Annotated in this window: 51 protein-coding genes and 1 pseudogene (2 of these 52 cut by a window edge); 25 read left to right on the top strand and 27 right to left on the bottom strand. The window is 62.9% G+C overall.

Annotated features, from left to right (window positions below):
• Positions 1–493, top strand: the 3' portion of a protein-coding gene (locus NKJ93_RS16705) for a zinc-dependent alcohol dehydrogenase family protein (protein WP_023720018.1). 548 nt of this gene lie to the left of the window's left edge; 493 of the gene's 1,041 nt are visible here — the last part of the coding sequence; the start codon falls outside the window, past its left edge; it ends in the stop codon at positions 491–493.
• A gap of 20 nt (positions 494–513) precedes the next feature.
• Here NKJ93_RS16705 and NKJ93_RS16700 read toward each other — a convergent pair whose 3' ends face one another.
• Complete coding sequence (locus NKJ93_RS16700) at positions 514–1,407, bottom strand: LysR family transcriptional regulator (protein WP_023720017.1); 894 nt, start codon at positions 1,405–1,407, stop codon at positions 514–516.
• A 208-nt stretch (positions 1,408–1,615) separates the two neighbouring features.
• Between NKJ93_RS16700 and NKJ93_RS16695 the strand changes: the two genes are divergently transcribed.
• Positions 1,616–3,031, top strand: coding sequence for an MFS transporter (locus NKJ93_RS16695; RefSeq protein WP_031194301.1), 1,416 nt, complete (start codon positions 1,616–1,618; stop codon positions 3,029–3,031).
• Here NKJ93_RS16695 and NKJ93_RS16690 read toward each other — a convergent pair.
• Positions 3,000–3,857, bottom strand: a complete 858-nt coding sequence (locus NKJ93_RS16690) for an alpha/beta fold hydrolase (protein WP_023720016.1) — start codon at positions 3,855–3,857, stop codon at positions 3,000–3,002. The genes NKJ93_RS16695 and NKJ93_RS16690 overlap by 32 nt on opposite strands.
• Before the next feature lie 181 nt (positions 3,858–4,038).
• Positions 4,039–4,947: a DMT family transporter gene (locus tag NKJ93_RS16685; protein ID WP_352484217.1), complete on the bottom strand. Its 909-nt coding sequence runs from the start codon at positions 4,945–4,947 to the stop codon at positions 4,039–4,041.
• Between the two features lie 104 nt (positions 4,948–5,051).
• Here NKJ93_RS16685 and NKJ93_RS16680 point away from each other — a divergent pair, with 104 nt between their 5' ends.
• Complete coding sequence (locus NKJ93_RS16680; RefSeq protein ID WP_352484216.1) at positions 5,052–6,455, top strand: aminotransferase-like domain-containing protein; 1,404 nt, start codon at positions 5,052–5,054, stop codon at positions 6,453–6,455.
• 245 nt (positions 6,456–6,700) lie between these two features.
• Here NKJ93_RS16680 and NKJ93_RS16675 read toward each other — a convergent pair whose 3' ends face one another.
• The 3 genes from NKJ93_RS16675 to NKJ93_RS16665 form a co-directional block, all read right to left on the bottom strand.
• Positions 6,701–7,198: a MaoC family dehydratase gene (locus tag NKJ93_RS16675; protein ID WP_023720013.1), complete on the bottom strand. Its 498-nt coding sequence runs from the start codon at positions 7,196–7,198 to the stop codon at positions 6,701–6,703.
• Between the two features lie 138 nt (positions 7,199–7,336).
• Positions 7,337–7,765, bottom strand: a complete 429-nt coding sequence (locus NKJ93_RS16670) for a phasin family protein (protein ID WP_023720012.1) — start codon at positions 7,763–7,765, stop codon at positions 7,337–7,339.
• Positions 7,766–7,849: 84 nt separating this feature from the next.
• Positions 7,850–9,154, bottom strand: coding sequence for a DUF445 domain-containing protein (locus tag NKJ93_RS16665; RefSeq protein WP_023720011.1), 1,305 nt, complete (start codon positions 9,152–9,154; stop codon positions 7,850–7,852).
• Between the two features lie 191 nt (positions 9,155–9,345).
• On the opposite strand from NKJ93_RS16665, the gene rirA reads away from it, so the two are divergent.
• Entirely contained in the window at positions 9,346–9,807 is a 462-nt protein-coding gene (gene rirA, locus NKJ93_RS16660) for an iron-responsive transcriptional regulator RirA (RefSeq protein ID WP_023720010.1), read from the top strand.
• Between the two features lie 13 nt (positions 9,808–9,820).
• On the opposite strand, the gene NKJ93_RS16655 is transcribed toward rirA, so the two are convergent.
• The 6 genes from NKJ93_RS16655 to NKJ93_RS33620 are packed head-to-tail and all read right to left on the bottom strand — an operon-like array spanning position 9,821 to position 13,918.
• On the bottom strand, positions 9,821–10,609 hold the full coding sequence (locus NKJ93_RS16655) for a heme ABC transporter ATP-binding protein (protein ID WP_023720009.1): 789 nt from the start codon (positions 10,607–10,609) through the stop codon (positions 9,821–9,823).
• A 10-nt stretch (positions 10,610–10,619) separates the two neighbouring features.
• Positions 10,620–11,723 carry a FecCD family ABC transporter permease gene (locus tag NKJ93_RS16650; protein WP_352484214.1) on the bottom strand — a complete coding sequence of 368 codons (1,104 nt, stop codon included), beginning with the start codon at positions 11,721–11,723 and terminating at the stop codon, positions 10,620–10,622.
• 5 nt (positions 11,724–11,728) lie between these two features.
• Positions 11,729–12,631 carry a heme/hemin ABC transporter substrate-binding protein gene (locus NKJ93_RS16645; protein WP_352590216.1) on the bottom strand — a complete coding sequence of 301 codons (903 nt, stop codon included), beginning with the start codon at positions 12,629–12,631 and terminating at the stop codon, positions 11,729–11,731.
• Between the two features lie 10 nt (positions 12,632–12,641).
• A complete protein-coding gene (locus NKJ93_RS16640; RefSeq protein WP_352590214.1) occupies positions 12,642–13,703 on the bottom strand; it encodes a hemin-degrading factor in 1,062 nt (353 codons plus the stop codon).
• Between the two features lie 9 nt (positions 13,704–13,712).
• The gene (gene hemP, locus NKJ93_RS33625) at positions 13,713–13,763 is read right to left on the bottom strand and encodes a hemin uptake protein HemP (RefSeq protein WP_502904391.1); all 51 of its coding nucleotides are present in this window, start codon (positions 13,761–13,763) and stop codon (positions 13,713–13,715) included.
• A complete protein-coding gene (locus tag NKJ93_RS33620) occupies positions 13,751–13,918 on the bottom strand; it encodes a hypothetical protein (RefSeq protein ID WP_502904389.1) in 168 nt (55 codons plus the stop codon). Before NKJ93_RS33620 ends, hemP begins: the two co-directional genes overlap by 13 nt.
• A gap of 201 nt (positions 13,919–14,119) precedes the next feature.
• Between NKJ93_RS33620 and NKJ93_RS16630 the strand changes: the two genes are divergently transcribed.
• Genes NKJ93_RS16630 through NKJ93_RS16620 form a run of 3 tightly spaced genes read left to right on the top strand, consistent with a single transcriptional unit; the run spans position 14,120 to position 18,104 of the window.
• Positions 14,120–16,333 (top strand): TonB-dependent hemoglobin/transferrin/lactoferrin family receptor, encoded by a 2,214-nt coding sequence (locus NKJ93_RS16630; protein ID WP_502904388.1) that lies wholly within the window; start codon positions 14,120–14,122, stop codon positions 16,331–16,333.
• A 2-nt stretch (positions 16,334–16,335) separates the two neighbouring features.
• Entirely contained in the window at positions 16,336–16,770 is a 435-nt protein-coding gene (locus tag NKJ93_RS16625; protein WP_031194295.1) for a hypothetical protein, read from the top strand.
• A gap of 47 nt (positions 16,771–16,817) precedes the next feature.
• Positions 16,818–18,104 carry an energy transducer TonB family protein gene (locus NKJ93_RS16620; RefSeq protein WP_352495976.1) on the top strand — a complete coding sequence of 429 codons (1,287 nt, stop codon included), beginning with the start codon at positions 16,818–16,820 and terminating at the stop codon, positions 18,102–18,104.
• A 61-nt stretch (positions 18,105–18,165) separates the two neighbouring features.
• On the opposite strand, the gene putA is transcribed toward NKJ93_RS16620, so the two are convergent.
• Entirely contained in the window at positions 18,166–21,777 is a 3,612-nt protein-coding gene (gene putA, locus NKJ93_RS16615; RefSeq protein ID WP_352590208.1) for a bifunctional proline dehydrogenase/L-glutamate gamma-semialdehyde dehydrogenase PutA, read from the bottom strand.
• 162 nt (positions 21,778–21,939) lie between these two features.
• Here putA and NKJ93_RS16610 point away from each other — a divergent pair, with 162 nt between their 5' ends.
• On the top strand, positions 21,940–22,392 hold the full coding sequence (locus NKJ93_RS16610; RefSeq protein WP_023720000.1) for an Lrp/AsnC family transcriptional regulator: 453 nt from the start codon (positions 21,940–21,942) through the stop codon (positions 22,390–22,392).
• A gap of 132 nt (positions 22,393–22,524) precedes the next feature.
• Here NKJ93_RS16610 and NKJ93_RS16605 read toward each other — a convergent pair whose 3' ends face one another.
• From NKJ93_RS16605 to NKJ93_RS16595, 3 genes are all read right to left on the bottom strand, one after another.
• On the bottom strand, positions 22,525–22,725 hold the full coding sequence (locus NKJ93_RS16605; RefSeq protein WP_031194293.1) for a hypothetical protein: 201 nt from the start codon (positions 22,723–22,725) through the stop codon (positions 22,525–22,527).
• 128 nt (positions 22,726–22,853) lie between these two features.
• Positions 22,854–24,053 carry a cytochrome-c peroxidase gene (locus NKJ93_RS16600; protein WP_352590205.1) on the bottom strand — a complete coding sequence of 400 codons (1,200 nt, stop codon included), beginning with the start codon at positions 24,051–24,053 and terminating at the stop codon, positions 22,854–22,856.
• 7 nt (positions 24,054–24,060) lie between these two features.
• Positions 24,061–24,507: a FixH family protein gene (locus NKJ93_RS16595; protein ID WP_352590225.1), complete on the bottom strand. Its 447-nt coding sequence runs from the start codon at positions 24,505–24,507 to the stop codon at positions 24,061–24,063.
• Positions 24,508–24,665: 158 nt separating this feature from the next.
• On the opposite strand from NKJ93_RS16595, the gene NKJ93_RS16590 reads away from it, so the two are divergent.
• A complete protein-coding gene (locus NKJ93_RS16590; protein ID WP_023719996.1) occupies positions 24,666–25,595 on the top strand; it encodes a sugar kinase in 930 nt (309 codons plus the stop codon).
• Here the strand turns inward: NKJ93_RS16590 and NKJ93_RS16585 are convergent.
• From NKJ93_RS16585 to NKJ93_RS16575, 3 genes and pseudogenes are all read right to left on the bottom strand, one after another.
• On the bottom strand, positions 25,588–26,589 hold the full coding sequence (locus tag NKJ93_RS16585) for an NADP-dependent oxidoreductase (RefSeq protein WP_352590202.1): 1,002 nt from the start codon (positions 26,587–26,589) through the stop codon (positions 25,588–25,590). The genes NKJ93_RS16590 and NKJ93_RS16585 overlap by 8 nt on opposite strands.
• Positions 26,590–26,679: 90 nt before the next feature.
• Positions 26,680–27,156: pseudogene (locus tag NKJ93_RS16580) on the bottom strand (alpha/beta fold hydrolase); the annotation flags it as partial.
• Positions 27,157–27,218: 62 nt separating this feature from the next.
• A complete protein-coding gene (locus NKJ93_RS16575; RefSeq protein ID WP_352495973.1) occupies positions 27,219–28,034 on the bottom strand; it encodes an oxidoreductase in 816 nt (271 codons plus the stop codon).
• Positions 28,035–28,139: 105 nt separating this feature from the next.
• Here NKJ93_RS16575 and NKJ93_RS16570 point away from each other — a divergent pair, with 105 nt between their 5' ends.
• Positions 28,140–28,724: a TetR/AcrR family transcriptional regulator gene (locus NKJ93_RS16570; RefSeq protein WP_023719992.1), complete on the top strand. Its 585-nt coding sequence runs from the start codon at positions 28,140–28,142 to the stop codon at positions 28,722–28,724.
• Between the two features lie 12 nt (positions 28,725–28,736).
• Here the strand turns inward: NKJ93_RS16570 and NKJ93_RS16565 are convergent, their stop codons facing one another.
• Entirely contained in the window at positions 28,737–29,735 is a 999-nt protein-coding gene (locus NKJ93_RS16565) for a LacI family DNA-binding transcriptional regulator (RefSeq protein WP_023719991.1), read from the bottom strand.
• A 197-nt stretch (positions 29,736–29,932) separates the two neighbouring features.
• Between NKJ93_RS16565 and NKJ93_RS16560 the strand changes: the two genes are divergently transcribed.
• The 5 genes from NKJ93_RS16560 to NKJ93_RS16540 all read left to right on the top strand — a co-directional run bounded on the left by NKJ93_RS16560 (position 29,933) and on the right by NKJ93_RS16540 (position 34,745).
• Positions 29,933–30,973, top strand: coding sequence for an ABC transporter substrate-binding protein (locus tag NKJ93_RS16560; RefSeq protein ID WP_023719990.1), 1,041 nt, complete (start codon positions 29,933–29,935; stop codon positions 30,971–30,973).
• A 131-nt stretch (positions 30,974–31,104) separates the two neighbouring features.
• Positions 31,105–32,142 (top strand): ABC transporter ATP-binding protein, encoded by a 1,038-nt coding sequence (locus NKJ93_RS16555; protein WP_023719989.1) that lies wholly within the window; start codon positions 31,105–31,107, stop codon positions 32,140–32,142.
• Positions 32,139–33,026 carry an ABC transporter permease gene (locus NKJ93_RS16550; RefSeq protein ID WP_023719988.1) on the top strand — a complete coding sequence of 296 codons (888 nt, stop codon included), beginning with the start codon at positions 32,139–32,141 and terminating at the stop codon, positions 33,024–33,026. Before NKJ93_RS16555 ends, NKJ93_RS16550 begins: the two co-directional genes overlap by 4 nt.
• Positions 33,019–33,810: an ABC transporter permease gene (locus NKJ93_RS16545; protein ID WP_023719987.1), complete on the top strand. Its 792-nt coding sequence runs from the start codon at positions 33,019–33,021 to the stop codon at positions 33,808–33,810. Before NKJ93_RS16550 ends, NKJ93_RS16545 begins: the two co-directional genes overlap by 8 nt.
• 14 nt (positions 33,811–33,824) lie before the next feature.
• Entirely contained in the window at positions 33,825–34,745 is a 921-nt protein-coding gene (locus NKJ93_RS16540; protein WP_023719986.1) for a phosphorylase family protein, read from the top strand.
• A gap of 499 nt (positions 34,746–35,244) precedes the next feature.
• Here the strand turns inward: NKJ93_RS16540 and NKJ93_RS16535 are convergent, their stop codons facing one another.
• The 5 genes from NKJ93_RS16535 to NKJ93_RS16515 all read right to left on the bottom strand — a co-directional run bounded on the left by NKJ93_RS16535 (position 35,245) and on the right by NKJ93_RS16515 (position 41,795).
• A complete protein-coding gene (locus tag NKJ93_RS16535; RefSeq protein WP_352590199.1) occupies positions 35,245–35,913 on the bottom strand; it encodes a GNAT family N-acetyltransferase in 669 nt (222 codons plus the stop codon).
• Positions 35,914–35,919: 6 nt separating this feature from the next.
• On the bottom strand, positions 35,920–37,656 hold the full coding sequence (locus tag NKJ93_RS16530) for an adenylate/guanylate cyclase domain-containing protein (protein ID WP_352590196.1): 1,737 nt from the start codon (positions 37,654–37,656) through the stop codon (positions 35,920–35,922).
• Positions 37,657–38,105: 449 nt separating this feature from the next.
• A complete protein-coding gene (locus NKJ93_RS16525) occupies positions 38,106–39,131 on the bottom strand; it encodes an aldose epimerase family protein (RefSeq protein WP_352470329.1) in 1,026 nt (341 codons plus the stop codon).
• 85 nt (positions 39,132–39,216) lie between these two features.
• On the bottom strand, positions 39,217–40,674 hold the full coding sequence (locus NKJ93_RS16520; protein WP_352590193.1) for an NAD-dependent succinate-semialdehyde dehydrogenase: 1,458 nt from the start codon (positions 40,672–40,674) through the stop codon (positions 39,217–39,219).
• A 170-nt stretch (positions 40,675–40,844) separates the two neighbouring features.
• Positions 40,845–41,795 carry an AEC family transporter gene (locus NKJ93_RS16515; RefSeq protein ID WP_352590222.1) on the bottom strand — a complete coding sequence of 317 codons (951 nt, stop codon included), beginning with the start codon at positions 41,793–41,795 and terminating at the stop codon, positions 40,845–40,847.
• 149 nt (positions 41,796–41,944) lie between these two features.
• On the opposite strand from NKJ93_RS16515, the gene NKJ93_RS16510 reads away from it, so the two are divergent.
• Both NKJ93_RS16510 and NKJ93_RS16505 read left to right on the top strand, forming a co-directional pair.
• Entirely contained in the window at positions 41,945–44,956 is a 3,012-nt protein-coding gene (locus NKJ93_RS16510) for a caspase family protein (protein ID WP_352590190.1), read from the top strand.
• Positions 44,957–45,061: 105 nt separating this feature from the next.
• Complete coding sequence (locus NKJ93_RS16505; RefSeq protein ID WP_352495969.1) at positions 45,062–45,610, top strand: histidine phosphatase family protein; 549 nt, start codon at positions 45,062–45,064, stop codon at positions 45,608–45,610.
• Positions 45,611–45,809: 199 nt separating this feature from the next.
• On the opposite strand, the gene NKJ93_RS16500 is transcribed toward NKJ93_RS16505, so the two are convergent.
• Entirely contained in the window at positions 45,810–46,970 is a 1,161-nt protein-coding gene (locus tag NKJ93_RS16500) for an epoxide hydrolase family protein (RefSeq protein ID WP_352495987.1), read from the bottom strand.
• 711 nt (positions 46,971–47,681) lie between these two features.
• Here NKJ93_RS16500 and NKJ93_RS16495 point away from each other — a divergent pair.
• From NKJ93_RS16495 to NKJ93_RS16475, 5 genes are all read left to right on the top strand, one after another.
• On the top strand, positions 47,682–47,966 hold the full coding sequence (locus NKJ93_RS16495; protein WP_023719977.1) for an acyl carrier protein: 285 nt from the start codon (positions 47,682–47,684) through the stop codon (positions 47,964–47,966).
• Positions 47,967–48,004: 38 nt separating this feature from the next.
• A complete protein-coding gene (locus NKJ93_RS16490; RefSeq protein WP_352495968.1) occupies positions 48,005–49,192 on the top strand; it encodes a beta-ketoacyl-ACP synthase in 1,188 nt (395 codons plus the stop codon).
• 74 nt (positions 49,193–49,266) lie between these two features.
• Positions 49,267–50,538 (top strand): beta-ketoacyl-ACP synthase, encoded by a 1,272-nt coding sequence (locus NKJ93_RS16485; RefSeq protein WP_023719975.1) that lies wholly within the window; start codon positions 49,267–49,269, stop codon positions 50,536–50,538.
• Between the two features lie 84 nt (positions 50,539–50,622).
• Positions 50,623–51,651 carry a zinc-binding dehydrogenase gene (locus NKJ93_RS16480; RefSeq protein ID WP_352484196.1) on the top strand — a complete coding sequence of 343 codons (1,029 nt, stop codon included), beginning with the start codon at positions 50,623–50,625 and terminating at the stop codon, positions 51,649–51,651.
• Between the two features lie 2 nt (positions 51,652–51,653).
• On the top strand, positions 51,654–52,646 hold the full coding sequence (locus NKJ93_RS16475) for a lipid A biosynthesis lauroyl acyltransferase (RefSeq protein ID WP_352484195.1): 993 nt from the start codon (positions 51,654–51,656) through the stop codon (positions 52,644–52,646).
• A gap of 150 nt (positions 52,647–52,796) precedes the next feature.
• Here NKJ93_RS16475 and NKJ93_RS16470 read toward each other — a convergent pair whose 3' ends face one another.
• A complete protein-coding gene (locus NKJ93_RS16470) occupies positions 52,797–53,225 on the bottom strand; it encodes a L,D-transpeptidase (RefSeq protein ID WP_023719972.1) in 429 nt (142 codons plus the stop codon).
• Positions 53,226–53,447: 222 nt separating this feature from the next.
• Here NKJ93_RS16470 and NKJ93_RS16465 point away from each other — a divergent pair, with 222 nt between their 5' ends.
• The 3 genes from NKJ93_RS16465 to NKJ93_RS16455 all read left to right on the top strand — a co-directional run.
• Positions 53,448–54,737, top strand: coding sequence for an acetylornithine deacetylase/succinyl-diaminopimelate desuccinylase family protein (locus tag NKJ93_RS16465; RefSeq protein WP_352495967.1), 1,290 nt, complete (start codon positions 53,448–53,450; stop codon positions 54,735–54,737).
• Positions 54,738–54,867: 130 nt separating this feature from the next.
• Positions 54,868–56,346 (top strand): ABC transporter substrate-binding protein, encoded by a 1,479-nt coding sequence (locus tag NKJ93_RS16460; protein WP_352495966.1) that lies wholly within the window; start codon positions 54,868–54,870, stop codon positions 56,344–56,346.
• Positions 56,347–56,601: 255 nt separating this feature from the next.
• Positions 56,602–56,715, top strand: partial view of an ABC transporter permease gene (locus tag NKJ93_RS16455; RefSeq protein ID WP_352495965.1) — the beginning only. It continues 834 nt past the right edge of the window; the window shows 114 of its 948 coding nt (coding positions 1–114); the start codon lies at positions 56,602–56,604; the stop codon falls past the right edge of the window.

The following is a 56,715-nucleotide window of genomic DNA, read 5'->3' as shown; positions in this document are numbered from 1 at the left end:
GATCGCCAGCGCCATGGGCGCCAATGTCGTTGCCATCGACCTGACCGACGAGAAGCTGGACTTCGCCAAAACGATCGGCGCGGTGGCGACGATCAACGCGGCAAAGACGCCGAACGTGGTCAAGGCAGTCAAGCAGATCACCAATGGCGGCGCGCATATGTCGATGGACGCGCTCGGCCATCCGACGACGTCGTTCAACTCGATCGCGAACCTGCGCCGGCGCGGCCGCCATGTGCAGGTCGGCCTGATGCTCGGCGAGCATGCCAGGCCGCAGATACCGATGGACAAGGTGATCGCCTTCGAGCTCGAGATCCGCGGCAGCCACGGCATGCAGGCTTTCCGCTATCAGGCGATGATGGAGATGATCCGCACCGGCAAGCTTAAGCCCGAACTGCTGGTCGGCAAGAAGATCAGCCTCGAGGAAGCGCCGGCCGCATTGATGGCTATGGGCGGCTTCGAAGGCATCGGCATCGGCGTGGTGACCCGATTCTAGATCAGCGACCCGACTCTGGATTAGCGGAGAAAGGCGCAGACTTCCCGCACGCAGGCGCGTAACCAGCGTTGCGCCGGATCGGCGTCGAGCCGCGGATGCCAGAGCATCGAGATCGTGACCTCGGCAACGTCGACCGGCAACGGAAAGCTGAACATGCCCGTGCGCGCGCCTAGCGTGTGCCGCTCGGGGACGCTGGCGATCAAATCGGACGCGCGCGCCATGGCGAGCGTGGCCGAGAAGCTGGAAACCATGCACACAATCGTCCGCTGGAGACCCAGCAGTTTCAAGGCCTCGTCGATCGGGCCTTTTTCGCGACCACGCCGCGAAACGCTGATGTGGCGGCCGGCCGCATAGCGGGCCGGCGTCACCGGACCCTCGCTCAGCTCATGGCCCATTCGCACCGCACCGATGAAGCGGTCGCGAAACAGCGCCTGAATACGCATTTCAGGGCTCGTTTCACCGGCAACCCCGATTTCGAGATCAATCCCTGCGTCGCGCAGCGACATGTCGTTCTTGTCGGATTTCGGCGCAAAACGCAGCTGCACGCCAGACGCATCCGCTTCGATACGGGCGACGAGACGCGGCGCGAACTCCTCGACGAAGCTTTCATTGGCGCGCAGCGTAAAAACGCTGTCGAGGCATGAGAGGTCGAGCAAGGTGGCCGGGCGCAGGAGCGCTTCAGCTTCCTGCACGACGCGGCCTGCCTGCTGCTGCAATTCCTGCGCGCGCGGTGTCGCAACCAGGCCACGGCCGGCCCGGACCAGCAATGGATCGCCTGTCGCTTGGCGCAGCCGCGCCAGCGCCCGGCTCATCGCCGACGGACTGAGGTGCAGCCGCGCGGCAGCACGGGCGACGCTGCCCTCGCTCAGCAGCACATCGAGGGCGACAAGCAGATTGAGATCGGGTGACGACATGGAAGGACCATAACACAGCTCAGCGGTGACGTGGCGTTTCATGCACGAATAAGATGCAAATACTGCGCCTTCCGCCACATCAAGCAGAGGAATAGCTTCCGACAGCTCCGATTTTGGGGGCTTGCCGGCAGAGGAGTTCACCGTGGCATCGACCGCTGAAAAGACTTGGTCTGAAAAGAGCTGGGCTGAAAAGGCCGGGGCTGAAAAGATCGGGAATGAAACGGCCCCGGTGAGCGTCCGCTCGGCCCGATGGGCGTTGGCCAGCCTGTCGCTTTCAACGCTGCTGTCGTCGCTCGCCACCAGCATCGCCAGCGTCGGGCTGCCATCGCTGATGCAGGCATTCGGCGCATCGTTCCAGCTCGTGCAATGGGTCGTTCTTGCCTATCTGCTCGCCATCACCACCTTGATCGTCAGCGCCGGGCGACTCGCCGATATATTCGGCCGCCGCCCGCTATTGCTCGGCGGCATTGGCCTGTTCACCTTTGCATCGGTGCTTTGCGGGCTCGCGCCGACGCTCTGGCTGCTGATTGCCGCAAGGGCGGCACAGGGGCTCGGCGCGGCCGTCATGATGGCTCTGACGCTGACCTTTATCGCCGACACGGTTCCCCGGGAAAAAACCGGCAGCGCCATGGGCCTGCTCGGCGCCATGTCCGCGATCGGCACCACGCTTGGCCCCTCGCTTGGCGGACTGCTGATCGCCGGTCTCGGCTGGCGAGCGATCTTCCTCATCAATCTGCCGTTGGGGGCGCTGGCCTTCGCGCTCGCCCGTCGCGTCCTGCCGGCTGGAAAAAAGTCAGCGGAACCGGATCGCCGCGGTTTCGACGGCATCGGCACGGCTTTGCTCGCGCTGACGCTAGCCGCCTATGCGCTCGCCATGACCCTTGGGCGCGGCAGTTTTGGTTCTCTCAATGTCGGCTTGCTGATTGCCGCTGCCGTGGGTGGCCTGCTGTTCGTCATTGCGCAGACAAGCGCCGAGAACCCTTTGATCCAGCCTGCGAGGTTCCGCGATAGCGCCTTGAACGCAAGCCTCGCCATGAGCCTGGTCGTCGCCACCGTGATGATGGCGACGCTGGTGGTCGCGCCATTCTATCTGTCGCGCGCGCTTGGGCTGGACGCAGCCATGGTCGGGCTGGTTCTGTCGGCCGGCCCTCTGGTTACGGCCTTGGCGGCGCTGCCGGCCGGACGCCTGGTCGATCGTTTCGGGGCGCACCGGATGATGATCGTCGGCCTGCTCGATCTCGCCATTGGTATCTTCATTCTGTCGCAGGCGGAATTCGGTATTGCCGGCTATGTCGTGCCAATCATCATCGTCTGCACCGGCTACAGCCTGTTTCAGACCGCCAACAATTCAGCCGTGATGACCGGCGTCGCGTCCGACCAGCGCGGCGTCGTCTCCGGCCTGCTCAATCTGTCGCGCAATCTCGGCCTGATCACCGGTGCGTCGGTGATGGGCGCGGTGTTTGCCTTCGCATCGGCTGGCGGAGGCGAAGGCACCGGTCGGCAGGTATTGGCATCTGCGGCAGCCGCACGCGGCATGCAGGTCACTTTCCAGGTCGCGACGGCCCTGGTGGTGGCGGCTTTGATCATTGCGATTATTTCTGGTCGCCGCGGCCAGCGCGCTTAGCTGAGCCGCCAGCGACGAACTCCAGCATCAGTTCAGCAGCCCTGAGCGCATGCGTCTCCAGAAGGAAATGGCCTGCGTCGAAGACGTGGGCCTCCATCCGGGGAAGATCCATAAGCCACGATTGAACCTCTGCAATGTCGAAGAAGGCATCGTGGCGACCCCAAAGAAGCATCGCTCGGGGTTGACGCTTCGCCAGATAATCAGCCACCGCCGCGAACCGGTCGACATATCGGCCGTAGTCGGCAATGAGCGCCTTCTGCAGATCAAGTCGTCCCGGCAGGCACATGACCCGCCAGTCTTCAATCCAACCACCTGGATCGATCTGCGCCGCGATCTCGGCTGGCAGGCCGGCGACGTACTGGTCGCGGGTTCCCTCGAGGGTGAGATGGGCGGTGGCGGCCTGCTCATTCGCCGCATTCGGCTCAGCCCAGAAGTCCAATGTGTCTGCCCATTGCGAACCAAAGCCGGAGCGGTGGGCATTGGCATTCTGGACGACAAGGCCTTCGACGAGTTCCGGGGCGCGCATGGCGAGATGAAGCGCTACCGGGGCTCCGAAATCATGCAAATAGAGAAACCTGCGGCCAACGTTGAGACGCGAGAGCAGCTCTTCAATCGCGCTGGCCAGCATGTCGAACGACGGCTCGGGCGGCAGATCGGATGCGCCGAAGCCCGGCAGGTCCGGCGCCACGACATAGACGCTGCCGGAGAGCGGCGCGATCACGTCGCGAAACGTCCGCGACGAGCTAGGAAAGCCGTGCAGCAGCACGAGCGCGGGTTCGGAAGCATCACCAGCCGTCCGGACGGCCACCTCGCCACCCGAGGACAAGCGTATCTTCTGGATCCCAGGCACCAAAATTGCCCCTTTTTCTCCACGCCGCGCAAGGCCCACTTCGCGCCTTGCGCCACGCTGGCCGATTCGGCGCCTCGGAGACGCCGTTCCGCCAGGTCGGCAGCTCTTGGTATCAACTGGACGCGATTGTATCGAGTTCAAGACTGCGCCGGCGCACCTATCTCGCATATCTCTTGGCGCCGACGACGCAAAGCACGACGGCGGCGGTGACGGCGATCATGGCGGGACTGACCTGCTCATGCAGCAGCGCTGCCGCCAGCCCAAGGCCGAAGAAAGGCTGCAGCAGTTGCAGCTGCCCGACCGCGGCGATGCCGCCTTGCGCCAGGCCGCGATACCAGAACACGAAACCGATCAGCATGCTGAACAGCGACACATACGCCAAACCTATCCACGCGCCCCTGCCGGCACTTTCGAGCGACGGCGGCATGGTGATGAACGTCAGCGCCAGCATGACCGGCAGCGACAGCACCAGCGCCCACGAGATCACCTGCCAGCCGCCGAGCTTGCGCGACAGCGCCGCTCCTTCGGCATAGCCCAATCCGCACACGATGATGGCGGCCAGCATCAAGATGTCGCCGAGCGGCGAGACCGAGAGGCCATGCGTCACTGCAAAACCGGCAACAAGGGCGCTGCCGAGACACGAGAACAGCCAGAACGCCGGTTTCGGGCGATCACCGCCTCGAACCACGCCGAAGATCGCGGTCGCCAACGGCAACAGGCCGACGAAAATGATCGAGTGAGCCGAATTGATGTGCTTGAGCGCCAGCGCTGTCAGCAGGGGAAAGCCGACCACGACGCCAAGCGCGACGATCGCCAGCGAGAACAGATCTTGCCGCTCCGGTCGCTTCTGGCGAAAAACGAGCAGCAGCGCGAGGCCGAGAATGCCCGCCGAAGCCGCACGGGCGACCGTCACGAACACCGGATCGAAATCCATCACCGCCACGCGCGTCGCCGGAAGCGAACCGCTGAAGATCAGCACGCCTATGAACCCGTTGACCCAGCCGCTCGCCGCCCAGCTACTCGCCGCCCAACCACTCGCCGCCCAGCCACTTGCCACCTTGTCCATCGATGCCCCGCTCGTTTCGCCCTCTATCGGGCCGGGCGTATGGCTCCGCCAGAGACAATGAGGTACAGTTCGACAAAACCGTCATGGTAGGCTGAGCAGTACGGATGGACGAGCAGACGACAACAGATGAGGGCAGCCGGACGCTTGTCGAAACCGTCATGGCGACGATCAGGCACAGGATCGCCGCGCGCAGCCTGACACCGGGAATGCGGCTGCCTTCGATCCGGGCTTTCGCCAAGGCCATGCAGGTTTCCAAATCCACCGTGGTCGAAGCCTATGAGCGTCTTGCGGCGGAAGGCATGATCCGCTCGCGGCCGGGCTCGGGTTTCTATGCCGCCGGATCGCTGGCTCCGCTGTCACTGGCCGAGATCGGCCCCAGGCTTGACCGTGCTGTCGACCCGCTGTGGGTCTCGCGCCAATCGCTGGAAGCTGGCGACAATGTGCTCAAACCCGGTTGCGGCTGGTTGCCGGCCGCATGGATGCCCGAGGCCGGATTGCGCCGCGCACTGCGGACCATGGCCCGCGCCGACGATGCCGCGCTGACCGATTACGGCACGCCGCTCGGCTTGCCGGCGCTGCGCCATCTGCTGGCGCGGCGCATGGCCGAGCACGGTATCGAAGCCTCCCCGGACCAGATCATGCTGACGGAATCGGGCACCCAGGCGATCGACCTGCTGTGTAGGTTTCTGCTCGAACCGGGTGACACCGTGTTGGTCGACGATCCCTGCTATTTCAACTTCCATGCCCTGTTGCGCGCCCATCGGGCCAAGGTGATCAGCGTTCCCTACACACGCTCGGGGCCGGACATCGAGCTGTTCGCGCAAGCGCTGAACGAGCACCGGCCGCGCCTCTACATCACCAATTCCGCGCTCCACAATCCGACCGGCGCGATATTGTCGCCCGTCGCCGCCCATCGGCTGCTGAAGCTCGCCGACCAGTCGGGGCTGACGATTATCGAGGACGATATCTTCGCCGATTTCGAACATACGCCCGCGCCCCGGCTGGCGGCCTTCGACGGTCTCAGCCGGGTCATCCATATCGGAAGCTTCTCCAAGACGCTTTCGGCATCGGTGCGCTGCGGCTTCATCGCCGCTCCTCGCGACTGGATGGAAGGATTGACCGATCTCAAGATCGCCACGTCCTTTGGCAGCGGGCGGCTTGCATCCGAACTGGTGCTGACGCTGCTGAAGGACGGCCTCTATCGCAAGCACGTCGATCTGCTGCGCGCGCGGCTCTCGCGCGCCGTGGAAGAAACCAGCGCCCGCCTGAAGGCCATCGGCATCGTGCCATGGATAGATCAGCCGGCCGGCATGTTTTTGTGGTGCAGGCTGCCGGAGGGGATAGATGCCGCGGATGTCGCCCGTCACGCTTTGTCGGCCAACGTCGTGCTTGCGCCCGGCAATGCGTTCAGCCTGTCTCGGTCGGCCAGCCGTTTCATGCGCTTCAACGTCGCCCAGTCCGGAGACGACCGGATTTTCAGGGCGCTTGAACAGGCGATGTCGCGCTGATTTGCACCGCCGCACGCCTGTCTGAGCCCGTGTCCTCGGAGACTGTTTCGAAATTCGCTCTGGCGAGTCATATGGTGGTGGTTTCGAGAACCGGAGCGCAGCGGACATTTAGGTCCGTGAGCACCGGCCTACGCCGGCCGTAGCCTTAACTGCCACGACCGCTGATCGGTGCTTCGGCCGGCGAAGGCCGGAAGCGCAGAAAACGCGATCAGATGGCCGCCAGAGTAGAGTTTCCAAACGGTCTCTCAGGTGCCGGCCCGCTTGCGGCGTGCGTAAAGCATGACGAGCGTCTCGGCGGTCAGCGCCGGCCTCTGCTCGCCTTCGATCTCGACCGTATTGGAAGCCTTCATCAGATATTGCCCCGGGCCTTTGTCTTCCATCGACAACAGCGTGGTGCGCAGCCTGATTCGCGAGCCGACCCTGACTGGCGCCACGAAACGCACTTTGTCGAAACCGTAGTTGAAAGCGGCCTGCGTGTTTTCGGGTACGATGCCCATCTCAAGCGCCAGCGCGCCGATGATCGACAGGGTCAGATAGCCATGCGCGATCGTGGTGCGAAACGGGCTTTGCCGCTTCGCCCGCTCGGGATCGACATGGATCCATTGATGATCGCCCGTGCATTCGGCAAACTGGTCGATGCGGTGCTGATCGACCAGCGTCCAGTCCGAGACGCCTAATTCCTGCCCGGCCATCGCCCTGAGTTGCTCGAAGGTCGGCGGCGTCGTGGGCCGTATCTGCGTCATTCCTGCTTTCCCGATCGCTTGCCTGTTCCGGACCACGACGGGCCGCCCCTGTCAATTCGCCAGTGCGATTCCAGCCCATAATCTTCGGCCGCGAACCGCCAGTCTTCGCCGCCGGCAAGCGTGCTGCTGGGGAACAGCTTATTTCTTGTCGTGGCCGGCGCGGATCTCCTCCATCGCCTCCTTGATGCGGCTGCGCAGGATTTCGATGGATTCGGTGCCGGACGCCCTCGCCAGTTCGGCCATCTCGCCGGCATTCTTCAGCGCGGTCTCGAAGGATCTCCTGGCGAACGCCGCCTGCTTCTGCATCATTTCCTGGGGATTGCCGGGCGCCCTGTAGTTTTGTGCCATGTCGGTGATTTCGCGCAGCGTGTCCTGTAGCATCTCGCGTTGCCTGGACAACAGCGCCGACGCTCCGGCGGCACTCGCCCTGGCCGACTTCTCCAGCGCTTCCAGGTTCTTGGCGTGGTGGGCGAGGATCGCCTCGACATCGACATTCGGCAGCTTCAGGTCGCGGCCGAACTTGCCGAACATGTCGATAAAGGACTCGGAATCCGGTCGTTTTGCCATGCTGGTACTCTCCCCCTGTTGCCGTGAACGCCGCCACTGCACGGAAGATAGTGCAGCGAAGCTCAGCGGTCCATTCGGACGAGGTCAGCCGACGAGAAACAGCCGTTCGGCGGTGTAGAGCACGAGCCCGGCAAGGCCACCGATGATCATGCCGTTGAAGCGGATATATTGCAGGTCCTTGCCGATGTTCATCTCGATCAGCCTTGTCAGTTGCGCGAGGTCCCAGCGCTTGACCTGGTCGGCGATGAATTTGGACACGCCGCTCTTCTGGCTTTCGACGAAGGATGCCAGCGCCACGATGAACCCCTGGTTCATGTCGGCCCTGATCTGCGCGTCGTCGGCAAGATGGCGGCCGACCTCGACGAACATGGTGGCGAGATGGTCGCGGATCATCGAATTCGGCGCCTTGGCGTCCTGCTCGATGAACAGCCGCAGGCTCTCCCACATGTCGCCGGCCAGAGCGCTGAGTTCCGGCCGGGCGAGGAAATCTCGCTTCAGCTTTTCGGCGCGCCTGGCATATTGTTTGGATGTCCTCAGCCGCTCGACGAAAGTCGCGACGAAAAGGTCGAATTCGGCGCGCATTGGATGGTGCGGATCGGCGCGCACTTCATCGAGCAGCGAGCCGGCCGACGCAACGATCTTCTTCAACAGATAGGCGTCGGCGCGAAACAGGTTGAACAGCGACGGCAGTTCCTCGCGGATCTTCTCGCGCATCGTCGCCAGCGCCTGCTCGTCGCTCAAGAAGCGGCCGACCACCTTGGTGAACTCGTCGAATAGTTTCTGGTGGCGGCGATCGTCAGTCAGCGCCGACAGCAACTCGGCGGCGAGCGGCGCCAGCGGCACCTTTTCGATCTGCTCCAGCATACGGCTGGTGACGAAGCCGCGCAGTCCGGATTGCTCGACCGCCGCCAGCGTCTGCGGCACCAGCCGGCCGACAAAACGCGACAGGTCGGCGGCGCGGTTCGGGTCGGCCAGCCAGTCCGCGACCAGCGCGGAAAAATCGACTTCGGCGAGCTTTTCGCGCACCGGCTCCGGCGCCAGGAAATTGACCTCGATGAAGCGGCCGAGATTGTCGGCGATTCGGTTCTGGTTCTCCGGGATGATAGCCGTATGCGGGATCGGCAGGCCGAGTGGCCGCCGAAACAGCGCTACCACCGCATACCAGTCGGCCAGCCCGCCGATCGTCGCCGCCTCGGCGAAAGCGGCAACAAAGCCCAACCACGCATGCCGGCTCTCGAACGATTTCGCCGCCGCAAAGATCAGCACGCAAAACGCAAGTGCTGCGGTGGCAGCGAACTTGGTGCGCCTGAGCGCCGAAAGCTTGGCATCGGCGTCGGTGTCGAACCGGGCGAACGCGACGGATGCAAGAACCGGGGCTGGTCGTGACATGGTGGGCCGCTCCTGATCGATCATGCGAACTTATCTAATGTCGCTTCCCACAGAAAGCGCGCCGCTGATCCCGGTGCGCGCAATCGCGCATGCAAACTTGACGCCTGAATTCATCTATTATGCAGCGCCAGTCTGGAATTGTTCCAAACTATAGGCCATATTGACCCCAACCACTGCTATGTGAGGACACAATGCGGCTTACCCGTCAGACCAACTACGCCATGCGCATTCTGATGTATTGCGCCGCCAATACCGAACGGCTGAGCCGCATCCCCGAGATCGCCGCCGCCTATTCGGTATCGGAACTTTTCCTGTTCAAGATCCTGCAGCCACTGGTCGAAAACGGCTTGATCGAAACGGTGCGCGGCAGGAATGGCGGCGTCAGGCTCGGTCGCGCGGCCGAAACGATCAGCCTGTTCGATGTCGTGCGGGTGACGGAGGAAAGCTTTGCCATGGCCGAGTGCTTCGAGAACGACGCCGCCGAATGCCCGCTGGTCGACAGCTGCGCCTTGAATTCGGCATTGCGCGAAGCGCTCAACGCCTTCTTCGCCGTGCTGTCGCGCTACACGATCGCCGATCTGGTGGCGGCGCGCCCGAATGTGCGACACCTGCTCGGCATCGACATGCTGGTGCAACGGGCGCCGGCCGCCTGATTTTTCTGATTGCCTAAGCTGCCGATTGCGGCAAAACGAACGGCATGTTTCCTGCCGGCAACACGCCGACCTTCAGCCGGCAATCGAAGACCTTTTCGATCAGCTCATCGCTGAGTACCTGTTGCGGCGAACCTGTAGCGGCGAGCCTGCCGCGATGCATGACGAAAATCCGGTCGGCATACATCGCCGTCAAATTGAGGTCGTGCAGGATGGCGACCACGCCGCCGCCCCGTCTGGCGAAATCACGCGCGATGTCCATGATGATCAGCTGGTGTTTGATGTCGAGGCTGGACACCGGCTCATCGAGGAACAAATAGCGCGGCTTGCCGTCGAGCACCGGCGCCCAGACCTGGCAGAGTACGCGGGCAAGCTGCACGCGCTGCTGCTCGCCGCCGGACAATTCCTGGTAGAAGCGGCCGGCAAAACCGTCGAGGTCGACGCGCGCCAGCGCGCGTTCGGGCAGGCGCTGGTCCTCGCCGGGCAGCGCGCCGGAGCGCCCGCCGACCAGGCCCAGCCTGACGATCTCACGCACAGTGAACGGGAAGGACAGCGTCGTCGCCTGCGGCAGCACCGCGCGCACCGTCGCCGCCTCGACCGGCTTCATCGCCGATAGATTGCGGCCGTTGATGGTGACCTCTCCCGAATAGCCAAGATCGCCGGACAGTGCTCTGAGGAAGGTCGTCTTGCCCGAACCGTTGGGGCCGACAATGGCCGCGATTTCGCCCGGCCGCGCCTCGAAATCGACATTGGCGACAATGCGCTTGCCGCCGATCGCCACCGAGACATCGCGCGCTTCGATCATAGGCAAACTTTCACAGGTCGATGACGCCGCGCTTGCGCAGCAGGATCCACAGGAAGAACGGGGCACCGGCGACCGCGGTGACGATCCCAATCGGCAATTCGGCCGGGGCAACGATGGTGCGGGCAACGGCGTCAGCCAACAGCAGCAGCGCGGCGCCGAGCAGCGCCGATGCCGGCAGCAGGTAACGGTTGTCGGGGCCGATCAGCAGGCGCAGCAAATGCGGCACGACGATGCCGACAAAACCGATGCCGCCGCTGACGGCGACCGACGCGCCGACCGCTGCCGAGACGCCGACGATCGCGGTGTATTTCAGCCGCTGCACCGGAATGCCGAGATGGCCGGCCGTCGCCTCGCCAAGCGCCAGCGCGTTGAGGCCGCGCGCCAGGAACGGCATTGCCGCCAGCGCCAGCACGATGATCGGCCCGACGGAGCCGATTTTTTGCCAGGTTGCGCCGCCCAGCGAGCCGAGCTGCCAAAAGGTCAGGTCGCGCAATTGCCGGTCGTCGGCCATGAAGATCAGGATGCCGGTCAGCGCCATGGCAAGCGCCGCCAGCGCGATGCCGGCGAGCAGCATGGTGGCGACCGAGGTCCGGCCTTGCCGTGTCGCGACCTGATAGAGCAGCAATGTCGTCGCCAGCCCGCCGCAGAACGCAGCCAGCGGCAGAGCCAGCGTGCCGAGCGCCGAGGTCAGCGGCGCCAGCATGGTCGAGCCAAGCACGATGACGGCGACCGCACCGAGGCTCGATCCGGCCGAAACGCCGATCAGGCCGGGGTCGGCCAGCGGATTGCGGAACAAACCCTGCATGACGGCACCGGAGACGGCAAGCGATGCGCCGACCAGTACGCCCAGAATGACGCGCGGCAGACGGATGTCATGGATGATCACATGGTCGCGGGCGCTCAATGCCGCGTCGCCGGGCAACGCGCCGAACAGCCAGTCGTGCATGACGCCGATGGCCGAGGCATCGGATGCGCCGGAGGTCAGTGACAACAGCACGGCGATAGCCAGCCCGACGCAGAGCAGCACGATGACGAGGCGGGCGCGCCGCGAACGGTCACCCTCGGCTGCCGTCGCCATGATGCCCGCCGCATCAGCGATCGAATGATCGGCCATCGCGCTCAATCCGTGACCTGGCCGCCATAGAGCGAGACGGCGAGATCGTGGATAGCGTCGGCCGTGCGCGGGCCGAAGCCGAGCAGATAGCCGCCGTCCATGCGGATCAGCTTGCGGGCGGCACCCGCCGGCGTCGAAGCCACGACAGGGTTCGAAAACAATTCGTCATCCGCGGTGGCCGGTCCGGCATTGTTCATCATCAGGATCACGTCCGGCCTAGCGGTGATGACTGCCTCGTCCGACAATTGCTTGTAGCCGGCAAAGCCGTCGATGGCGTTGATGCCGCCCGCAAGCTTGATGATGCCGTCGGCTGCGGTGTCGCTGCCGGCGGCAAGCAGCTTGCCGCCCTGCATCGACAGCACGAACAGGATGCGCTTGCGCTCCTTGATCGAGGCGGTCTGCTTTTCGGCTGCCTTCAGCTTGGCGTCGATCTGGGCTGCCAGGGCATCGGCCTTGGCCTCGACGCCGAGCGCCTTGCCGACGATGTGGATCTTTTCCAGAATGCCTTGATTATCATAGCGCTCGGGCACCTCGATGAACGGGATGCTCGATTTCTTCAGCACGTCGACGGCTTCCTTCGGTCCGCTTCCGTGCAGGGCCAATATACCCGACGGATTGACCGACAGCACACCCTCCGGCGACAGCTGGCGCATGTAGCCGACATCCGGCAGTTCCGCCGCCGCTTGCGGATAGCGGCTGGTCGAATCGCGCGCGACAAGGCGATCCTGTTCGCCGAGCGCGTAGACGATCTCGGTGATCGAGCCGCCGATGGCCACGATCCTCGAGCGGTCGGCAAAAGTCGCGATGCCTTCGGCGGCCTGAGCCGGCATCAGCACGGCGAACGCCAGGAAAACAGCGGCCGCAGGACCAAGCGCCGACCTGGAGACCAGCCTGGAGAAAAGAGCCATCATCGTTTCCTCAGGCTGCGGTCGGGCTTGGGATACGCGGCAGGTTTTCGGCCAGAAAGCGCCAGTCTTCGCGCTCGCTTTCGCCCTCATGCCGCTTACCGAAGAACTGGATGATCATCTTGCCGTCGGTGCCATAGACTTCGAGCGACGTGACATGGCCGTCCTTGGTCGGCTTACGCACGGCCCAGACCTCATCGATGTGGTCGGTCCGCAGGTGCAGATGGAAGGTCTCGTCGAGCACATTGAGCCATGGTCCCATCGGCTTGATCGAGGCGACGGGGCCGGAATGGATCTGGATGCAGCCGCGATTGCCGACAAAGCACATGATCGGCATGGCGCCAGCGGCGGCGTGGTTGAACATGGCGCTCACCGCATCGTTATCGACCAGCCAGGCATAATCCTGGCCGACCAAGCGCACCGCCTGCCGGCGGCTGAGCTTCAGTGTCTTCAGCATGCCGAAGAACTGATGCACGTCGGTTAGTTGGCTCCAGCGGTCGCGCAGATCCTCGACGCTGGCCGAATTGTCCACAGTCTCGATCTCGTCGTCAGCCGCGCCCGCTGAAATCGCCACCGTCGGTTCCTGGTTCGGAGATTCCAGCCCGGCCACCAGCTTCTGATAGGCATAGAGGTTGGATGCGGGTCTGAGATGCACCTTGTGCATCGCCTCGCCTGCGGCGTCGAAGAACTGCAGGCTGCGACGGATGTCGGCGCCGTCGCGCTTTTCCACCGCAAAGCCGTGCGCCCAGACTTTCGGGAAGATGCGCAGGTCGATGTTTTCGCCGAGCACCATGGCATTGTGATTCCCGGTGACGACCTTGTCGTAGACGCCGATCTTCTCGTGCACCGCGCTTTCGTTGCGGGTCAGCGCCATCACCTCACCGACAGCTTCGAGACCAGTCAAAAGGTCGTTGACACGCGGCTCGACCCGCACGACCCCGTCGCCGCAATGCGCGGCGACCAGTTCGGCCTCCGAAATACCGAGTTGGGCGGCGAGGTCGCGCTCGCGCATTTTCGGATTGTCTACCCGTGCCCGTCGGATCTCGTGCGGGGCGGGTTTTACGCGCTGGTCCATTTCCACCACCTACTTGTTGAGGATGAGCTTGCCCTGCCGGGTGATCTTCAGCCGATACAGCGCACCGTGATGTTCGATGCCGATCTCGTGCTCGCCCTGAACAGCGTGTTGCTGGACAGCGTTCTCACGGCCGATTGGACCCGTTCGAAGCGGACGGAATTTTCGTCGGAACGGCGGACGCGATAGCGAAAGTCGCTGGGATTGTGCGTGTTCATGGGTTCGCTCCCTGTTCTGTGCCGGGCATCTGGCTCGGCGCCTGCGTGAAATGCCGATTCAATTCTTGACTCGAATGGTCATGTTATCTAGCAGTGCAATACCGGAGTAAATGAGTCAACATTTAAGACGCCGGACGCGATGAAAAATGCCAGCGAGCCCCAAGCCAGCCAGCATCGAACATGGATTCTTGGAGTTGCAGCATGGGGTTGGCGAATTGGGGACGGCCGGCGGGCAGCGGCCTGGCACACTGTTTTATGACAAGCAAAATGGCCGCGTTGCTGGCCGGCGCCGCGGCGATCCCGCTGCTCGCCGCACCGGCCGGCGCCCAGCAGGCTGCCCAACCGGCAGCCGACCAGCAGCAGACTGACCCGTCTCAACCGCCAGAACAGGCAAAGCCCGCCCCGGCGGGTGCCACGCTGCTCGACAAGGTCCTGATCCTCAGCCGCACCGGCGAGACGGCGATCGAGTCGCTTGCTTCAGCCAGCCATGTCGACGAGGAACAGCTAGAGCGCCGCATGGCGACGACGCCCAACGACATGCTGTTCGGTGTGCCGGGTGTCGCCGTCCAGGCCGACGCAAGGCGTGTCAGCTCCAGCATCAACATCCGCGGCCTGCAGGACTTCGGCCGCGTCTCCGTCATCGTCGACGGTGCCCGCCAGAATTTCCAGCGCTCGGATCACGGCACGCAATCGACCTTCTACATCGATCCCGAATTGATCAAATCCGTCGACGTGATCCGCGGTCCGGTCGCCAATACCTACGGCTCCGGGGCGATCGGCGGCGTCGTCTTTTTCGATACCAAGGATGCTCAGGATTTCCTCAAGCCCGACGAGACCTGGGCGGCATCCGCGACCGGGCGTTACGAAACCAACGGTGAAGGCTGGACCACCAGCGCCACCGGCGCCTACCGGATAAACGAGAACTGGGACGTGCTCGGCAACATCGTCTACCGCGACTATGACGACTACAAGCATGGCGGCGGCGACACTGTAGCGGGCACTGGCTTCGACGTCTTGAGCGGCCTCCTCAAGACGACCATCCGCCCCAGCGAAAACAGCGAGCTGAAGCTCGGTTGGATCGGCTCGAACGACGGATGGACCGAGACCAGCGGCAGCGCGCCGGTGAACGACGCCGACCTGAAGGCGAATACCTTCACGGCCCGCTACAACATCACCGACGAAGACAAGAGCTGGCTCGATCTCCACATCAACGCCTCTTACAACAAGACCAAGCTCGATCTGACGACCCTTGTGGCGCAAAACCGGTTTGATCCGGTCACCGGTCTGCCCGTGGTTTTGCCGGCGGGTTCGAAATCGATGTTCGACATCGGCACCTCCGGCATCGACATCTGGAACACGTCGAGATTCGAGACCGTTGGAATCGCGCATGAGCTGACCTATGGCGGCGACTGGGTTGGCGACGATGTCGAGACAGGCGGCACGGCGGGCGGCGACAGTTTCTACACGCCCTCGGGCGATAGAAACGTCTCCGGCGCATACGTCCAGGACAAGCTCACCTGGGACTGGCTCGAGGTCATCGCCGGGCTGCGTTACGACAGCTACAAGCTAGACAGCGATGTCGGCGAAACCTCTGGCGACCGGCTGTTGCCACGCATCACAGTGGGCATTTCGCCCTTCGAAAGCGCCAGCCTTTCCGGCCTGCAATTCTACGGCACTTACGCAGAAGGCTACCGTTCCCCTTCGCTATCGGAGACCCTGATCAGCGGCAATCATCCGGCAGGCGTCAGCTTCCCGTTCCTCCCCAATCCCAATCTCAAGCCCGAAACCGGCAAGACCGTGGAGTTTGGCGTCAACTACAGCACCAACGGCGTCATCGAGGCCGACGACGCGCTGCGGCTGAAGGCGGCCTATTTCAACAACAATGTCGACGATTACATCGACGGCGTGACGCTATCGGCGTTCGACCCGACCAGCGGCTGCCCGTTCGGTCCGGGCATCCCGATCTGCTTCCAGTATCAGAATTTCGCCAAGGCCAAGATCCACGGCTTCGAGATGGAGGGCGTCTATGACGCAGCCTGGGGCTTTGCCGGGCTTTCGGCGTCGTTCACCGATGGCCACACGATTTCCTATGAAGGCGAGCGGGCGGACCTTGTCACCGTCCCCTCCTCCCAGGTCACCGGGCAACTCGGCTTTCGCTTCCTCGAGGACAGGCTGACTGTCGGCGGCGAGGTGCAATACAACGGCAAGCCGCAGGGCAACGCGGTGGCCAAGGACTATACGCTGGTCAATGCCTTCGCCAGCTACCAGGCGACCGACAATTTCAAGGTCGATTTCCGCGCCGACAATCTGTTCGACGTCAAATACGCCAACCCACTGAACGCGTCGACCACGAGTATCGTCTACGAGCCCGGCGTCACCCTGAAGCTGGCGGCGACCATGCGGTTTGGAGGCTGACGATGAGGCAAGGCGTGACAGCATCCCTTCGTCTGTTGGCCGCGGCGGTGGCTATGTCGCTTGCGGCGGCTCCGGCATGGACACAGCAGCAAGCGCCGGCGCTGATCCTCGAGCTGAACGGCGCGCAGCCATCCGACAAGGGCTGCCGCCTAACCTTCGTGGTCACCAACAATCTCGGCGCCGGTCTTTCCAAGGCGGCGTTCGAGATCGCGTTGTTCAACGAGGCCGGCGTCGTCGACCGGCTGACCGTGCTCGATTTCAAGGAGCTGCCTGCAGGCAAGACCAAGGTGACGCGTTTCGACCTTGCCGGCACCGATTGCGGCAAGGTCAGCCGCGTGTTGATCAACAGCGCCACGGAATGCGCCGGCGCCGAGCCGAATGCCTGCATGCGCGGGCTGAAGACGCAGACCAGGACCGGCATCGCCTTCGGGGTCTGAATTTGGGACTGGAACCGGCATTCGCGCGAAACACCCTGGCGTGGCCATTGGCCGGTTTCCTGCCGCCGGAACCGGACGATCCCGATTTCGCCATCCCTCGCGGGGTGCTGCATGTTTCGCCGCGCGACAGACCGGAAGACAGTTGCATCGCCGATGCCGACGGCGAATTGACTGCGGTGCCGGCGGAGCCATTGCGGCAGGCACGACAGATGCAGCGGCGCCACAACTGGACGGTGGCGATCGCCTGCTCTTGCGCATTTCACGCAGCGGTGGCGCTGGCCTTTCTCACCCTGCCGGACGACAGGCCAAGCATCGAAGGTGCCGACCAGCAAGGCGAAATGCTGCTCGGCGCCGATCCGCAGCAGGCGGCCGGCGATGTCGGAGACGACCCGGAAGTGACCAACGTAACGATGGTGACCATGCTCGACGCCAAGCCCGTCGAAACGGTCGAGGCGCAGGCAACCGCGGCAGAGGAGGCGCTCCAGCCGGTCACCGATGTGGCGGAAGCATCGGAAAAAGATGTGGTCGAGCCGGTTAGCGAGGCCGTCACGGAAACTGCTCCTCTTGCCGATCGCCCCGAGCCCGCGCCTGCCCAGCCTGTCGAGCCGGCGCGCCCGGATCCATCGCCCGACATTCTCGCGACCGACAGGCTGGTGCCCACTGACGACAATGCCGTGCCGCCGCCAGTCAGCACGGTCGAAAGGGCCGATCCTGCCGAGACGAGTGCTCCGGCACCAGCCGACCCGGCGCCGGCCGAAACGGTTCAGACGGTCGAGACCGTCGTCGCGGCGGAAGAACCGAAGCCGGAAAGGCCGAAGCCCAAGCAGCCGAAGAAGGCAACCGCAAAGAACAAGCCGGCCAGGAAAGCCGAACCAAACGAGCCTGAAAAGCCGGTCTCGCGCAAGAAGGCGGGCAAGGCACTTGCCAAAGCCGATTCCAAGAAGAAAAAGACCGGCTCCGGCGGCCGTGACGAAATGGATGTCGCGCGCGGCACGGCCGACGGCAAGAAGGACGGCAAGATCCTGACTGCCAGCAGGGGCGGCAAGTCCGGCATCGGCAATGCAGCCGTCACAAACTACCCCGGCAAGATCCGATCAAAGCTGGTGCGGGCCTTCAATTCGACACGCACGCGCGCCACGGGCACAGCCACGGTTGCCTTTACCGTCGGTTCGAACGGCAGCGTCCGGTCGGCCAGGCTGACGGGCAGTTCAGGCGTTGCCGCGCTGGACAAGGCCGCTCTCGACGCGGTCCGCCGGGCTTCTCCGTTTCCCCCGATTCCAGACGGAGCCGGTCGCTCGGCCTGGCAGTTCGAGGTGCCGCTCGGTATCAGGTAGCGACCCTCCCCACGCAGAGTCGGCGCCGCCCTGCCCGCGATGAGCGAGCCCTGGCGAAACCCTATGCCGCGGCCAGCAGGCTGGCATTGCCGCCCGCCGCCGTGGTGTCGACGCAGACGGCGCGCTCGTGCGCATAGGCGGCCGGATAATACACTTCGCTGACCAGCGGTACGATCGGGCCGGCGCGGTCGGCGATGACCTTGCGCACGATGCGCGCGGCCTCGGGCATACCGGAAAAGGCGACGACATCGACCCGCAGCGAGCGCGCTTCGACCGGGTCCGGACGGCCGTCGATCGCCGCCAGCGGCAGGCCCTTGCCGGTCAGCGCCGACAGTACCGCAGGCGCGCCAGGTGCGACGGCGAGCACGGCATTGCCGGCAGCCAGCGCCTGGATCGTCTGCGCAAGCAGGGTATCCGCGTCGGGACCGAGGCACAGCACGCGCCCGCGCGGCGACAGCGACAGCGTGTTGGCCTCGCCGGTCGGCCCGGGCAGGTCGACCTGGCCGAAATCGATGCCGGCGGCGGCACCGATGGCCGCGGCACCCTTGCCGCGCAGATGTTTCCTCAGGATGGCGACGCGATCCGGCCGCGTCGACCAGCCGCCAAAGGCCGGGTCCGGCAGATTGTCGGCGAGCTCGGTCGCCGTCACCTTGCGGCCTTCGGCAAGATGGGTGCCGGCCTCCGGCCCCTTGCGGAAGCGCCGGAGATAATGTGGCCCGCCCGCCTTCGGTCCGGTGCCGGAAAGCCCCTCGCCGCCGAAGGGCTGCGCCCCGACGACGGCGCCGATCTGGTTGCGGTTGACGTAGATGTTGCCAGCATGGATGCCGTCGACGAAATGCTGCGCGCGGCCTTCGATGCGGGTGTGCAGGCCGAAGGTCAGGCCGTAGCCCTTGCGGTTGATCGCGGCGATCACCGCATCGATCTCGTCGGCATCGAAGGTGGCGACGTGCAGCACCGGGCCGAACACCTCGCGTTCCAACTCCTCGATGCTCTTGACCCGAAAGACGTGCGGCGCGACGAAGCGGCCGTCCTTCGGCGCTTCGAGCTTGGCGATCAGCCGGCCCTGCAGGCCCATTTTCGTGCAATAGTCGCGGATCGACGCTTGTGCCTCGTCGTCGATGACCGGGCCGACATCGGTCGAGATCCGCCAGGGGTCGCCGAGGCTGAGCGCTTCCATAGCGCCTTTCAGCATCTCCAGCATCTTCTTCTCGACGTCCTTCTGCACGTAGAGAATGCGCAGTGCCGAGCAGCGCTGGCCGGCGCTCTGGAAGGCGGAGGCGAGGATGTCGCGCACCGCCTGTTCGGGCAGCGCCGTGGAATCGACGATCATGGCGTTGAGGCCGCCGGTCTCGGCAATCAGCATGGCGTCGGGCGCGGCGGTCTCGGCCAGCTGCTTTTCGATCAGCTTGGCGACCTCGGTCGAGCCGGTAAAGCAGACACCGGCAATGCGCGGATCGGCGGTCAGCGGGCCGCCGACCGAGGGACCGTCGCCGGGCAGAAGCTGGATGACGTCTTCCGGCACGCCGGCCTCGCGCAGCAGCTGGACGGCGCGGAAGGCGATCAGCGGCGTCTGCTCGGCCGGCTTGGCGATAACGGAATTGCCGGTGACCAGTGCCGCTGCAATCTGGCCGGTGAAGATGGCAAGCGGAAAGTTCCACGGCGAGATGCAGGCGATGGCGCCACGCGCCTCGGTGCCCGCCTCGGCATTGGCGGCCTCGGCCGCATAGTAGCGCAGGAAATCGACCGCCTCGCGCACCTCGGCAACGCCGTCGGCCAGCGACTTGCCGGCCTCGCGGGCGGCGAGCGCAAAGAACTCGACGGCGTTCGCCTCATAGAGATCGGCCGCGCGGTTGAGGATGGCGGCGCGCTCGGCGACCGGGCGTCTTGCCCATACCGGTTGTGCCTCGACGGCGATGCGCACGGCGGTCTCGACCTGCTTGGCGCCGGCCTCGCTGACCGTGCCGACCACTTCCGAAGGTTTTGCCGGATTGACCACCGGACGCTGCTTGCCGTAGCCGGCGGCGCGGCTGACCGGCTTGGCGTGCCAGCGCTCCGGCCCGGCGAACTCGGCCCTGGCCTTGTCGATCGCCGCCAGCGTCAGCGTGTCGGTGATATCGAAACCCTTGGAGTTGCGCCGGCCGGGGCCAAAGATCGCCGACGGCGGCACGATCGCCGGATTGGCGGCGGGGCCTTGTTTCTCCACCGTTTCGAGCGGGTCGCGGGCAATGTCCTCGGGCTCGACCTCCTCGTCAGTGAGCTGGTGGACAAAGGAGGAATTGGCGCCGTTCTCCAGCAGCCGGCGGACCAGGTAGGCGAGCAGGTCGGAATGCGCGCCGACCGGCGCATAGATGCGGCAGCGCGTGCCTTCGGCCCGCCGCACCGTCTCATGCAGCGCTTCGCCCATGCCGTGCAGGCGCTGGAACTCGAATGTATCGCGCTCCGTCGTCATCGACAGGATGGCGGCGACGGTGTGGGCATTGTGAGTGGCGAATTGCGGATAGATACGGTCGGTCATCGACAACAGCTTCTTCGCGCAGGCCAAGTAGGAGACGTCGGTGTTGGCCTTGCGGGTAAAGACCGGATAGCCGTCGAGCCCGAGCGTCTGCGCCCGCTTGATCTCGGTGTCCCAATAGGCGCCCTTGACCAGCCGCACCATGATGCTGCGGTCGTATTTCCTGGCCAGAGCGTAGAGCCAGTCGATGACGAAGGCGGCGCGCGGTCCATAGGCCTGGACGACGACGCCAAAACCGTTCCAGCCGGCAAGCTCCGGCTCGGCCAACACCCGCTCGATGACGTCGAGCGACAAATCGAGGCGGTCGGCTTCCTCGGCGTCGATGTTGAGCCCCATGCGCGAATGGCGCGCCGCCAGCGCCAGCGACAACAGCCGCTCGGCCATCACCGGCAGCATCTTTTCTTTCTGGGTCACTTCATAGCGCGGATGCAGCGCCGACAGCTTGACCGAAATACCGTGGTTCTGGCGGATGTCGGGGCCGTTGGCGCCGGCATCGAGCGAAGAGATGGCTTCGGCATAGGCCTTGAGATAGCGCAGCGCGTCGGCCTCGGTGCGGGCCGCTTCGCCCAGCATGTCGAAGGAATAGAGATAGCCCTTCTGCGTCATCGGCCGGCCGCGCCTGACGGCCTCGGCGATGGTGCGGCCGAGCACGAACTGCTCGCCCATCTCGCGCATCGCGGCGGCGACTGCCTTGCGGATGACCGGCTCGCCCAGCCGGCGCACCATGGCGCGTAGCGTGCCTTCGATGCCGCCCTCGCCTTCGTCGAGCACGCGGCCGGTCAGCATCAGCGCCCAGGTCGATGCATTGATGAAGATCGAGCTCGAACCGCCCGAATGCGCCGACCAGTCGTGCGGCACAATCTTGTCGGCGATGAGGTCGTCCATCGTCTCGGTGTCGGGCACCCGCAGCAGCGCTTCGGCCAGGCACATCAGCGCCACGCCCTCCTTGGTCGAGAGGCCGTAGGCGGACAGGAACACTTCCATCAGCCGCGGATCGGACGAGCCGCGCACCGCCCGCACCAGATCGGCGGCACGGGCCGAAATCGCCTTGCGATCGTGCACGGACAGCCCGGCCGCCTCGGCCAGCCGCTTCACCGCCTGGTCTTCGTCGGGCAAATAATTGGCACGGATTTGCTGGCGGATGGTGTCGAGCGCTGGCATGGCGGTCCTGTAGAGCGAGCATAAGGAAGCGGGCCGGCGGTCACCGGACCGAATGGCGCAAGCTAACATAAGTAGGGATTTCGTCCGGTCCAAAGAAATCGACAGGACAGGTCGATTGATCTATCATTATGGCCAATCACCTCCAATTCGACCAGGAATCCGATGGCAGAAGACCAATTGGACCGCATCGACAGAAACATCCTGTCGGCCCTGGGCAGCAACGGCCGGCTTTCCATGTCGGAACTGGCGGCAAAAGTCGGCCTGTCGAAGACGCCGGTGCAGGCGCGGGTGAAGCGGCTGGAGAAGGACGGCTTTATCAGGGGCTACCAGGCGATCGTCGACCGCGAGCGCATGGGCGAAGGCCATGTCGCCTTCGTCCAGGTGAAACTGTCCGACACCCGCTCGGCCGCGCTCGACGCCTTCAACCGCGCCGTGCAGACGGTGCCGGAGATCGAGCAGTGCCACATGATGGCATCGAGCTTCGACTATCTGCTGAAGGTCCGCACCACCGACATCGCCGCCTACCGGCGCGTGCTCGGCGAACGCATCTCGGCCTTGCCGCACGTCGCCCAGACCTCGACCTTCGTGGCGATGGAGACGGTGAAGGATCGGTAGGCGCTCACTGATATCTCGTCAGCTCATCCGGCTCGTTCAAGACGCTCCTGAAATTGCTCCTCGATCGCCCTCAGGAAATGGTCGGACGTCGATGTCCATCCAAAGAGTATCTGCACGAGCGTAATCGAGGCGTCATGATTGCTCCTGGGTGCATCCGACGCGATGGGCGGTGGGGCGGACAGCCCGCTGAATCCCGGAAATGTCGATTCCGGCTCTGTCGAACATCCCGCCTTTCGAGCCGAAGTCATTCTGCATGTCCACGACGAGAACTGCGGTCTTGGCGGGGTCAATTGAAACAGGTTGAGGCTTGGCGTCGATTTCAAGTGGCTGCATTTTATCCTCCCACAGCCTGAGGTATCGCACTTTGCGCCTTGGTTATCGTGAGCAGCGACCCTGCATCGTGTCAACGTTATTTGGCGGCCCAAGACGGTGGTCCGCTCTTGTCGCACACAAACCCGGCCTCACTCCGCCAGCGTCTTCAAAAACGCCACCAGAGCCGCGCGTTCGCGGTCCGAAAGCTGCAGCGGGTGGATCTCGGATACACCTTCGACACTGGCCGGCGCCTTGGAATAATGCGCCACCACTTCGTCCAGCGAGGAAAACTGCCCGGCATGCATGTAGGGCGGCCGGGTGGCGGCACCGCGCAGCGACGGCGTCTTATACCCACGAATGAGTTCCGGCCCGGCCTTGACCATGAAGCGCAACTCGCGGCAGGCGCTGGCATCACCGTCGCGAAAGGTGCCGAAACAGTTGAACGGATCGGCCTCGACCTGCGCCACCGCGTCGACGCGGCCGCGATCCGGCGGCAGGCCCGCGACAGGCGGCACGCCGGTGTTGTGAAAACTGCCGTCGGTAAAACGCGGGCCATTGTGGCAGGTCACGCAATTGCCCTTGCCGATGAACAGCTTCAGGCCGAGGATTTCCTCCGGCGAAAAGACGGCGTCGCCTTGCGGCTCGGCGCCCACCGCAAGATCGGTAGCAAAACGGTCGAAGCGTGTCTGCGGCGGCGCGATCGAGCGCTCGAAGGCGGCGATCGCCTTGCCGATATTGGCAAAGACGCGATTGACCTCCTCGGCTTGCGCCTCCGGCATGGCGTTCCAGGCCGCCCTCTCGGCATCGGTGCCGAGCGGGCTGGCATTGGCCGGCACACCCGAAAGGTCCGGCAGCGGCCCGAAGATGCGCTCGTAGCGCTCGCCGAAACGGGCCTTGATGTAATGCGCGAAGGCGGCGCGGTTGCCGGCGTGCTCCAGCGGATTTTCAAGCGGCGTCAGTGCTTGCGCCCACAGGCTGTCGCGCCGCCCGTCCCAGAAGAACCAGGGATCATGCGCGACGCCGGCCAGCGGCATGGTACGCCGGTTGGTGCGGCCGACGCCGACCGCTTGCGGCAGGTCGTCCTGGAACTGGCGGTCGATCTTGTGGCAGGTCGAGCAGGATACGGTGCCGCCGCCGCTCATCCCGGTGTCGAAGAACAGCGTCGAACCGAGTGCCGCGGCGGCCGGCACGTCGGCAAAGCGATTGGTCGTGTCGGGCTTCAGCGGCGGCAGCTTGGACAGCGTCAATGAGGCGACGGTTTGCTTCTCGGCGTCGGAAAACTCCGGCCTGCCGCAGCCGGCGAGCACGGCCACCATCACCAACGCGAGAAGACTGGAAAACCGGCTCATCTATGGCTCACAGCACCACGTTGAAGACGACAGTGTCCGAACCGGCCGCGGCGGAAATAGCAAAATGCAACTGCCACCACCCGCTCATCGTGAATTTCACGCCGTCGATGCGATAGCGTCCTGCGCCGAGGTAATCGGTCGCCTGCGGGCTGGTCGGCAGACCGTGCTTGTGCTGCGGCATGCCGCCGGAAATCGTTATCGCAGCACCTTCCACCGGCGCACCCTCGACGGTTTTCAATGTGAGCAGCCAGGACTCCAGTTCGCCCTGCCGGATGACGCCTTTCTCGGGCTCGAAAGTCGCCACGAACAGCTTGTTCGCCGTCGTCCTTGAACGGCCGACGTCCGAGCTTGGTTGCGGCGCATGCGGCGCCGTCAGATAGACGACGGCCAGCACACCGGCGAGCAAGGCAGCCAGGCCGAAGCCTCCAAGAAGATAACGCCATAACGATGCCAAACCCATTCCTGTTCTGCGGATAACGATTCGCTGGGCAGATCGCGTCCCACGCCCCTGTGGGAAATCGCGCCCAGCGCAAGAATCCGCCGTCGCCAAGCATGGCGCTGCCGGCCGCAAAAAGCTACAGCACCGCAATTGCACGGATGGAGGAGTACTTCATGGCAGGAAACGGCGTCGCCTCGATCGGCGAGTGCATGCTCGAGCTTTCGGGCCAGGCCGGGCCGAACTGGCGCATGGGCTTTGCCGGCGACACGTTCAACACTTTATGGGCGCTGCATGCCTTGAGCGGCGAGCGGCCGGCGACCTATGTCTCGGCCTTCGGCGACGACCCGTTCTCGGGCGACCAGATCAAATTCCTCGCCGAAAACGGCATCGGCGTCGGCGCCAGCCCGGTGATAGCGGGCGCCCGCCCCGGCCTCTATGCGATCACGCTGACCGGCGCCGAACGTTCGTTCACCTATTGGCGGGCCGATGCGGCCGCGAGGCAGTTGGCTTCGGACCCAGCCGCTTTACAGAAAAGCCTTGAAAACCAGGCGCTGGTCTATTTTTCCGGAATCACTTTGGCAATCCTCGACGAGGGTGCGCGCAAGGTACTGCTGACGGCCGTGGCCAAGGCGCGCGCGGCCGGCTCGCTGATCGCCTTCGATCCCAATTACCGGCCGCGGCTGTGGCGCCAAAGCGAGGAAGCGCAGGCCGCGATCCTCGAGGCGCTCGCCGTCGCCGACATCGCGCTACCCACCTTTCCCGACGAACAGATGCTGTTTGGTGATACGACACCGCAGGAAACAGCCGAACGGCTGCGAAAGCTGGTCGGCGAGGTCGTCGTGAAGAACGGCGAGGAACCGGCGCTGATCGCGCAAAACGGAACCTTGCAAACCGTGCCGGCGGTACACGTCGCCACCCCGGTCGACACCACCGGCGCCGGCGACTCCTTCAATGGCGCCTATCTCGCCGCCCGCCTTGCCGGCCATGCGCCGACTGAGGCGGTGCAGCGCGCCCATCGCGTCGCCGCCGCCGTCGTACAGGTGCGCGGCGCCCTGGCGCCGTTCGAGACGCTCAGGGCTGCGTTCGAGGCAACTGCTATCTGACCTTGATGACGACCTTGCCCTTGGCGCGTCCTGTTTCGACATAGGCCAGAGCCTCATTGGTCGCTTCGAATGGAAAGACCCGATCCAGAACCGGGCGGATCGCGCCGGATTCGATTAGGGAGGTGATTTTGCTCAGCTGATCGCCCTGCGCCCACATGAAAAGGAACGAAAACTGCACGGCACGGCGCTTGGCTTTGGCCCGAATTCCGCGGCTCAGGAAGCGCAGCACCAGCCTCAGCATAAAATTCAGTCCCTTTTCCCTGGCAAACTCGGAATCCGGTGGACCCGAGATGGAGATGAGCTTGCCACCCGGTTTCAGCACGCTCAGGGATTTTTCGAGCGTCGTGGCGTCCTGGCTGTTCAAGACGACATCGTAGCCCGACAGAACCTTCTCGAAGTCTTCTTGCCTGTAGTCGACGACAACATCGGCGCCGAGACTTTTCACCAGATCGGCACTCGACGCGCTCGCGGTTGTCGCAACGGTCGCGCCGAGGTGCTTGGCCAACTGAATAGCGAATGTTCCCACGCCCCCGGAACCAGCCTGGATGAAGACCTTCTGTCCCTTCTTCAGGTTTGCCCTGTCGATAAGCGTCTGCCAGGCGGTGAGACCGACCAGGGGAATCGAGGCCGCCTCTTCCATGCTGAGATTCTCAGGCTTCAAGGCCACATCGGCTTCATCCATGGCGATGAACTCGGCGAATGTCCCAATCCGGCCATCGCGCGGCCGCGCATAGACATCGTCGCCGGCCTTGAACTTGCGGACTTTCGATCCCACGCGGATAACCTTCCCAGCCACGTCATGGCCCAGGATGAAGGGCCGGCGATAGGGCAGGATGAGCTTGAATTCTCCGGTTCTGACCTTGGAATCGAGCAGGTTCACCCCTGCGGCATGAACCTCGACCAGGACATCGCTGTCCTGGAGCTGCGGCTCCGGCATTTCGGCCAGCCGCAGAAGGCCCTTTTTATTATATTTATCGACAACGAATGCCTTCATGGCAGTTACTTTCTAAGAATGTCTGTTGGTGTTCCGCGACAAAACAAGCCGAACGTTTTCAGTTGCATGGCCGCCCTGCGGCAAGACCTCAGCCTCGAGGAAGGACAGGGCTTTCGGGACGAAATCGGCGTAGTTCTGAACTACCCCGCCATGCCCGGCATCCGGATAGATAACCAGATGCGCCCCTGGGATACGCCCGGCGAGATCGTAGGTATTGCTGCTCGGCACCATCCTGTCCTGGTCGCCATTCGCAACCAAAGTGGGAATGCGGATAGCGCTCAGGTCTTGCGGCGCCTGGAGTCCGTAGGCCTTGATCGCCTTGAGTTGCGCGCCGAAGGCGCTCAGCGATACCGCCTTGTCCCGGTCGGACCGGCGCTCTTTCAGCCGTTGCAGAAATGCGTTTGCGGCGCGGCGCCCATTCGGCGTCGTTGTGAAGAAGAGATAGTATTTCGGATCCCGCAAAGTCAGCGCGCCCTTGATCATGTCCACGATCGTCAGCGGCGTCACCTTGTCGATGCCTTCGCCACCGGCCGGCCCCTTGCCAGCCAGGATGAGTTTGCGCACAAGGGCCTGACCAAATGTGTTGTGGTTGCTAGTCGCATATGCGCGAAATCCCCTGGCTCTGTTGTTCAGACCGGCAAGCGGAACTGCTTGCGCAGGCTCTTGTCGAACATCCCCGCGGGGGCAAAGCGGCGCAGCAGGCTGACCTGGCGCGCTGCCTTGCCAGCGGTGTAACGCCGTCGCGGACGGGCATCGGTCGCCGCCTTGACGACCACATTCGCCACCACTTCCGGCCGATCGGCTATCGGCATCACATCGCCCAGCAACGCCTTGAGCCCGGCTCGAGCCCGATCGTATTCCTTCAACAGCGAATCCGGCTCGATGCCGTTCTGGTCGAAGACGGTGCGGACGAATGCCGGCTCGATGACGGAAACGCGGACGTTGAAGGCGCGCACCTCGTGGTCGAGCGATTCCGAATAGCCTTCGAGCGCGTGCTTGACTGCCGAATAATGCGCTGAGTATGGCGCGGGTACCAATCCCAGAATGGAGCCGATATTGATGATGCGCCCTTGGCCGCGCCGCCGCATCGACGGCAACACTGCGTTGGTCATCCGCATGACGCCGAACAGATTGACGTCGAACAGGGCTTGTACCTGTGCGACCGAGGATTCCTCGGCACCCCCTAGCAGGCCGACACCGGCATTGTTGACCAGGAGATCGATCCGGCCGGTCTGCGCGAGCACGGTGGCAACGAGCGCAGTGACGGCCGCATCATCGGTCACGTCGCATGCCAGCATGGTCACCCCTTCCGGGCCATTACTGGTCTTGCGGCGACTTGTGCCAAAGACAGTGAACCCCGCCCGCGCCAAGGCCTCGGCGCTGGCGCGGCCAATGCCCGAGGAGGCTCCGGTCACGATTGCGGTTTTTTCAGAATTCCCATTCATTTTTGATGTTCCAGGTTCGAGAGGTCTAGCTTATTTCCACGAATTGAATTATGGTCGTAATATCAGATTATGAGCATAATGCAATAGCAGGGCAGGAAAGAAGACATGCGCTACGAAAAGGGCCGAAAAGACGCGTCACGCAGCCGGATCATGGAGGTCGCCGCCGAACGTTTTCGATCTGACGGCATCGCGGCGTCCGGGCTGGCGACCATCATGAGCGACGCCGGGCTGACGAACGGGGCCTTCTATCCGCACTTTCAGTCCAAGGCGGAGCTCGTCCGTGAAAGCGTGGCGGCGGCCCTGGACGCGCAGTCGCAGCAAGTGCAGGAAGCGTTGGCCGCCGGCGGTCCGGAAATGGCCATAGGGGCATATCTATCGGCCGAGCACCGGGACAATCCTGGAAAGGGCTGCGCTTCGGCCGCGCTACTGCCGGAAATAGCGCGGCAGCCGCCTGAAACGCGGGCCCTCTATGCCGAACGCGCCCAATCCCTGGTGCGTCAGATAGCCGACGCTCTGCCGCCGACCAATGATCCAGAGGGCGTTGCGTTGGGTGTGTTTGCAACGCTCATCGGCGCGCTTCAACTGGCCCGCGCCCTGGAAGGGACGGAATTGTCGGATCGCATCCTTGCAGCGGGAGCAGCTGCCGCAAAGGCGCTGATCCGGCCGGTTCAAGACGAGGTGGCCCCCTGACGGCAGCCCGGACTATTCGGCCGGCTCGAATCTGCCTTGCACCAAGACTGTCTCCACCGGCCCAAGCGGATTGATGATCCGGCTCTCCAGGACTTCGATAAGTTTGCGTCCAACACCCGCCATATCCACGGAATGAACTCCGATCTTTGCCGGCAGGAAACGTGCCAGCCGCGTGCTGTCACGGGTGACGATGTGGACGTCGCGGCCTGGTGTAAGACCCCGCTTGCCGAGGGCGTGCAACGCTCCCAGAAGGCCCAGTTCGTTGGCGCACGCCAAGCCCGTCGGCGGATCTGATGACGCCAGCAAGCGATCGAACCAGCCTGCGCTCGATTCCATGGTGAACATGCCATGACCGATCAGCGATTGGTCGATCGGAATACCGGCCTCGGCCATTGCCCTTCCATACCCGGAAAGACGCATGGCACTCGCTTGGTCCTCCGGAACGAGAAGTTGCAGCGCAATGCGTCGACAGCCCTTATCCATGAGCCGCCGGGTCGCCTCGTAGGCAATCTGTTCATTGTCGACATCGACATAAGGATACGCGATATCCAGGTCGGTTCTTCCAAACGCGACGAATGGCATGCGTTTATCCAGCAGCAGCTTGACGCGCGGATCAGCCGACACCAGGCGTGTGATGATCAGGCCGTCTGCGCTGCGCGCCTGGAGCTGCCGCTCCACACTCTCGACGGGATCGTCGTCGGGAGTGGTGGAATAGATGGACAGACTATAACCGGCTTGCCGCGCCGCCAACGTCATGCCTTCGATTAAAGGAAGCTTCAACAGATCGGACAGATGATCTCGTGTCTCCATCGGGAGTACTGCCGTCAGCGTCTGCGTTCGACCGGTTTTGAGCGCGCGACCATGATGATTTGGTAAATAGCCGACCCGCTTAGCCGCCTCCTTGACGCGGGCTATGGTCGAGGGCTGCACTTCCGGCCCATCCTTCAGAGCGCGGGATACCGTGGTCACCGAGAGGGAAAGTTCCGCCGCGATCTGCTTTAGATTGGCCATTGTTCGCCCGACTTCGTTTGCGAAAGCGCCGGCTGATTTTGCTGACCGCCAACGTTACCGGATTCGACATCCCGGTCAATCCAAACTCCCGCAGGAAGCAGCTTGACTCCAGCGCATTCAGATGCAATCGTAACGTTACGATTACAAAATAATGGCACTTTTGAGCGACATTTGGATAAAGTTGGGGAGGAGAACCTATGTCCTGGCTACGCATTTCCTTAACAGCATTCGCAATCTCGGCTGCCTTGCCCGTCCATGCGCAAACAGTCACCATCACGACCGCAGGTGGCGATTATGGCAACGCCATGAAGGAAGCCATGTGGGGGCCTGCTGCAAAAGAGCTCGGCTATGATGTCCGCGAGGAGACCCTAAGCGACGGCCTAGCCGCCTTGAAGATGCAGGTCACATCGGGTGCGGTCACGACCGACGTCATTCACCTGGGCTCACCGGAAGGTGCCCAGGCGGCCGCACAATCGCTGCTTGAGCCACTCGACTACAAGATCATCGATCCGAAATCCGTGCCGGAGGGTGCGAAGTCCGACTACTGCTATCCGTTCGACTCCTACGGCACCGTCATGTCGTGGAACACCAAGACCTATGGCCAGAACCCGCCGAAGACGTGGGCGGAATTCTGGGATGTTGCCAAATTTTCTGGCCGGCGCGCGTTGCGCGCCAATGCGCAAGACTCGATCGAGATCGCGCTTCTCTCCGATGGCGTGGCACCCGCGGACGTCTATTCCGTGCTCAGCACGCCGGAAGGGCTAGAGCGCGCCATCAACCGGCTTGAAGCGATCAAACCAAATGTCGCCGTGTGGTGGACCTCGGGAGCTCAGTCCGCGCAGTTGCTGAAAGATGGTGAGGCGGATTTGGTCATTACCTGGAACGGACGGGCTCAAACCGTGAAAGCAGATGGCGGCGCGGCTGACTACACGTTCAAGGGTTCGGTCATCGGCACGGACTGCCTTGGGGTGCCGAAGGGAGCGCCGAACAAGGAAGCCGCGATGAAGCTCATCGCAGCGATGACGCAGCCTGCGCGAGTTGCGAAGCTGACCGATTTCATTGCCTACGGCCCAGTCAATCCTGCGGCATATGAGGGTGGCCTTATTCCCGAGGACCGTCTGAAGACCCTTGCGACCGCGCCTGAAAATGCTGGCACGTCGGTGTTTTCGAATTCAGAATGGTGGGTCAAGAATGGCGAGGCTGCCCAAAGAGCCTTCGATGAAATGATGGCCCGCTGACTCTCAGCTCTAATGCATATCGCGCAAAAGTGTGCAGCGGTTTTGCGACAACAACATGCATGAAAACAAGAACCTAAAGCGTGTCGCGTGAGGCCGGTCGAAGGCGACGCGCCTTAAGGCTGGAGCACATGATGAAGTCGCTCGCGATCACCATCGAAAGCGTGCACAAGGCTTATGGATCCTACGTCGCACTGGATGATGTTTCGCTCGACATTCAGGCTGGCGAATTCCTCACGCTGCTAGGGCCATCGGGATCGGGCAAGACCACGTTACTCATGGCTCTGGCCGGTTTTGTCCGGCCGGATTCCGGTAAACTTCTCTTGGGCGATCGAGACATCACCCGCCTGCCGCCCAACAAACGAGACATTGGCATAGTATTCCAGAATTACGCCCTGTTTCCCCACATGAATGTCCTGGCGAACGTCGCGTATCCGCTGGTGCTGCGCAAGATACCGAGAGCGGAGGCGCGTCAGCGGGCGCTTGATACCTTGGCCCGCGTGAAGCTGGATGGCCTGGCGGAGCGCAATGTTGCCGCACTATCCGGCGGCCAACGTCAACGGGTGGCATTGGCGCGGGCTATCGTCTTCGAACCGCGCGTGATGTTGATGGACGAGCCGCTGTCGGCGCTCGACAAGAATCTGCGCGAGACCATGCAGTATGAGATCCGGCGCCTGCATGATCATCTAAGGATCACCACAATCTATGTGACCCATGACCAGCGCGAAGCGCTGATTATGTCTGACCGGATTGCGGTGATGAACTCTGGCCGCATCCAGCAGATAGATACGCCGCAGCGAATTTATGATCGTCCATCGACCCGCTTCGTCGCGGAGTTCATGGGCGAGGCTAACATTGTGGCGCCAGGCTCAGCACGCAGAATCGACGGCGCCGAACCATCACGCGAAACTCTGATGATCCGCGCCGAAAGCTTCCATCTTGATGCGAAGCTCGTCGGGGGAAACGGAGTGGCTCTCGAAGGAATACTGCGCGCCAAAGCGTTCCGCGGCGAAAACTGGCTTTTGACGCTGGCGCTTGACGGTGGGCAAGAGGTTCTTGTCTGCATTCCGGCAGCGCTGGCCGGCGGCTGCGCCGAGCTTGCCGCCGGTCAGCGGATGACCGCATATGCACCAGCAGCGAAGGTTCACGCCATACCGGGAGCGACGGCGTGACCGTCGTCCGGGATCCGGCGCTCGCTGCGGATGCACGGCGCGAGCGGCGGTTTTTTCTTTCACTTTCGCTCCCGGCGCTGTTCATCGTTGGGCTGGCGGCGATACTGCCCATCCTTTGGATCATCCGGCAGTCCTTCCTGACCACCGCGGGTGAGTACACCGTGGGCAATTACCAGAAGGTCCTTTCAAGCGGACTGACATGGTCGGCGCTCGTCACGACCCTCGAACTGTCCCTGGGTACGCTGGCGGCCTGCATTCTTCTCGGCACCCCCCTGGCGCTGGCTCTGGCCAGCGTCAGACCAAGGGTGGCCAACGTGCTGATGGCGTTCGTCATGCTGCCGCTGTGGACCTCCATTCTGGTGCGTACCTATGGTTGGCTCGTGCTCTTGCGGCGCGATGGCCTGATCAACGCGGCTTTGACCGGTTCAGGCCTGACGGCGGAGCCATTGCCGCTGGTCTACAACTTCACCGGAACGCTCATCGGCATGGTGCACTACATGCTGCCGCTCTTTCTGCTGCCGGTTTATGCTGCGATGCGCGATATCGACCCAAATCTCATTCGCGCGGCGGCGAGCATGGGAGCCACTCTCAGGCAGGTCATCCGCACGGTCATTTTGCCGCTATCGGCGGGCGGCATCTTCTCGGGTTCGATCATCGTCCTCATCTACGCCATAGGTTTTTTCATCACGCCGGCGGTGCTTGGCGGCGGCAAGGTAAATCCTCTCTCTACCCGGATCGAGCGTACACTATCGACCTTTCAGGACTGGGGGTCGGCGAGCGTCCTGGGCATTCTGCTCCTCGTTCTTATGGCGCTGATCGGTGTGATGTTGCTGGCGGCACGCCGCCTGGTGGCCCAGAACACAGTGGAAGCCCCCCATGCTTGAAGCCTATCCGCAAAACAGGCTCGCCCGCATTTTGCTCTGGAGCTTTGCCGCTCTTGTCATGGCATTTCTGATGCTGCCAACGCTCGTGGTGGTGCCGCTTTCCTTTTCGGCGTCGAATCTCCTCGAGTTTCCGCCGCACGCCTACTCGTTGCGTTGGTATGAGAACTTCTTCGGCTCGGCAACGTGGATGGCTGCGCTCAGAACGAGTTTGATCCTTGGGACATTGACGGCGTTGATCGCGGTGCCGTTTGCGCTGCTCGCCTGCATTTCAATGAATCGGCTGGGCGGAAAAACCGCTGCGATCATCCAGAGCGTCCTGCTAACCCCCTCGATCACCCCGGGTATCCTGCTTGCGATCGGTCTCTTCTTTGTCTTGGCTGCACAACATCTGATCGGAACGCTATTCGGTGTGCTGGTCGGACATGTGGTGCTGGCCGTTCCGGTCGCCTGCATTGTGTTGCTGCCGGCTCTCGCCCGCTTTGACTGGAACCAGGTCCAGGCGGCGCGCAGCCTCGGTGCAAACTGGGCCAGAGCCATTGGCGGAATAATCGTTCCGCAACTTCGGATCAGCTTGCTGTCGGCGACATTGATGGCGTTCCTGACTTCGCTCGACGAGTCTGTGATTTCGATCTTCATCGCAAGCGGTCGCAACAGCACGATGCCGAAGCTTATGTTCCTGTCGCTGCGCGATCAGATCGATCCGACCATTGCGGCGATCTCGACATTGTGGACCGTCATCGTCGTGGCCGTGGTCCTGATTGTGACCCTTCGCCAAAAATCCTGACCGAGACTGGAAACATGCCCACCAATCACCATGCAGCCGACGATCTGACGGATCATTCGACGGACATCCCTCAGGTAGGGTTGGCCATCATCACCGGGTCGGCAAACTGGGGGCTTGCCTTCCCGGAAGATGTCGAATTCGATGGTGTGCGCACGTTGCGGCGCGACATGAGTTTTGAAACGCCTTTCGGTCGTACCGACAACTGGAAGCTGCTCGAGTTCGATGCGTCCATCACAGCCGAAGGGAGAGCAAAACGTGCGTTGTGCATGTATTCGCACGGCAATCCCCGCGACCGTATCGACCATTCCTGCCATCGCCGCGCGTTCTGGGTATTGATGCGGGCGGGTGTACGGCAAGTTCTCGCCTGCTCGACTGTAGGCGCCGTCAACAAGGCGATCCAGCCGGGCGACATGGTGGTGACCGCCGACATCATTGAACTGACGCAGACCCCGTTTTCACTGCTTCCTGACCGCCAGAGCTTTGACTGTTCGGGCAAGCAAATCGTGTGTCCAAGATGTGCGGCGGTTCTGGTCGAAACGGCCCGCCGTCATTGGCCAGCCGAATGCCGCGTTTACGGCATCGAACAGCAGTTGGTGGCTGCCCATTGTTATGGGCCCCGACTGACAACGCCAGCCGAAGCCTTGGCGTATCGGGGCATGGGTGCGGATGTCCTCAACCATTCCATCGCCCCTGAGGCGACCTTGTCGCGCGAGATCGGCGCGTGTTTCGTGCCTTGCGCATTCGTGACGGCGGGCTTCAACGACTATATGGATCGCAATCGCCAGAAATTGCTGCAGGAGGACGTGCTGCCCAGTCTCTCCATGACAGCCTCGCGGGTCGCGCTGGAGACCGCCGCGCGACTTCCCGCTGATCCGGAATGCTCCTGTCACGGCTTGAAGTCGCCTCAGCCGAAAGAACGCTCCAGCCGGTTCTGAGACGACCTTGGTGCGCCGGATAGCTGAAGCTCTGCCACCGACCAAGAATCCCGAGGGCGCTGCATTGGGCGTGTTTGCGACGTTCGAAACGCTGAGGGCGGCGTTTGAGGATTAGGGTCAAAACTCAATCAGACTGGCTGCCGCCAATGGCCCAGATGGGCGGAACTTGCCGTTTGAATTAGTCGGCGGGAATGAGCACAGAGCGCCATTTGCTGACAATCATGGCGCTTCAGCATTGCGCTCGTTCTCGCTACGACCTGATGCGGACCCGAAGCGGATGGTCGTTTGATCCGGTTAAACTCAACGCGCCACCCGACCACATGCGCCATCTCGAGACGTTCCCGAAAACCTCCACGTCGGTCGCGACTCGACCATGGAGCGGAAGTACAGGCGAAGTACTGTTTCGTTCGAGATGGCCTGGTTCAATCTCCAGCATCCTCCTCCTGCCATACTGGCCGGAGCGAGTGCCGGCCGCGAGCGAGTGGCCTTTGAGCGTAGCTCAGAGCGTCTTGCTCATCATCAGGATCGGAACCGGAGCGCCGCCACGGTCATCGACGAATTTCTCGGCGGGTTGGTAGCCGCAGGCTCGATAGAGCGGCTCTCCTGCCATCGTGGCTGCCAGATCGGCACGGCGGAAGCCCTCAGCCCTAGCGGCACGTTCACACAGCGAAAGGATAAGGCGGCCGACGCCTCGCCGGACAAAGTCCGGATGGGTATACATGGCTCTGATACGCGCCGCGTCCGTGGCTGGATCAAGCAGTGCCGCGTTGCGTCCCGGTGACTGATCACCACCATACATGGTCGTGCGCCGGCTCCAACCACCGCAGCCTGCCAGGACGCCGTCGTGCTCCACGACGAAATAGGTGCCATCATCGACAAGCTGCGTGTCCAGCCCCATGATTGCGCGGCTGGATCGGATCTGGTCATCGTCGAGAAACGGTTTCTGGAGTTCGGAGATCGCTGCATCCATGAGCGCAATCATGGAGGCGAGGTCCTCGCGTCGCGCTATCCGGTGCCGAAAGTCTTCACTGGCCATGTTCAAGCACACCATGAGGCGAACAAACGCACGATATGGCGAATTTCGTTCCGTCAGAAGACCAAAATATTCGCTGCTGCGGCAGCCTTGGGACGCCTGTCGACGGCAGCCGAAGGTATAACCAATGACCAATGACAGTCATTCTGGCAGCCCCGCCATGCGATAACCTTCCACGATATGCCGGCGCACGTCTTCGGCTGGGAATGGCTGCGAATCCGACCAATGCCGGATAGTGAAGTGCGGATTGCTTATCATGAACATTTTCGCCTCCCAGCGCGCTTCCTCCAAACGGCCAAGTTGCGCAAGGCTTGCTGCAAGCAGGCGTCGTGAAGTCGTGCGATAGGTTTCGGGCCTGCGCAGCGTTAGGATCGCGGATTCGTAGTCGCCCAGGGCATATTGGGCCTGGCCCAACATCCAATAATACCAACCGGGCGGGTGAGGGTTGAGTCGCAGTGCCCTGCGGACCTGCTCTATGGCTTCGGCAGGTCGGCCCTTTTCCGTCGTCAACTCGGCCTGCATTGCCCAAGCGTCGGCGTGGTTGGGGTCCAACTCGTGGGCAGCATCGAATTCGGCATCCGATTCCACCCAGCGACTCTCATGTCCAAGTATGACGCCCAATACCCATCTGTTCCCGGCGTCGTTCGGGTCGAGTTCGACCGCCAGCTGTGCTTCGGCGAGCGCTCTTGCGCGGTTGGGGTCCATCGGTTCGTCCCAGAACTCCCAGCCCAGCCAGAGGTTGAGTGCCAGCCAACGGTGCGCCTCCGCGTATTCCGGGTCGAGCGCGATTGCCCGGTCTAGCAGCAAAATGGCCTCTTTCGCGGTGAGCGCCGTTTGCAGGCCAAGGACCCGGGCACGCACACAGAGATCATAGGCCTCCAGGTTGCTCGGTCTGTTGCGCGCCGGCGCGGTGGTCAGGCGGCCAACCAGAGCCTCGACAATCTTGCCGGTCACCTCGTCCTGAACGGCGAAGATATCTTCTAGGCTCCGGTCGAATCTTTCGGCCCAAAGGTGGTCACCCGCGATCGCGTCGATCAGTTGGGCGTTGATACGCACCCGTCCAGCGGCCCGCCGTGCACTACCTTCAAGAAGATGGCGAACTCCCAGTTCTCGCGCGATGCGACGCACATCCACGTGCCTGCCTTTGTATGCAAATGCCGAGTTGCTGGCGATGACGAACAACTCGCTTGTCCTCGACAGATCCGTGATCAAGTCTTCGGTGAGGCCATCGACAAATGCCTCCTGCTCCGGATCATTGCTCATGTTCGTAAAGGGGAGGACGGCAATGGAGGGCTTGGCGGGGAGCTGCAGAGGCGCTTTCTCCGCGAGCCCGCCATCGTCCGATGCGGTCGACAGCCGGATCCGGTAGACAGACACTGGTTCGGTGACGTTCTTGATCGCTTGCGGACCAAGTTCGTCGAAGCCGCAATCGAGCTTCCGCTTGACTTGGTCGTAGACGCTGCCGGACACACAGACATCTCCTGCCCCGGCCATTGCCTGGAGCCGCACTGCGACAATGACGCCGTCGCCGAACAGATCGCCGTCCTCGACAACGACATCGCCCAGATTGATGCCGATATGCAGGTAGATTCTCCGGTCGGCGGTCACACCCTCGTTTGCGGCCGCCATCCGCTTCTGAAGGTCCACGGCGCATGACACGGCGTTCACCGCGCTTCCGAACTCGACCAGAACGCCATCACCCATCACTTTCACAATACGGCCATGACGGTCGCGGACGAGTGGTTCGAGGATTTCCTTCCTCCTCCTCCTTAAAGCGGCCAACGTTCCTTGCTCGTCCAGGTCCAGAAGTCGACTGTAGCCCACCACGTCGGCAGCCAATATGGCGGCAAGGCGGCGTTGGGCGCGTTCTTCGGCCATTTCGCGTTGCTTTCATTGAAAGCAGAAAAGCGAATTTTATGCCGCCCATTTCAAAAGTCTATCAGGTTGACTTCGAAGCTCGATCGCCAAGCAGCTACATAGGGTGATCGCGCCTGTCGATTGTCCCCACTGGGGCCACGACTTGCGCTTGGGGCTCGTCTTGGAGAAGGTCAGCAAGGGGTCAGTGCCGAGTGCCGCGAATGTCGGCTATCGCGCAGTGAAATGGGCTGACGAAGGGCAGCTCAGGGTCAACTTGCGTCGTCAGGGCTCTCGGCGTCAAAGGTCCGAGAGGGTTCGAAGTCGGTCGTTCAGAGTGATTGCGTTTTGACTCCAGAGCGCCGCGCGTCATTGGACGCGCAAAGGACGCTATAACACTTTGAATTTTGCATGATCCTTTCCGAACCGGAGGTCAGCGCAGCAAAACCATGCCGGTTTCCGGGGGTCACACCCTAAGGCAGCCTGAACCGGTATTCGGTCACGTGATGGTAGATCTGCCCGGGCCACAGAGTGGCTTGCGGGAAATACGGCCGGTTGGGCGCATCCGGCCAGATTTGCGGTTCCAGGCAGAAGCCTGAAAACGCCTTGTACTGGCGTCCGCCCAGTCCAGGCGAGGACGGCGCCAGATACTGGCCGGTATAGAGCTGGACACCTGGCTCGGTGGTCCAGAGCTCCATCTCGACGCCGGAATTCGCGCCTTGCGCCCATGATGCCTGCTTCAGCGGCCCGCGCGTCGAGGCGAGGCAGAAATTCTGGTCGTAGGGGAGTTGCTCGCCCTCGGTCTCCATGCGCAGCGGCCGCGCCTGGCGAAAGTCGAAAGGTGTGCCGTCGACCGGCTTGACCGTGCCTGTCGGAATCAAATCGGCGTCGACAGGAAGATAGGCGCCGGCATTCAGCATCAGCCGGTGGTCGAGAATGTCGCCGGCGCCGCCGTCATCCAGGTTGAAATAGGAATGCTGGGTGAGGTTGCAGAGCGTCGGCTCCTCGCAGGTGGCGGTCAGTTCGACGCTGAGCGTACCGGGGATCTTGAGCCGGTAGGTGCAGGTCACGTCGAGCGCGCCGGGAAAGCCCATCATGCCGTCCGGGTCGTGCAGGGTCAGCGTGACAAAATCCCTGCCATGCAGCGAAACCGCCCAGGCCCGGCGCGAAAAACCTTGCGAACCGCCATGCAGCGTGTGCTTTTCGAGGAAATTGCGCTCGGTCTGGTAGCGTTTGCCGGCAAGCGTGAAGCGGCCGTCGCGGATACGGTTGGCATAGCGCCCGACGACAGTGCCGAAGAAGGCGGTATCCGTCTCATAGTGCTCGAAACGATCATAGCCGAGCACCAATGGCGCCTCGTGCCCGGCCAGGTGCAGATCCTGAATGATCGCACCCAGGCCGATGATGTTGGCGGTAAGGCCGCCGCCACGAATGGTGAAACGGCGGACTTCCTCGCCCGCCTGCGTCGTGCCGAAAACCTCGCCGTCCTTCATCGCCATGCTCGCAAGTTCGTTGCTCGATCGACGCCAGCCTGGCCTTTCCGAAGCGGCCCAGGATCGTTTTCGGTATTACCGTATGAGGCTTCTAGAGACCAAGTCCGCCGATGCAGACATATTTGGTGTCGAGATAATCCTCGATGCCCTGATGGCCGCCTTCCTTGCCGAGGCCCGATTCCTTGACGCCGCCGAACGGCGCCTCAGGCGTGGTGATGAGCCCTTCATTGACCCCGACCATGCCGTATTTCAACCCTTCCATGACCCGGAAGGCGCGGCCGAGATCGCCGGTGTAGAAGTAGCAGGCCAGGCCGAACTCGGTGTCGTTGGCGAGTGCCACGGCCTCTTCCTCGGTCTCGAACTTGAACACCGGCGCTACCGGGCCAAAGATTTCTTCCTTCATGAAGCGCATCTTCGGCGTCGCGTTAGCGATCACCGTCGGCTGGAAGAACGAGCCGCCAAGCGCGTGGCGCTTGCCGCCGGCGACGACCTTGCCGCCTTTGGCAGTAGCGTCGGCAATCAGCTCCTCGACCTTCTCCACCGCCTTCTCATCGATCAGCGGTCCCTGCTGGATACCGTCTTCGAGGCCGGAACCGACCTTCAGCCCGTTGCTCGCAGCAGCCAGCTTTTCGACGAACTCGTCATAGATGCCGGCCTGCACCAGGAAGCGGTTGGTGCAGACGCAGGTCTGGCCGGAATTGCGGTATTTGGCGGTGATGGCGCCAGCGACGGCCCGCTCGAGATCGGCGTCGTCGAAGACGATGAACGGCGCATTGCCGCCGAGCTCCATCGACACTTTCTTGACGGTCACCGACGACTTCTGGATCAGGATCTTGCCGACCTCGGTCGAGCCGGTGAAGGTGATCTTCTTGACCAGCGGATTGGCACAGATCTCGTCGCCGATCTCGCCGGCGGCGCCGGTCAGGATATTGATCACGCCTTTGGGGAAGCCGACTTCCTCGGCAAGCGCGCCCCAGGCAAGCCCGGAATAAGGCGTCTGCGACGCCGGCTTGACCACGGCGGTACAGCCGGCGGCAAGCGCCGGACCGAGCTTGCGGGCCAGCATCGAGGATGGAAAATTCCATGGCGTGATGGCGGCGATGACGCCGACCGGCTCCTTGGTCACCAGAATGCGGCGGTCCGCCCAGGGCGACGGCACGACGTCGCCATAGGTGCGGCGGCCCTCTTCGGCGAACCACAATATGTAGGACGCGGCCGAGCCGATCTCGCCCTTCGATTCGAACAGCGACTTGCCCTGCTCGATGGTCAGCAGTTCGGCCAGCACGTCCTGATTGTCCATCATCGCGTCATGCAGCTTGCGCAACAGCTTCGAGCGTTCGAGCGCGGTGGTCTTGCGCCATGTCTTGAAGGCAGCGTCGGCGGCTTCGATGGCGCGGCGGGTCTCGGCCTTGCCCGACTTCGGCACGGTGCCGATCTTGAGGCCGGTGGCAGGATTGTTGACGTCGACCGTCTGGCCCGAATCGGCCTGCACCCATTCGCCATTGATGAGATTGGCCTGCCGCATGAAATGGCTGGTTTTCTGAAGCATGATCTCGCCTCCGTTCGGCACCTGGCGGGCCGGTCGCTGATTTCGTGAATGGACGTGCGCGATAGCATCGCTAGAGCCACTGCTCTTAGCCCAGGGCAAGCCCCGCAAGCAATCACAAGATGGCATATAGGGTTTGGGCCAGCCAAAGCGAGAGCGATCTCGCCGGGCTCTTATCCAAAAACATGGACAACCACGGCCAGCCAAAAGGCCGTGGTGACCACCGCGCTGGCGGTGGCGATGGTCATCTGGTTCGATGCCAGCGCCTGGCCGGTGTTGAACTGCACGGCGATGAGATAGGAGTTGATGCCGGACGGCAGCGCCGCCACCACCACCGCCACCTTTGCGGTCAATGGCGGCAGGCCGATCAGCCAGACCAGGCCAAGAACCAGCGCCGGCATCAGAAACAGTTTCAGCGCCGACAGCGCCAGCGCCGGCCGGACATTGCCGGAAATGCCGAAACGGCGCAGGCTTAGCCCCATGGCGAACAGCGCCACCGGGGCGGCCGTGCCGGCCAGCGCGTCGCTCAGCCGCGTCGCAAGCACCGGCAGCGGCGCACCGGTGAAGCGCCACGCGAGCCCGGCCAGTATGCCGATGATCAGCGGGTTGATGAATACCCTCCTGAGAAAGCTCGTGATGACGCGGAGCGGATGCACAGGCTCGCTGCCGCCGCGGCCGAACATTTCGAACAGGATGATCGAGGCCATCATCATCACCGGCAGGTGAATGGAAACCAGCAGCGACAGCACTTCGAACCCGGCCGGGCCGAACACGCCGATGATGAAGGGAGCACCGAGCAGGACGACATTGGAATAGGACGACGACACGCCGCCGACGACGCCGGCGCGTGCGTCTCGTCCGAAGATGCGCGTAATGACCAGATGGCCGGCAGCCCAGGTAAGCGCCACCGCTGCGAAATAGGCGCCCCACAGCGACCACGGCGCCACGCCGTGGAAATCCGCCTTTATCATGGTCTGGAACAGCAAAAGCGGCATTGCCACGTTGATGGCGAATTCGGATACGCCCTCGCCGCTCGCCGGCTTCAAATAGCCGGTCAACCCGGCAAGATAGCCGAGCCCGACGAGACTGAAGACGAAGAGGACGGTTTCGGTAAGCGGAGACATTTTTGCCGTGATAGGCGAGCCCTGATCGCGGCGCAATCGCCCTTCCCTCGCGAATGTACCAGCCAACAATCCGGCCGCTCGGATCTTGCCCGAATTTGCTCATGGTTGGATGGCAGCGCTATACAGGGTTGTCGGGGGACACGCGGCGAATGGGCCTTGTCGGAAATCAGCACTTCTTCAAGCAGGCGTGGCTGACGGCTTTCGTCGCCGCCCTGCTCTGTCTCGTGGTGACCTCGACTCATGCCGCGGAGCCAGCAAGCCTCAAGGGCGTGGCGCTGATCGTCGGCCAGTCGAAATACCGGCACATAACGGCTCTTCCCAACCCCGCCAACGACGCCCGCGACATCGCCAAGTTGCTGACCGATCTCGGCTTCGACGCGCGCAGCGTCACCGACCGCGACGCGGCAAAGCTGAAGCGTGATCTCGAGCGTTTCGCCGAGGATGCCGAGGACGCCGACGTCGCCTTGATCTACTATTCCGGCCACGGCATCGAGGCCGGCGGCGAAAACTATCTGGTGCCGGTCGACGCCGACGTTTCTTCATTGAAGGACGCCGATCAGGCCCTGGTGCCGATCTCCGCCGTCATGGACGAATTGAAGACGACCGTGCCGGTAACGATCATGCTGCTCGATGCCTGCCGCACCAACCCGTTTCCGGCGGACGCGGTGCTGCGCCGGACGCCCACGGCCTCGGCCTCGCCGATCGGCGCCGGCGGACTGGAGCCGGTGCGCGGCGCCAAGGCACTGGCGGACGCGACCGCGACGGAAAATCTGGGAACGGTGATCGGCTTTGCCGCCGAGCCGGGGCGGCCGGCACTCGACGGTATCGTCGGCGAAAACAGCCCCTACGCAGCGGCACTTCTGCGCCATCTCGCGGCGATGAAGGGCACGGAGTTCGGCTCGGTCATGCGCATGGTGACCGAGGAGGTCTATCTCGACACCAAGGCAAAGCAGCGGCCATGGGTCAATGAAAGCCTGCGCCGGCTGCTCTATTTCGGCGTAGCACCGCAGGAACCGACCGGCGACGACGGGCTGATCACCGGCGAGCGGCGGCAATTGCTGCTGACGATTGCCGAGTTGCCGGACCCCAAGCGGGCACAGGTGGAACTGGCCTCGCTGCAGGACGGCGTGCCGCTCGACGCGCTTTATGGCGTGCTGAAGGCGCTCGGCACCGAAAAGATGCCCGAAGACCCCACCGACCTGCAAAAGCTGCTCGACGCCCAGGCCGAGCGCCTGAAGAAGATGATTTCCGAGCGCGACGCGCTGCGCACCGACGACCCCGAGATAAGCCGCCTCGTCGCCTCGGCCGACAAGGCCATAGGCCAGGGCGCCATCGTCACCGCGCGCAACTTCCTCGACCAAGCGGTGGGCCGGGTCGAGCAGGCCAGCGGCGCCGTCGACCAGGCGGAGGAATTGGTCAGGCAAAAACGTCTTGCCGACGCGGCGATTTATACCAGGCGCGCCGACGCTTCGGCGCTGGTCTTCGACTATCTGTCGGCCGCCAACGATTACGGCAAGGCCTTCTCGCTGGTCGAGAAATGGGACGACAGACTGCGCTGGAACTACAAGAACCAGGAGGCGGAAGCGCTGAATGCCCATGGCAATGCCACCGGCGACAGGCAAGCGCTGCAGCGCGCCATCGACGCCTACCGCGTCATCCTGAATTTCATCCCCAATGGCGAGCAGAACCGCGACTGGGCGATCACCCGCAACAACATGGCGGTGGTGCTGCAGACGATCGGCGAGCGCGAGCGCCAAATCGACCGGCTGGAAGAGGCCGCGAAAATCTTTCGCGATTCGCTTGCCGTGTTCGAGCGCGAGAAGGATGATCTCAACTGGGCGGCCGCCCAGAATAACCTGGCCAATGTGCTGTTGAAGATCGGCGAACGCGAGAGCGACCCGAAACGCCTGAACGAGGCAGTGGTGGCGATGCGCGCCACGCTGGAGAAGCGGCCGCGCGGCAAAGTCCCGCTGGACTGGGCCGCCTCGCAAAGCAACCTTGGCCTTGCGCTTTACGCGCTTTCGGAACGCGAACCGGGCGGCGCGCGCCTGACCGAGGCCGAGGCCGCCTACCGGCTGGCGCTTGAAGAATACACGCGCGAAAAGGCGCCCGTTCAGTGGGCGATGGTCCAGAACAATCTCGGCAACACGCTGGTGTCTCTCGGCACGCAACGCAACGACAAGGCAAAAATCGACGAGGCAGCCGCGGCATTCCGCGCCGCGCTCGAAATCCGCACACGCGACACCTTCCCGCTCTCCTGGGCAAGCAGCCGTCTCAATCTGGGTAACGCGCTGAGCAGTGCTGCCCGTTTCGATCTCGGAACCGGCCTGCTCGAAGAGGCGGCTGCTGCCTATGGCGACGCGCTGACCATATTCACCCGCCAACGTTTTCCAACGGATTGGGCTTCGGCGGAGAACAATCTCGGCTCGATCTACCAGACGCTCGGCCAGCGCACGCGCGATCCTGCCAGGCTTGGGCAATCGGCTGCTGCATACCGGGCGGCACGGCGCGTCTATACCAAGAAGGAGTTTCCGCTCGACTGGGCGATGACCCACTACAATCTCGGCAACACGCTGCAACTGCTCGGCGGCGTGACCGACAAGCCGGTGCACTACGAGGCGGCGATCGAGGCCTATCGCGATGCACTGCGCGAATACAAGCGCGAGACGACGCCGCGGCAATGGGCGCTGGCGCAGGCCGGCCTCGGCTCGGCGCTGCAATGGCTGAGCATGAGCGAGGCCGACACCAGCAAACTGGTCGCTTCGATCGCCGCGCGCCGAGCGGCGCTGGAGGTGCTGACCTTCGAAACCTCGCCCGTCGATTGGGCAAACGCGCAGAACGGCATCGGCATGAGCCTGATCAATCTCGGCAATCTCGAACGGACCGGCAGATATCTGGACGACGCCGAAGCCGCCTTCGAGGCGACGCTCAAGGTCTTCACCCGCGAAGGCCAGCCGATGCAATGGGCCTTCGAGCAGAACAATCTCGGCGACGTCCACTGGAACCGCGGCAGCTATGGCGGCGGCAATGCCGAATACCAAAAGGCGATCGAATTCTTCGAGAACGCCAAGCAAGGCTTTACCGAAGCCGGCTACACACTCCCCATCCCGCTGACCGACCGCAAGATCGATCTGGTGAAGAAGCAGATAGCGAAGAAATAGGCGTCTCGGCCGCAGGTTGCACTCGGCTTGTCTTTCAGCCGGCTTTGCCGTCCCTATATGCCGGTCACCGGGGACCTGCCTGCCGGTCACCCGAAAGGATGTCTGATGCTTCGATTTGTGCTGGCGCTGCTGTTGCTTGCCGTTTCCGCCACAGCCCATGCGACGGAAGCCGGCTGGGCGCTGCTCCGCGACGGCGGGCATGTGGTCCTGCTTCGCCATGCCATGGTCACCGGCACCACCGATGCGGCCAATTTCGACCTCGGCAAATGCGCGACCCAGGTCAATCTCTCTGAGCGCGGCAAGCAACAGGCGCGCAAGATCGGCGCGCTGTTTGGCGCCCGCGCCGCACCGGTCGAGCGCGTGCTGTCCAGCCGCTATTGCCGCTGCCTCGAGACCGCCCGCATCGCTTTCGAAAGCGAGCCGGAGCCGTTCGCACCGCTTGACCTGCTGAAGACCGACGAAAAGGAAAAGGCCGACCAGATTGCCGCGATCCTTGCCGAGATCCGCGGCTATTCCGGCTCCGACAATCTGGTCATGGTCACGCATCTCGAAAACATCCAGGAATTGACCGGGATCTCGCCGCGTGAAGGCGAGGCGGTGGTCGTCGAGCCGCAGGGCGACGGCCTGCGAGTACTCGGCCGCGTCACTTTCTGACTGCGCCGGAGCCGGTTGAAGCGTTCGCTAGTAGTACCTTAAGCGGAATACCGGTTCCGACCCGCGATGAGGTCTTGATCGAGTCCAAGGTCGACATCGACCCTTAGTCAGGACCAACGAGCGCTTTCAACGAAAGCGAATGCGATGGTACGTCTCATCAGGCCTTCCGAGCGTTGACAACGGGCGAGGTTTTCGTCCTCTACTTTGCCGGCCGGAGCCTCAGCGGCCGAAAAAAGGCCCGGATGTCCTCGACCAGGAGTTCGGGTTGCTCAATCGCCGCGAAATGTCCTCCTTTCGGCATGTCGGTCCAGCGCTCGACACGGAAGACTCGCTCGACCCAGGAGCGAGGTGGCATAGGAAGCTCTCGAGGGAAGACTGCAACGCCGAGGGGCGGTATTATTCGCTCTCTTGGCCCGAAGATCAGGGGGCAGAGCCGGTTCTCTTTGTAAATCCGGAGCGAGGCCTCGATCGTGTTACCGAACCAGTAGAGCGAGATGTCGGTAAGCAGCGTGTCTAGAGGGATGGCGCGTTCGAGTTCGCCTTCGCAGTCGCTCCAACTGCGGAACTTCTCGGCAATCCATGCGGCTAGCCCGATTGGGGAATCTGTCAGTGCAAAGGCTAGCGTCTGGGGCTTGGTCCCCTGCAGAAAAGCGTAGGCCCCCTCCGTCGCGGCGAAATTCGCCGCACTGTCGAGGAATGCCTTCTCCTCCGGCGTGACAGGTGGGTCGTCGCGACCGAGGGTCGGGCGGAAACTGCCCGGAATGTAATTCAGGTGCAATCCGATAAGGTCCTCCGGGTAAAGCTGAGCGAGCCAGGTCGAGACGCCGGCGCCGATGTCGCCACCTTGTGCGGCGAAGCGATCATATCCCAGTTCGCGCATCAGCCCCCGCCACAGCTTCGCGACATGCTTTGAGCTAACGCCGGCTTGACGCGGCGGGGACGAGAAGCCGAAACCCGGAAGCGACGGTGCGACGACATCGAAGGCGTCATCGGCATCCCCGCCGTATTTGGCAGGTTCCGTGAGCAGCGGAATGACATGCTCGAACTCGGCGAAGGAGCCGGGCCAGCCATGAGTGAGGATCAACGGCAAGGGCGATGACCCCTTTCCTTTCTGGTGAACGAAATGGATGTCGCACCCGTCTATCGTGACCCTAAACTGAGGCAACAGGTTCAGACGTTTTTCGTGATCGCGCCACCTGAAATCGTATTCCCAGTAACGTGAAAGCTTTCTGAGGAAATCAACGTCAGTACCGTCCTCCCATCCGTATGCGAAGATCGACGACGGCCATCTTGTCGCTTGGATACGACGCTGGAGGTACTCGATCTGTTCATCCGGGATGTGGATGTGGAAGGAATGCATGACCACGGGTGTTGCTCCGATCAGCGGCGAAGAATTGTCCCATCAAGGCACAGAACGAAGGAAAACTCACTGAGCGACCGCTTTGTCCGCTACTTGCTCGTTCCCATCTACGAGACGAAGGTAACATTCCACCGTTGGTGGCAATTCGTTCAAGTTACCCGGCGTCAGATTTTCACCGCTACCAGCCAAGCGTCGACATGGAGCTTCCATCCCTCGATCATGTCCGCGAACGCGTCCTCCGTCAGTTCGGACAGATACGATGGTCCTGCCGGGCTCAGGCAGTGAACGCATAGGTAATCGACGCCTCCGTGCCTCCGTTAGTGGTCGGTCGGCAGGCCACCTCGACAATCCGACACGCGAATCCGGCGTAACGCGAACATAGCGGATGCGGTGCGCCAGCCGCCCACCCATGCTCATGTCGCCATGCTTAGCCAAGGCCTTGAGCACCTTCACCAATCGTTTTTCCAGGCGCACCCGGTCTGCACGCGTTCTATGGTCATAGATCTTCGTGGTACATTGGTACACGCAATGACCAGAGATGGGACGGTTTCGGCATATCGCCGGGAGGGGTTGCCAGCGACCCCTATTGCTCTGCCAGAACAGCAATCCCAGTTGCCGCCGGCGCATCAGGCCTTTTCCTGCCCGGAAAAACCGATTAGACAGCCCAAAACACATGCGGACAGATTCCGCCCGCAATCGAAGGAAAAGCCCTTGTCCACCACGTTCGACAAAGTCGCCAAGATCATCGCCGATACCAGCGAGATCGACATCGAGACGATCACGCCCGAAAGCCACACCATCGACGATCTCGGCATCGACAGCCTCGACTTCCTCGACATCGTCTTTGCCATCGACAAGGAATTCGGCATCAAGGTGCCGCTGGAAAAGTGGACGCAGGAGGTCAATGACGGCAAGGCGTCGACCGACGACTATTTCGTCATGAAGAACCTGTGCGCCAAGATCGACGCGCTCGTCGCCGCCAAGAACGCCACGTAAGCACAGCGCTTGACGCGCCTTCACCCGAACAGCCGCCCATGAACCCCCACGACGTCGTCATATCAGGCATCGGCCTAGTCTCGTCGCTGGGCGAGGGTCCGGATGCGCATTGGCAAAAGCTCGTCCAGCCGCGCCTTGAGCCGGTTCTGGAGGCCTCGCGCTTCTCGCCCTATACAGTCCACCCGCTGCCGGAGGTCGACTGGAACCTGCAGATCTCCAAGCGTGGCGACCAGCGGCAGATGGAGACCTGGCAGAGGCTCGGCACCTATGCGGCCGGCCTTGCGCTCGATGATGCCGGCATCAAGGGCAATGACGAACTCTGCGCGACCATGGACATGGTGGTGGCCGCCGGCGGCGGCGAGCGCGACGAAGCGGTCGACGCGGCCATTCTCGCGGCATCGGAAAGCCGCAATGACCGCGACGTGCTGCTCAACGAGAAGCTGACCACGGAATTGCGCCCGACGCTGTTTCTGGCACAGCTTTCCAACCTGCTCGCCGGCAACATCTCGATTGTCCACAAGGTGACGGGGTCGTCGCGCACCTTCATGGGCGAGGAAGGTGCGGGCGTCGCCGCCGTCGAGACCGCGGCCGCGCGCATCCGTTCCGGTCAGTCGACGCATATACTGGTCGGCGGCGCTTTCCAGACCGAACATTCCGACATGCTGCTCGGCTATGAACTGGCCGGCTACCTGCATCGCGGTCCGTGGCGGCCGGTCTGGCAGAGGCAAGGTGCCGAGGGCGGCGGCGTGGTGACCGGATCCGGCGGCGCGTTTCTCGTCCTGGAGCAGCGCGAGCACGCGACAAGCCGTGGCCGGAAGATCTATGCGGAACTTGGCCCGGTCCTGTCCGGTCGCGCCAGGCGCCGGCGGGGCGAACTCGATGGAGAGATCGCCATGCTGCTGAAGCAAGCCGCATTGCCGGACGGCGAGTTGCTGGCGATCTCCGGCGCTTCGGGCGCCCATGCCGCGACCGCCGCCGAGAAATCGGCGCTCGAGGCCAATCCGGCGATCGCCGCACGCGGCTTTTCGACGCTCACCGGCCACATGAAGGAAGCGCAGTTCCCCTTCGCCGTCGCGCTGGCGGCCCTGGCTGTCGACCGCGAGGCCGCCTACCCTGTCTTCGACGCCACAGTCGAAAAACCGTTTGCCGGCGTCCCGAAGACCGTCCTTGCAACGGCGATCGGCTATCACCAATTCGAGGGCATGGCGCTGATCAAAGCCGCCTAGAGCATCGGACCGAAAACGTGACGCGGTTTTCGGGCGATCCGATGCTCCAAGAGAAACAGGTTTTTGGACAACAAATGGCCAATCTGAACGACCACATGGGCAGGCCGATCGTCGCCGTCACCGGCATCGGCGTGGTGACCTCGCTCGGTGTCGGCAAGGCCGATAATTGGGCGGCGCTGACATCCGGCAAGTCCGGCATCCATCCGATCACCCGCTTCCCGGTCGATCATCTCAACACCCGCATCTCCGGCATGGTCGATTTCCTGCCGTCGAGTTCCAAGGGCGCCAGTCTCCTCACCTATGAGCTTGCCGAAACCGCGGCCCAGGAAGCGATGTCTGAGGCAGGCCTCGATGCCGGCGATTTCGGCGGACCGCTTTTCCTCGCTTCGCCGCCGGTCGAACTCGACTGGAGCGAGCGCTTTTCGCTCTACAATTCCGACACGCACGATACCGGTGCAGAGAGGCTCCTGCGGGTGGCGCGCGGCCTGAGGGAACTCGACATTTTCGAGACCACCCAGTTCGGTTCGATCGCCGACCGGCTTGCCGATCGTTTCGGCACGCGCGGCCTGCCGATCACGCTGTCGACCGCCTGCGCCTCGGGCGCCACGGCGATCCAGCTCGGCGTCGAGGCGATCCGCCGCGGCGAATGCGACCGGGCGCTGTCGATCGGCGCCGACGGATCGGCAACCGCGGAGGCGCTGATCCGCTTCTCGCTTCTGTCGGCGCTCTCCACCCATAACGACATCCCCGAAAAGGCATCCAAGCCGTTCTCCAAGGATCGCGACGGCTTCGTGCTGGCCGAAGGCTCGGGCGCCCTTGTGCTGGAATCGCTGGAGGCAGCACTTGCCCGCGGCGCCACCATTCTCGGCATATTGCGCGGCTGCGGCGAAAAGGCCGACGACTTCCATCGCACCCGCTCCAAGCCGGACGGTTCGCCGGCGATCGCGGCGGTGCGCGCCGCCCTTGCCGATGCCGGCCTGAGCGAGGACGGGATCGATTATGTCAACGCCCATGGCACCTCGACGCCCGAAAACGACAAGATGGAGCATTTGTCGCTGTCGACGGTGTTCGGCGAGCGTATCTCGTCAATGCCGGTCTCGTCGAACAAGTCGATGATCGGCCATACCCTATCGGCAGCCGGTGCCGTCGAGGCTGCATTTTCGCTGATGACGATGCGCGAAAGCGTCATTCCGCCGACCATCAACTACGACAATCCCGACCCGGCGATCGTGCTCGACGTGGTGCCGAACACCAAGCGCAACGCCGAGGTCGGCACGGTCCTGTCGAACTCCTTCGGCTTCGGCGGCCAGAACACCTGCCTTGTCATGGCGCGGGAACCGGTCTAAGCGACCGTTCCGCTCTAGCACTGTTGTCGTGCGCATGGTCCTTTCCGAAACGGTTCTCGGGTCATGCGCAACCTGGGATCTGGCATGCGCGCATTGCAACTTATCGAGGATCGCCGGCTTGAAACGGTGGACCTGCCACCACCGCCGCCGCCTTCGCTCGGCGAGGTGACGCTGCGCATCAAGGCCGTGGCGCTGAACCACATCGACGTCTGGGGCTGGCGCGGCATGGCTTTTGCCAAGCGCAAGCTGCCGCTGGTCGTCGGCGCCGAGGCTTCCGGCGAGGTCGAGGCGGTCGGCCCCGGCGTTTCCAGCCTTGTGCCCGGGCAATTGGTGTCGATCTATGGAGCCCGCACCTGCGGTCTTTGCCGCGCCTGCCGCGAAGGCCGCGACAATCTCTGCGAGCATGTTTCGGGCGTGCACGGCTTCCATCTCGACGGCTTTGCGCAGGAAAAGATCAACCTGCCGGCGCGCCTTCTGGTCCCCGCGCCGCCCGGCGTGAGCGAGATCGGCGCGGCGGTGGCGCCGGTTACCTTCGGCACGGTCGAGCATATGCTGTTCGACAATGCCCGGCTGCAGCCCGGCGAGACGATACTCGTCCATGCCGGCGGCTCCGGCATCGGCTCAGCCGCCATTCAGCTGGCCAAGAAGATGGGCTGCACGGTCATCACCACCGTCGGCTCGAACGAAAAGATCGACAAGGCCAAGGCGCTCGGCGCCGACCACGTCATCAATTACCGCGAGGACCGCTTCGAAGGCGTCGTGCGCAAGCTGACGAAGAAGAAGGGCGTCGACGTGGTGTTCGAGCATGTCGGCGCCGACACCTTTGCCGCCTCGATGCTGTGCCTGAAACGCGGCGGACGGCTGGTCACCTGCGGCTCGACCTCCGGTGTGTCGACGCAAATCAATTTGATGCAGTTGTTCCAGCAGCAGCTGAAGCTGCTCGGCTCGTTCGGCTGCCGCATGGAAAACATGGCCGACGCCATGCAGAAGATGGCGGCGGGTCTTGTCGCGCCGGTGATCGACACCGAGGTCGGCTTCGACGGCATCGATGCCGCGCTGAAGCGCATGGAAGGCCGCGACGTGTTCGGCAAGATCATCCTGCGCGTCGGCTGAGAATGGTCGGCAAGACTTTCAGGAAGATCAGCCGGGACCTGGGATTCCGCCATGGCCGGCGGCTTCGACGGTTCAACTACTGGCTGGTCGCGCGGGTCGCGATGATCATCATCTCCGCGCTGCGCCTGCTGCCGCCCGACAGGGCGCTCAATTTCGCCGACCGCGCCGCCCGCCACATCGGCCCTTGGGTGCAGCGCCACAAGGTTGCGATCGACAATCTGCGCAAGGCCTATCCGGAAAAGAGCGATACAGAGATCGAGGCGATCGCCTCCGACATGTGGGGCAACATGGCTCGCCTCGCCGCCGAATATATCTTCCTCGATGCTTTGTTCGACTACGATCCTGCTGCGACGAAGCCGGGCCGTGTCGAGGTCAAGGGCGTGGAGCATTTCGTGCGCATCGCCGGCGAGGACAAGCCGCATATCGTCTTCACAGGGCATCTCGGCAATTTCGAGCTGCTGCCGGTGGCTGCTGCCACCTTCGGCATGAACATCACGGCGCTGTTTCGCCCGCCCAACAACCCTTACCTCGCCGACTACATCCTCTCGACCCGCCGCTCGAGCATGGGATCGCTGCTGCCGTCTTCGACCGGCGCCTCGTTCGCGCTTGCGGCTATCCTGGAGAACGGCGGCAATATCGGCGTGCTGGTCGACCAGAAATTCACGGGCGGGCTCGAGACGACATTCTTCGGCCGCCCCTGCGAGAGCAACCGCGTACTAGGCACGCTGGCCCGGCATTACGATTGCGATGTCTACCCGGCGCGCTGCGTGCGCTTGCCGAACAATCGTTTCCGGCTCGAAATCGAGGACAAGCTCACCTTGCCGCGCACCGCAGGCGGCAATGTCGACGTCCCCGCCACCACTCAGCTTCTCAACGATGTGGTCGAGCGCTGGGTGCGCGAAGACCCTGGCCAGTGGATGTGGTTCCACAAGCGCTGGGAGATCAGCAAGCGCAGAAAGCGGCGGCCGTTGAAATTGCGCGACAAAGCCGCCTGAGCGGAAATCATAGCAAACATTTTCCGCTACTGACGTATTTTGTTCTTGCTTTGTGCCGGCAGCTATGCTACTAACTTCGGTATGGTGCTACTTGGCGCCGACGAACCTGCCGCTCCGGCGGGTTTTTTATTTTCGGGCCCAGTGACAGGCCTAATTCGTCACCAGGATCCGCGTGTTGCCGAAGCCGGCTTTGCGCACCATCGAATAGAAGGCCGCGGCGTTGCTGGGGTGGAGGCGCACACAGCCATGCGATGCCGGGCGCCCCAATTGCCGGACGGCACCGGTGCCGTGGATGGCATAGCCGCCGCGGAAGAACACCGAATAGGGCATCGGCGACATATCGTATTTGCGCGAATACCACATCCTGGCCGTCCGCTGCGGACGATAGCTGCCGCGCGGCGTGATGTAGCCTTTGCGGGCGGTGGAAACGCTCCACCGGTAATACGAAAGCCCGTATCTTACCGTCATCGTCTGTGAGGAAATATCAATGTTCGCGACCAGGCTGGCCGCCCGGCCCTCGAACGACGAACCGAACAGCATCGCTACCAATGCTGCTGCCATGAGAACAGTGTTTTTCATGCGATCAAACCCCTTTGATGCCCCTTGCCTGCCTGCCCTCACGCTGTTCTCCAGCATTTTGATGGCAAGCCAGCGAGCTAACACCTACTCCCTGACGATTTCACCAATCCAAAGCAGCGAATTTGAACGATTTCCCGCAATAGTTGCCGTAACGACACGCAATCGCCTCGCAATTCGCCATCGGGCTTGCAAAACCGCCTCATCCGCTGCTCAATTCGCCGAATGAACGAACCGAACGAACGGCTCCTCAAGGCGATCGATGACCGAGCCGATGATCTGGTTGCGCTGGCCGCGGATCTGATCCGCTTTCCGACCATCAACCCGCCCGGCGAAGCCTATCAGCCGTGTGCCGAATTTATCGGCGCGCGGCTGAAGAAGCGCGGTTTTGAGATCGAATTCATCCGTGCCGAAGGCACGCCCGGCGACACTGACCGTTATCCGCGCGTCAACGTCGTCGCCCGCTTCGATGGCCGCGCGCCGGGTGCTTGCGTGCACTTCAATTCGCATATCGACGTGGTCGAGCCCGGCGACGGCTGGAGCCTCGATCCGTTCGCCGGCATCGTCAGGGACGGCAAGGTCTATGGCCGCGGTGCTTGCGACATGAAAGGTGGGCTTGCCGCCTCGATCATCGCCGCTGAAGCCTTCATGGAGGTCTTTCCCGATTTTCCCGGCGCCATCGAGATTTCGGGGACGGTCGACGAGGAGTCCGGCGGCTTTGGCGGCGTCGCGCATCTGGCGAAGCTCGGCTATTTCTCCAGGCCGAAGGTCGACCACGTCATCATTCCCGAGCCGCTCAACAAGGACCGCATCTGCCTCGGCCATCGCGGCGTCTGGTGGGCGGAGATCGAGACCAAAGGCGAGATCGCGCACGGCTCGATGCCGTTCCTCGGCGACAATGCGGTACGCCATATGGGCGCCGTGCTGCGGGCCTTCGAGGACGAATTGTTTCCGGCGCTCGACCGCAAAATGACGCGCATGCCGGTCGTGCCCGAAGGCGCAAAACGCTCGACCATGAACATCAACTCGATCCATGGCGGCCAGACGGAGGATTTCCGGCCCGGCCTGCCCTCGCCCAACGTGCCTGATTCCTGCCGGCTGACCATCGACCGCCGTTTCCTGCTCGAAGAGGATCTCGGCACGGTCAAAAGCGAAGTGATCGATATCCTCGAGCGGCTGAAGCGCGAGCGCAAGAAATTCGATTACGAAATCCGCGATCTGATGGAAGTGCTGCCGCTGATGACCGAGCGCGACGCACCGGTGGTGAAGGCGGTCGCGCAAGGCATCATGGAGATATTCGACCGCGAGCCGGATTACGTGATCTCGCCCGGCACCTACGACCAGAAACACGTCGCCCGCATCGGCCACATCTATGACTGCATCGCTTATGGGCCGGGCATTCTCGACCTTGCCCACCGACCCGACGAATGGGTCGGCATTGCCGATATGTTGGACTCGGCAAAGGTGATGGCAATCGGCCTCGGCGTTCTGCTGAGGGGGGCCGGCCCGCAATGATCCGGCCATGGGCGGAAAAACATTCCTCCCGGCGGCGGCGGACGGTACGAAACGCAATTTACTCGGCGGCGAATTCACGCTTCTATCCGCCGGGTTTCAGCACGTGTTTTAGCATATGGGGAGTTGCACGATGAAATTGTGGAAAACCATTCTGGCCGCAGCGGCGCTGGCGTTGGCCGCCGGAACCTCGGCGATGGCCGCGCGAACTGACCTGGTCATCGGCATTCCGCTCGAACCCCCGCATCTCGATCCGACCGCGGGTGCCGCGGCTGCGATCGACGAGGTGCTCTACGCCAATGTCTTCGAGGGCCTGACCCGCATCGGACCGAACGGCGAAGTGCTGCCCGATCTCGCCGAAGGCTGGAGCATTTCCGACGACGGCAAGGTCTACACTTTCAAGCTGCATACAGGCGTGAAATTCCATGACGGCAGCGACTTCAACGCCGACGACGTGAAATTCTCGCTCGATCGTGCCCGCGCCGACAATTCCGTCAACGCGCAAAAGGGCCTGTTCGCCGCCATCGGCAAGGTCGAGGTCGTCGATCCCGCGACGGTGACGGTCACGCTGAAGAACCCGCAAGGCTCGTTCCTTTACAATATGGGCTGGGGCGACGCGGTGATCGTCGCGCCTGAGACAGCCGACACCAACAAGGAAAAACCGATCGGCACCGGCCCGTTCAAGTTCCAGAACTGGGCCAAGGGCTCATCGATCATGCTGGTCAAGTCGGACAATTACTGGGGCGCCCCGGTGTTCCTCGACAAGGCCGAGTTCCGCATCGTTCCGGACGCCGCCGCCGCCGTTCCGGCGCTGCTTTCCGGCGACATCCAGGCCTTTCCGTTCTTCGATCCTGACAGTGTCGCCCAGGTCAAGGACGACCCGCGCTTCAAGGTGGTGATCGGCTCGACCGAGGGCGAAACCATCCTGTCGATCAACAACAAGAAGCCGCCCTTCGACAAGCTGCAGGTCAGGCAGGCGATTTCCTTTGCGCTCGATCGCAAGGCGATCATCGACGGCGCCTCGGCCGGCCTCGGCGTGCCGATCGGCTCGCACATGTCGCCCGCCAGCAAGGCCTATGTCGACCTCACCGGCCTCTATCCGCACAATGTGGACAAGGCCAAGGAGTTGCTGAAGGAAGCCGGCCTGGAGAATGGCTTCAAGGCGACGCTGAAGCTGCCGCCGCCCTCCTATGCGCGGCTTGGTGGCGAGATCATCGCCTCCGAGCTTCGCGAAATCGGCATCGACCTCGAGATCATCCCTGTCGAATGGGCGCAGTGGCTTGATCAGGTCTTCACCAAGAAGGATTACGACCTGACCATCGTTTCCCACACCGAGCCCAACGACATCGATATCTATTCGCGCAAGGACTATTACTTCAACTACGACAATCCGGCCTTCGACAAGATCATCGACGAGCTGAACCTTACCTCCGACGAGGCCAAGCGCATGACGCTGCTCGGCGAGGCGCAGAAGGTTCTGGCCGATGACGCCGTGGTCGGCTTCCTCTACGAATTGCCGAAGGTCGGCGTCTGGGACGCCAAACTGCAGGGCCTATGGGAAAACGCCCCCATCCAGGCCAACGACCTGACCAAGGTGAAGTGGACGGATTGAGCCGCTGACAGAAGGGCGAAAGTTGCACTCCGTCACACCCCCCTCTGTCCTGCCGGACATCTCCCCCTCAAGGGGGGAGATCGAGCCCTCATCGCCGCTTTCGCTAACCACTAGCGTTGCAAGGACAGTGTCAGCGTGGAAACTGCCAATCTCCCCCCTTGAGGGGGAGATGTCCGGCAGGACAGAGGGGGGTGGGCGGGAACGCAAGCTTCGCCCGGTTTTTGCGTCCGGCAACACAGCGGTTCCTCAACGTCCATGACCGCCTACCTCCTCAAGCGCCTCGCCATCGCCGTCGTCACGCTGGTTCTGGCCTCGATGGTGGTCTTTGCCGTGCTGGAGATCATTCCCGGCGACCCGGCACGGCTGATG

Origin of the sequence: Mesorhizobium sp. M0028, from assembly GCF_040323855.1 — a bacterium.
Lineage (GTDB): Bacteria > Pseudomonadota > Alphaproteobacteria > Rhizobiales > Rhizobiaceae > Mesorhizobium.
The sequence above is the reverse complement of the archived record's forward strand: the minus strand, read 5'-3'. Positions and strand labels throughout refer to the sequence as shown.

Excerpts from the sequence above, each read along its gene's own strand:
- NKJ93_RS16490 (WP_352495968.1), top strand. The coding sequence starts at position 48,005 with ATGAACCCCCACGACGTCGTCATATCAGGCATCGGCCTAGTCTCGTCG.
- NKJ93_RS16640 (WP_352590214.1), bottom strand. The coding sequence starts at position 13,703 with ATGGACCAGCGCGTAAAACCCGCCCCGCACGAGATCCGACGGGCACGG.
- NKJ93_RS16510 (WP_352590190.1), top strand. The coding sequence starts at position 41,945 with ATGGGCCTTGTCGGAAATCAGCACTTCTTCAAGCAGGCGTGGCTGACG.
- NKJ93_RS16565 (WP_023719991.1), bottom strand. The coding sequence starts at position 29,735 with ATGGCCAATCTAAAGCAGATCGCGGCGGAACTTTCCCTCTCGGTGACC.
- NKJ93_RS16670 (WP_023720012.1), bottom strand. The coding sequence starts at position 7,765 with ATGGCAAAACGACCGGATTCCGAGTCCTTTATCGACATGTTCGGCAAG.
- NKJ93_RS16480 (WP_352484196.1), top strand. The coding sequence starts at position 50,623 with ATGCGCGCATTGCAACTTATCGAGGATCGCCGGCTTGAAACGGTGGAC.
- NKJ93_RS16665 (WP_023720011.1), bottom strand. The coding sequence starts at position 9,154 with ATGTCACGACCAGCCCCGGTTCTTGCATCCGTCGCGTTCGCCCGGTTC.
- NKJ93_RS16625 (WP_031194295.1), top strand. The coding sequence starts at position 16,336 with ATGAGGCAAGGCGTGACAGCATCCCTTCGTCTGTTGGCCGCGGCGGTG.
- NKJ93_RS16630 (WP_502904388.1), top strand. The coding sequence starts at position 14,120 with ATGGGGTTGGCGAATTGGGGACGGCCGGCGGGCAGCGGCCTGGCACAC.
- NKJ93_RS16485 (WP_023719975.1), top strand. The coding sequence starts at position 49,267 with ATGGCCAATCTGAACGACCACATGGGCAGGCCGATCGTCGCCGTCACC.
- NKJ93_RS16590 (WP_023719996.1), top strand. The coding sequence starts at position 24,666 with ATGGCAGGAAACGGCGTCGCCTCGATCGGCGAGTGCATGCTCGAGCTT.
- NKJ93_RS16545 (WP_023719987.1), top strand. The coding sequence starts at position 33,019 with ATGCTTGAAGCCTATCCGCAAAACAGGCTCGCCCGCATTTTGCTCTGG.
- NKJ93_RS16460 (WP_352495966.1), top strand. The coding sequence starts at position 54,868 with ATGAAATTGTGGAAAACCATTCTGGCCGCAGCGGCGCTGGCGTTGGCC.
- NKJ93_RS16465 (WP_352495967.1), top strand. The coding sequence starts at position 53,448 with ATGAACGAACCGAACGAACGGCTCCTCAAGGCGATCGATGACCGAGCC.
- NKJ93_RS16610 (WP_023720000.1), top strand. The coding sequence starts at position 21,940 with ATGGCAGAAGACCAATTGGACCGCATCGACAGAAACATCCTGTCGGCC.
- NKJ93_RS16575 (WP_352495973.1), bottom strand. The coding sequence starts at position 28,034 with ATGAATGGGAATTCTGAAAAAACCGCAATCGTGACCGGAGCCTCCTCG.
- NKJ93_RS16600 (WP_352590205.1), bottom strand. The coding sequence starts at position 24,053 with ATGAGCCGGTTTTCCAGTCTTCTCGCGTTGGTGATGGTGGCCGTGCTC.
- NKJ93_RS16530 (WP_352590196.1), bottom strand. The coding sequence starts at position 37,656 with ATGGCCGAAGAACGCGCCCAACGCCGCCTTGCCGCCATATTGGCTGCC.
- putA (WP_352590208.1), bottom strand. The coding sequence starts at position 21,777 with ATGCCAGCGCTCGACACCATCCGCCAGCAAATCCGTGCCAATTATTTG.
- NKJ93_RS16700 (WP_023720017.1), bottom strand. The coding sequence starts at position 1,407 with ATGTCGTCACCCGATCTCAATCTGCTTGTCGCCCTCGATGTGCTGCTG.
- NKJ93_RS16515 (WP_352590222.1), bottom strand. The coding sequence starts at position 41,795 with ATGTCTCCGCTTACCGAAACCGTCCTCTTCGTCTTCAGTCTCGTCGGG.
- NKJ93_RS16560 (WP_023719990.1), top strand. The coding sequence starts at position 29,933 with ATGTCCTGGCTACGCATTTCCTTAACAGCATTCGCAATCTCGGCTGCC.
- NKJ93_RS16475 (WP_352484195.1), top strand. The coding sequence starts at position 51,654 with ATGGTCGGCAAGACTTTCAGGAAGATCAGCCGGGACCTGGGATTCCGC.
- NKJ93_RS16525 (WP_352470329.1), bottom strand. The coding sequence starts at position 39,131 with ATGGCGATGAAGGACGGCGAGGTTTTCGGCACGACGCAGGCGGGCGAG.
- rirA (WP_023720010.1), top strand. The coding sequence starts at position 9,346 with ATGCGGCTTACCCGTCAGACCAACTACGCCATGCGCATTCTGATGTAT.
- NKJ93_RS16520 (WP_352590193.1), bottom strand. The coding sequence starts at position 40,674 with ATGCTTCAGAAAACCAGCCATTTCATGCGGCAGGCCAATCTCATCAAT.
- NKJ93_RS33620 (WP_502904389.1), bottom strand. The coding sequence starts at position 13,918 with ATGAACACGCACAATCCCAGCGACTTTCGCTATCGCGTCCGCCGTTCC.
- NKJ93_RS16675 (WP_023720013.1), bottom strand. The coding sequence starts at position 7,198 with ATGACGCAGATACGGCCCACGACGCCGCCGACCTTCGAGCAACTCAGG.
- NKJ93_RS16500 (WP_352495987.1), bottom strand. The coding sequence starts at position 46,970 with ATGCATTCCTTCCACATCCACATCCCGGATGAACAGATCGAGTACCTC.
- NKJ93_RS16585 (WP_352590202.1), bottom strand. The coding sequence starts at position 26,589 with ATGAAGGCATTCGTTGTCGATAAATATAATAAAAAGGGCCTTCTGCGG.
- NKJ93_RS16540 (WP_023719986.1), top strand. The coding sequence starts at position 33,825 with ATGCCCACCAATCACCATGCAGCCGACGATCTGACGGATCATTCGACG.
- NKJ93_RS16645 (WP_352590216.1), bottom strand. The coding sequence starts at position 12,631 with ATGGCTCTTTTCTCCAGGCTGGTCTCCAGGTCGGCGCTTGGTCCTGCG.
- NKJ93_RS16570 (WP_023719992.1), top strand. The coding sequence starts at position 28,140 with ATGCGCTACGAAAAGGGCCGAAAAGACGCGTCACGCAGCCGGATCATG.
- NKJ93_RS16650 (WP_352484214.1), bottom strand. The coding sequence starts at position 11,723 with ATGGCCGATCATTCGATCGCTGATGCGGCGGGCATCATGGCGACGGCA.
- NKJ93_RS16555 (WP_023719989.1), top strand. The coding sequence starts at position 31,105 with ATGAAGTCGCTCGCGATCACCATCGAAAGCGTGCACAAGGCTTATGGA.
- NKJ93_RS16685 (WP_352484217.1), bottom strand. The coding sequence starts at position 4,947 with ATGGACAAGGTGGCAAGTGGCTGGGCGGCGAGTGGTTGGGCGGCGAGT.
- NKJ93_RS16605 (WP_031194293.1), bottom strand. The coding sequence starts at position 22,725 with ATGCAGCCACTTGAAATCGACGCCAAGCCTCAACCTGTTTCAATTGAC.
- NKJ93_RS16470 (WP_023719972.1), bottom strand. The coding sequence starts at position 53,225 with ATGAAAAACACTGTTCTCATGGCAGCAGCATTGGTAGCGATGCTGTTC.
- NKJ93_RS16505 (WP_352495969.1), top strand. The coding sequence starts at position 45,062 with ATGCTTCGATTTGTGCTGGCGCTGCTGTTGCTTGCCGTTTCCGCCACA.
- NKJ93_RS16680 (WP_352484216.1), top strand. The coding sequence starts at position 5,052 with ATGGACGAGCAGACGACAACAGATGAGGGCAGCCGGACGCTTGTCGAA.
- NKJ93_RS16655 (WP_023720009.1), bottom strand. The coding sequence starts at position 10,609 with ATGATCGAAGCGCGCGATGTCTCGGTGGCGATCGGCGGCAAGCGCATT.